This window comes from Bradyrhizobium sp. F1.4.3 (assembly GCF_040548375.1).
Taxonomy (GTDB): Bacteria; Pseudomonadota; Alphaproteobacteria; order Rhizobiales; family Xanthobacteraceae; genus Bradyrhizobium.
This window is the reverse complement of record NZ_JBEPRN010000009.1, coordinates 165265-219322: the sequence shown is the minus strand read 5'-3', so window position 1 is coordinate 219322 and position 54058 is coordinate 165265. Positions and strand designations below refer to the sequence as shown.

The 54058-nt window shown below is 63.5% G+C and carries 57 protein-coding genes and 2 pseudogenes (2 of these 59 running past the window's edge); 32 read left to right on the top strand and 27 right to left on the bottom strand.

The window, feature by feature from the left end; translation table 11 throughout:
• Positions 1–832 carry the end of an adenylate/guanylate cyclase domain-containing protein gene (locus ABIB73_RS23520; RefSeq protein ID WP_354227780.1) on the top strand. 1091 nt of this gene lie to the left of the window's left edge, so 832 of the gene's 1923 nt are visible here — the last part of the coding sequence; its start codon lies off the left edge, out of view; its stop codon occupies positions 830–832.
• Between the two features lie 357 nt (positions 833–1189).
• Here ABIB73_RS23520 and ABIB73_RS23515 read toward each other — a convergent pair whose 3' ends face one another.
• From ABIB73_RS23515 to ABIB73_RS23505, 3 genes are all read right to left on the bottom strand, one after another.
• The gene (locus tag ABIB73_RS23515) at positions 1190–2242 is read right to left on the bottom strand and encodes a SphA family protein (RefSeq protein ID WP_354227778.1); all 1053 of its coding nucleotides are present in this window, start codon (positions 2240–2242) and stop codon (positions 1190–1192) included.
• Positions 2243–2453: 211 nt separating this feature from the next.
• A complete protein-coding gene (locus ABIB73_RS23510) occupies positions 2454–2726 on the bottom strand; it encodes a hypothetical protein (RefSeq protein ID WP_354227776.1) in 273 nt (90 codons plus the stop codon).
• Between the two features lie 199 nt (positions 2727–2925).
• The gene (locus tag ABIB73_RS23505) at positions 2926–3189 is read right to left on the bottom strand and encodes a hypothetical protein (RefSeq protein ID WP_354227774.1); all 264 of its coding nucleotides are present in this window, start codon (positions 3187–3189) and stop codon (positions 2926–2928) included.
• A gap of 291 nt (positions 3190–3480) precedes the next feature.
• On the opposite strand from ABIB73_RS23505, the gene ABIB73_RS23500 reads away from it, so the two are divergent.
• The 3 genes from ABIB73_RS23500 (at position 3481) to ABIB73_RS23490 (ending at position 5806) form a co-directional block, all read left to right on the top strand.
• On the top strand, positions 3481–3927 hold the full coding sequence (locus ABIB73_RS23500; RefSeq protein WP_354227772.1) for a hypothetical protein: 447 nt from the start codon (positions 3481–3483) through the stop codon (positions 3925–3927).
• A 107-nt stretch (positions 3928–4034) separates the two neighbouring features.
• Complete coding sequence (locus ABIB73_RS23495; protein WP_354227770.1) at positions 4035–4907, top strand: DMT family transporter; 873 nt, start codon at positions 4035–4037, stop codon at positions 4905–4907.
• A 155-nt stretch (positions 4908–5062) separates the two neighbouring features.
• Positions 5063–5806, top strand: a complete 744-nt coding sequence (locus ABIB73_RS23490) for a hypothetical protein (protein ID WP_354227768.1) — start codon at positions 5063–5065, stop codon at positions 5804–5806.
• A 77-nt stretch (positions 5807–5883) separates the two neighbouring features.
• Here the strand turns inward: ABIB73_RS23490 and ABIB73_RS23485 are convergent, their stop codons facing one another.
• Together ABIB73_RS23485 and ABIB73_RS23480 are read right to left on the bottom strand one after the other, a co-directional pair.
• Positions 5884–6174 (bottom strand): histone, encoded by a 291-nt coding sequence (locus ABIB73_RS23485; protein WP_354227766.1) that lies wholly within the window; start codon positions 6172–6174, stop codon positions 5884–5886.
• Positions 6175–6253: 79 nt separating this feature from the next.
• A pseudogene (locus ABIB73_RS23480) lies at positions 6254–6376 on the bottom strand (FAD-binding domain-containing protein); the annotation flags it as partial.
• Positions 6377–6463: 87 nt separating this feature from the next.
• On the opposite strand from ABIB73_RS23480, the gene ABIB73_RS23475 reads away from it, so the two are divergent.
• A complete protein-coding gene (locus ABIB73_RS23475; protein ID WP_354227764.1) occupies positions 6464–6859 on the top strand; it encodes a DUF2177 family protein in 396 nt (131 codons plus the stop codon).
• 5 nt (positions 6860–6864) lie between these two features.
• On the opposite strand, the gene ABIB73_RS23470 is transcribed toward ABIB73_RS23475, so the two are convergent.
• Positions 6865–7524 carry a peroxiredoxin gene (locus ABIB73_RS23470; protein ID WP_354227762.1) on the bottom strand — a complete coding sequence of 220 codons (660 nt, stop codon included), beginning with the start codon at positions 7522–7524 and terminating at the stop codon, positions 6865–6867.
• A gap of 371 nt (positions 7525–7895) precedes the next feature.
• Between ABIB73_RS23470 and ABIB73_RS23465 the strand changes: the two genes are divergently transcribed.
• Positions 7896–8474 (top strand): hypothetical protein, encoded by a 579-nt coding sequence (locus ABIB73_RS23465; RefSeq protein ID WP_354227760.1) that lies wholly within the window; start codon positions 7896–7898, stop codon positions 8472–8474.
• 57 nt (positions 8475–8531) lie between these two features.
• On the opposite strand, the gene ABIB73_RS23460 is transcribed toward ABIB73_RS23465, so the two are convergent.
• Positions 8532–10388 carry an alkaline phosphatase family protein gene (locus ABIB73_RS23460; RefSeq protein WP_354227758.1) on the bottom strand — a complete coding sequence of 619 codons (1857 nt, stop codon included), beginning with the start codon at positions 10386–10388 and terminating at the stop codon, positions 8532–8534.
• Between the two features lie 956 nt (positions 10389–11344).
• Here ABIB73_RS23460 and ABIB73_RS23455 point away from each other — a divergent pair.
• Positions 11345–12133, top strand: a complete 789-nt coding sequence (locus ABIB73_RS23455) for a carboxymuconolactone decarboxylase family protein (RefSeq protein ID WP_354227872.1) — start codon at positions 11345–11347, stop codon at positions 12131–12133.
• A 99-nt stretch (positions 12134–12232) separates the two neighbouring features.
• Here the strand turns inward: ABIB73_RS23455 and ABIB73_RS23450 are convergent, their stop codons facing one another.
• Positions 12233–13126 carry a LysR family transcriptional regulator gene (locus ABIB73_RS23450; protein WP_354227756.1) on the bottom strand — a complete coding sequence of 298 codons (894 nt, stop codon included), beginning with the start codon at positions 13124–13126 and terminating at the stop codon, positions 12233–12235.
• Between the two features lie 304 nt (positions 13127–13430).
• On the opposite strand from ABIB73_RS23450, the gene ABIB73_RS23445 reads away from it, so the two are divergent.
• From ABIB73_RS23445 to ABIB73_RS23435, 3 genes are all read left to right on the top strand, one after another.
• Positions 13431–13826 (top strand): (R)-mandelonitrile lyase, encoded by a 396-nt coding sequence (locus tag ABIB73_RS23445; protein WP_354227754.1) that lies wholly within the window; start codon positions 13431–13433, stop codon positions 13824–13826.
• A 163-nt stretch (positions 13827–13989) separates the two neighbouring features.
• Positions 13990–14985 (top strand): aldo/keto reductase, encoded by a 996-nt coding sequence (locus tag ABIB73_RS23440; protein ID WP_354227752.1) that lies wholly within the window; start codon positions 13990–13992, stop codon positions 14983–14985.
• A gap of 42 nt (positions 14986–15027) precedes the next feature.
• Complete coding sequence (locus tag ABIB73_RS23435; protein WP_354227750.1) at positions 15028–15792, top strand: SDR family NAD(P)-dependent oxidoreductase; 765 nt, start codon at positions 15028–15030, stop codon at positions 15790–15792.
• A gap of 143 nt (positions 15793–15935) precedes the next feature.
• On the opposite strand, the gene ABIB73_RS23430 is transcribed toward ABIB73_RS23435, so the two are convergent.
• From ABIB73_RS23430 to ABIB73_RS23415, 4 genes are read right to left on the bottom strand one after another with little or no spacing between them, the layout of a single operon-like run.
• On the bottom strand, positions 15936–16253 hold the full coding sequence (locus ABIB73_RS23430; protein WP_354227748.1) for a response regulator transcription factor: 318 nt from the start codon (positions 16251–16253) through the stop codon (positions 15936–15938).
• A 52-nt stretch (positions 16254–16305) separates the two neighbouring features.
• Positions 16306–17529, bottom strand: a complete 1224-nt coding sequence (locus tag ABIB73_RS23425) for an ABC transporter permease (RefSeq protein WP_354227746.1) — start codon at positions 17527–17529, stop codon at positions 16306–16308.
• Positions 17526–18251, bottom strand: coding sequence for an ABC transporter ATP-binding protein (locus ABIB73_RS23420; protein ID WP_354227744.1), 726 nt, complete (start codon positions 18249–18251; stop codon positions 17526–17528). Before ABIB73_RS23420 ends, ABIB73_RS23425 begins: the two co-directional genes overlap by 4 nt.
• Positions 18248–19675, bottom strand: a complete 1428-nt coding sequence (locus ABIB73_RS23415; protein ID WP_354227743.1) for an efflux RND transporter periplasmic adaptor subunit — start codon at positions 19673–19675, stop codon at positions 18248–18250. Before ABIB73_RS23415 ends, ABIB73_RS23420 begins: the two co-directional genes overlap by 4 nt.
• A gap of 579 nt (positions 19676–20254) precedes the next feature.
• On the opposite strand from ABIB73_RS23415, the gene ABIB73_RS23410 reads away from it, so the two are divergent.
• From ABIB73_RS23410 to ABIB73_RS23385, 6 genes are all read left to right on the top strand, one after another.
• Positions 20255–20947: a response regulator transcription factor gene (locus tag ABIB73_RS23410; protein ID WP_354227870.1), complete on the top strand. Its 693-nt coding sequence runs from the start codon at positions 20255–20257 to the stop codon at positions 20945–20947.
• A gap of 132 nt (positions 20948–21079) precedes the next feature.
• The gene (locus ABIB73_RS23405) at positions 21080–21472 is read left to right on the top strand and encodes a curlin subunit CsgB (RefSeq protein WP_354227741.1); all 393 of its coding nucleotides are present in this window, start codon (positions 21080–21082) and stop codon (positions 21470–21472) included.
• A gap of 147 nt (positions 21473–21619) precedes the next feature.
• Complete coding sequence (locus ABIB73_RS23400) at positions 21620–22006, top strand: curlin (RefSeq protein WP_354227739.1); 387 nt, start codon at positions 21620–21622, stop codon at positions 22004–22006.
• Between the two features lie 43 nt (positions 22007–22049).
• On the top strand, positions 22050–22460 hold the full coding sequence (locus ABIB73_RS23395) for a curlin (protein ID WP_354227737.1): 411 nt from the start codon (positions 22050–22052) through the stop codon (positions 22458–22460).
• Between the two features lie 70 nt (positions 22461–22530).
• The gene (locus ABIB73_RS23390) at positions 22531–22983 is read left to right on the top strand and encodes a curlin repeat-containing protein (RefSeq protein WP_354227735.1); all 453 of its coding nucleotides are present in this window, start codon (positions 22531–22533) and stop codon (positions 22981–22983) included.
• Between the two features lie 20 nt (positions 22984–23003).
• Positions 23004–23294 (top strand): hypothetical protein, encoded by a 291-nt coding sequence (locus tag ABIB73_RS23385; protein ID WP_354227734.1) that lies wholly within the window; start codon positions 23004–23006, stop codon positions 23292–23294.
• Positions 23295–23348: 54 nt separating this feature from the next.
• On the opposite strand, the gene ABIB73_RS23380 is transcribed toward ABIB73_RS23385, so the two are convergent.
• A complete protein-coding gene (locus tag ABIB73_RS23380; RefSeq protein WP_354227732.1) occupies positions 23349–23636 on the bottom strand; it encodes a hypothetical protein in 288 nt (95 codons plus the stop codon).
• Positions 23637–23927: 291 nt separating this feature from the next.
• On the opposite strand from ABIB73_RS23380, the gene ABIB73_RS23375 reads away from it, so the two are divergent.
• On the top strand, positions 23928–24377 hold the full coding sequence (locus tag ABIB73_RS23375; RefSeq protein ID WP_354227730.1) for a hypothetical protein: 450 nt from the start codon (positions 23928–23930) through the stop codon (positions 24375–24377).
• 16 nt (positions 24378–24393) lie between these two features.
• On the opposite strand, the gene ABIB73_RS23370 is transcribed toward ABIB73_RS23375, so the two are convergent.
• Both ABIB73_RS23370 and ABIB73_RS23365 read right to left on the bottom strand, forming a co-directional pair.
• Positions 24394–24816: a hypothetical protein gene (locus tag ABIB73_RS23370; protein WP_354227728.1), complete on the bottom strand. Its 423-nt coding sequence runs from the start codon at positions 24814–24816 to the stop codon at positions 24394–24396.
• Positions 24817–24823: 7 nt separating this feature from the next.
• Positions 24824–25666 carry a GNAT family N-acetyltransferase gene (locus ABIB73_RS23365; protein ID WP_354227726.1) on the bottom strand — a complete coding sequence of 281 codons (843 nt, stop codon included), beginning with the start codon at positions 25664–25666 and terminating at the stop codon, positions 24824–24826.
• A gap of 124 nt (positions 25667–25790) precedes the next feature.
• On the opposite strand from ABIB73_RS23365, the gene ABIB73_RS23360 reads away from it, so the two are divergent.
• Positions 25791–26495 carry an SDR family oxidoreductase gene (locus ABIB73_RS23360; protein WP_354227724.1) on the top strand — a complete coding sequence of 235 codons (705 nt, stop codon included), beginning with the start codon at positions 25791–25793 and terminating at the stop codon, positions 26493–26495.
• A 288-nt stretch (positions 26496–26783) separates the two neighbouring features.
• Positions 26784–27614, top strand: a complete 831-nt coding sequence (locus ABIB73_RS23355; RefSeq protein WP_354227722.1) for an outer membrane protein — start codon at positions 26784–26786, stop codon at positions 27612–27614.
• Between the two features lie 64 nt (positions 27615–27678).
• Here the strand turns inward: ABIB73_RS23355 and ABIB73_RS23350 are convergent, their stop codons facing one another.
• On the bottom strand, positions 27679–28740 hold the full coding sequence (locus tag ABIB73_RS23350; RefSeq protein WP_354227720.1) for a serine hydrolase: 1062 nt from the start codon (positions 28738–28740) through the stop codon (positions 27679–27681).
• 246 nt (positions 28741–28986) lie between these two features.
• Between ABIB73_RS23350 and ABIB73_RS23345 the strand changes: the two genes are divergently transcribed.
• The 3 genes from ABIB73_RS23345 to ABIB73_RS23335 all read left to right on the top strand — a co-directional run bounded on the left by ABIB73_RS23345 (position 28987) and on the right by ABIB73_RS23335 (position 30946).
• Positions 28987–29424 carry an ArsR/SmtB family transcription factor gene (locus ABIB73_RS23345; RefSeq protein ID WP_354227718.1) on the top strand — a complete coding sequence of 146 codons (438 nt, stop codon included), beginning with the start codon at positions 28987–28989 and terminating at the stop codon, positions 29422–29424.
• Positions 29424–29915: an SRPBCC family protein gene (locus ABIB73_RS23340; RefSeq protein ID WP_354227716.1), complete on the top strand. Its 492-nt coding sequence runs from the start codon at positions 29424–29426 to the stop codon at positions 29913–29915. The genes ABIB73_RS23345 and ABIB73_RS23340 overlap by 1 nt, the downstream gene beginning before the upstream one ends.
• A 185-nt stretch (positions 29916–30100) precedes the next feature.
• Positions 30101–30946: a hypothetical protein gene (locus tag ABIB73_RS23335; protein ID WP_354227714.1), complete on the top strand. Its 846-nt coding sequence runs from the start codon at positions 30101–30103 to the stop codon at positions 30944–30946.
• 10 nt (positions 30947–30956) lie between these two features.
• Here the strand turns inward: ABIB73_RS23335 and ABIB73_RS23330 are convergent, their stop codons facing one another.
• Positions 30957–31619, bottom strand: coding sequence for a response regulator (locus ABIB73_RS23330; protein WP_354227712.1), 663 nt, complete (start codon positions 31617–31619; stop codon positions 30957–30959).
• On the bottom strand, positions 31616–33001 hold the full coding sequence (locus ABIB73_RS23325) for a HAMP domain-containing sensor histidine kinase (RefSeq protein WP_354227710.1): 1386 nt from the start codon (positions 32999–33001) through the stop codon (positions 31616–31618). Before ABIB73_RS23325 ends, ABIB73_RS23330 begins: the two co-directional genes overlap by 4 nt.
• A 190-nt stretch (positions 33002–33191) precedes the next feature.
• Between ABIB73_RS23325 and ABIB73_RS23320 the strand changes: the two genes are divergently transcribed.
• On the top strand, positions 33192–34076 hold the full coding sequence (locus ABIB73_RS23320; protein ID WP_354227708.1) for a DUF3280 domain-containing protein: 885 nt from the start codon (positions 33192–33194) through the stop codon (positions 34074–34076).
• A 10-nt stretch (positions 34077–34086) separates the two neighbouring features.
• On the opposite strand, the gene ABIB73_RS23315 is transcribed toward ABIB73_RS23320, so the two are convergent.
• The 3 genes from ABIB73_RS23315 to ABIB73_RS23305 are packed head-to-tail and all read right to left on the bottom strand — an operon-like array spanning position 34087 to position 37122.
• Positions 34087–35118: an L-idonate 5-dehydrogenase gene (locus ABIB73_RS23315; RefSeq protein ID WP_354227706.1), complete on the bottom strand. Its 1032-nt coding sequence runs from the start codon at positions 35116–35118 to the stop codon at positions 34087–34089.
• A 25-nt stretch (positions 35119–35143) separates the two neighbouring features.
• On the bottom strand, positions 35144–35911 hold the full coding sequence (locus ABIB73_RS23310) for an SDR family oxidoreductase (protein WP_354227704.1): 768 nt from the start codon (positions 35909–35911) through the stop codon (positions 35144–35146).
• 11 nt (positions 35912–35922) lie between these two features.
• Positions 35923–37122 carry a mandelate racemase/muconate lactonizing enzyme family protein gene (locus ABIB73_RS23305; RefSeq protein WP_354227703.1) on the bottom strand — a complete coding sequence of 400 codons (1200 nt, stop codon included), beginning with the start codon at positions 37120–37122 and terminating at the stop codon, positions 35923–35925.
• Positions 37123–37302: 180 nt separating this feature from the next.
• Between ABIB73_RS23305 and ABIB73_RS23300 the strand changes: the two genes are divergently transcribed.
• Positions 37303–38070: a GntR family transcriptional regulator gene (locus ABIB73_RS23300; RefSeq protein WP_354227701.1), complete on the top strand. Its 768-nt coding sequence runs from the start codon at positions 37303–37305 to the stop codon at positions 38068–38070.
• Between the two features lie 24 nt (positions 38071–38094).
• The gene (locus ABIB73_RS23295) at positions 38095–39459 is read left to right on the top strand and encodes an MFS transporter (protein WP_354227699.1); all 1365 of its coding nucleotides are present in this window, start codon (positions 38095–38097) and stop codon (positions 39457–39459) included.
• A gap of 10 nt (positions 39460–39469) precedes the next feature.
• Here ABIB73_RS23295 and ABIB73_RS23290 read toward each other — a convergent pair whose 3' ends face one another.
• From ABIB73_RS23290 to ABIB73_RS23280, 3 genes are all read right to left on the bottom strand, one after another.
• On the bottom strand, positions 39470–40720 hold the full coding sequence (locus ABIB73_RS23290; RefSeq protein ID WP_354227868.1) for an arsenic transporter: 1251 nt from the start codon (positions 40718–40720) through the stop codon (positions 39470–39472).
• 50 nt (positions 40721–40770) lie between these two features.
• Complete coding sequence (locus ABIB73_RS23285; protein ID WP_354227698.1) at positions 40771–41211, bottom strand: EamA family transporter; 441 nt, start codon at positions 41209–41211, stop codon at positions 40771–40773.
• A 220-nt stretch (positions 41212–41431) separates the two neighbouring features.
• On the bottom strand, positions 41432–43909 hold the full coding sequence (locus ABIB73_RS23280) for a PAS domain S-box protein (RefSeq protein ID WP_354227697.1): 2478 nt from the start codon (positions 43907–43909) through the stop codon (positions 41432–41434).
• A 226-nt stretch (positions 43910–44135) separates the two neighbouring features.
• Between ABIB73_RS23280 and ABIB73_RS23275 the strand changes: the two genes are divergently transcribed.
• The 4 genes from ABIB73_RS23275 to ABIB73_RS23260 all read left to right on the top strand — a co-directional run bounded on the left by ABIB73_RS23275 (position 44136) and on the right by ABIB73_RS23260 (position 48706).
• Complete coding sequence (locus ABIB73_RS23275) at positions 44136–45242, top strand: zinc-binding metallopeptidase family protein (RefSeq protein ID WP_354227696.1); 1107 nt, start codon at positions 44136–44138, stop codon at positions 45240–45242.
• A 185-nt stretch (positions 45243–45427) separates the two neighbouring features.
• Entirely contained in the window at positions 45428–47443 is a 2016-nt protein-coding gene (locus ABIB73_RS23270) for an acetyl-CoA carboxylase biotin carboxylase subunit (RefSeq protein WP_354227695.1), read from the top strand.
• 100 nt (positions 47444–47543) lie between these two features.
• Positions 47544–48410, top strand: a complete 867-nt coding sequence (locus ABIB73_RS23265) for an isocitrate lyase/PEP mutase family protein (RefSeq protein WP_354227694.1) — start codon at positions 47544–47546, stop codon at positions 48408–48410.
• Positions 48407–48706, top strand: coding sequence for an acylphosphatase (locus ABIB73_RS23260; protein WP_354227692.1), 300 nt, complete (start codon positions 48407–48409; stop codon positions 48704–48706). The genes ABIB73_RS23265 and ABIB73_RS23260 overlap by 4 nt, the downstream gene beginning before the upstream one ends.
• Positions 48707–48893: 187 nt before the next feature.
• Here the strand turns inward: ABIB73_RS23260 and ABIB73_RS23255 are convergent, their stop codons facing one another.
• Positions 48894–50414: a PAS domain-containing hybrid sensor histidine kinase/response regulator family protein gene (locus ABIB73_RS23255; protein WP_354227690.1), complete on the bottom strand. Its 1521-nt coding sequence runs from the start codon at positions 50412–50414 to the stop codon at positions 48894–48896.
• A 152-nt stretch (positions 50415–50566) separates the two neighbouring features.
• On the opposite strand from ABIB73_RS23255, the gene ABIB73_RS23250 reads away from it, so the two are divergent.
• The 3 genes from ABIB73_RS23250 to ABIB73_RS23240 are packed head-to-tail and all read left to right on the top strand — an operon-like array spanning position 50567 to position 53245.
• Complete coding sequence (locus ABIB73_RS23250; RefSeq protein WP_354227688.1) at positions 50567–51124, top strand: GbsR/MarR family transcriptional regulator; 558 nt, start codon at positions 50567–50569, stop codon at positions 51122–51124.
• Between the two features lie 16 nt (positions 51125–51140).
• Complete coding sequence (locus tag ABIB73_RS23245; RefSeq protein WP_354227686.1) at positions 51141–51812, top strand: DUF4166 domain-containing protein; 672 nt, start codon at positions 51141–51143, stop codon at positions 51810–51812.
• Complete coding sequence (locus tag ABIB73_RS23240) at positions 51809–53245, top strand: TIGR01777 family oxidoreductase (protein WP_354227684.1); 1437 nt, start codon at positions 51809–51811, stop codon at positions 53243–53245. Before ABIB73_RS23245 ends, ABIB73_RS23240 begins: the two co-directional genes overlap by 4 nt.
• A 440-nt stretch (positions 53246–53685) precedes the next feature.
• Here the strand turns inward: ABIB73_RS23240 and ABIB73_RS23235 are convergent.
• A pseudogene (locus tag ABIB73_RS23235) lies at positions 53686–53874 on the bottom strand (LysR family transcriptional regulator); the annotation flags it as partial.
• An 87-nt stretch (positions 53875–53961) separates the two neighbouring features.
• A protein-coding gene (locus tag ABIB73_RS23230; RefSeq protein ID WP_354227682.1) for a DNA helicase crosses the window boundary here: on the bottom strand, positions 53962–54058 show its end. 644 nt of this gene lie beyond the right edge of the window; only the last 97 of its 741 coding nucleotides appear in the window; its start codon lies beyond the right edge, outside the window — the gene reads right to left on this strand; the stop codon is at positions 53962–53964.

The window sequence follows — 54058 nt, the reverse complement described above, 5'->3', positions numbered from 1 at the left end:
GATCTTCGGCACGCACATGTCCAAGACCGTCAAGGCGATCACGGTTGAAGCGGACCGGCTCCAAACCATGGCGCCGCCGCCGGACAGGCCGATCGGATCTTTCGTTACGGAGCTCGAGACCTTGGGCAGGACGATCCACAAATCCCAACGCGCCATCCGGTCGTTTTCCCGGTTGGCACCACGCGAGATCGTCCGGGGCGTGCTCGACAATTCGATCTCCACGGAGCTCGGCGGCACGAGACAGGAGATAACAACACTGTTTACCGATGTGAGAGGCTTCACCACCATTGCCGAAGCTGCCGATCCCGACACGCTCATGCAGCAGACATCCCGATACTTCTCGGCATTGACAGACGTGATCCTGTCGCAGGGCGGCACGGTCGATAAATTCATCGGTGATGCCGTGATGGCATTCTGGAATGCGCCGAACCCGCAAGCCGATCATTGCGAGCGCGCCTGTCGTGCCGCGTTGCAAGCGAAAGCCGCCAACGAAGCCATCAATCTTCAGTTTGACGCAGAGGGATTGCCGTCGTTCCACACTCGCTTCGGAATCCATGCTGGCGAGGCTGTTGTTGGCAATCTCGGCTCGTCCGAGCGCATGAACTACACCGCACTCGGCAACGTGGTGAATCTCGCCGCGCGGCTGGAGGGCCTGAACAAGGACTACGGAACGCAAATTCTCGTCAGCGACGCCGTGTACGCACGGATCAAGCATCGTTTCTGCTGCCGGTTCGTGGATACGGTGGTCGCCAAGGGAATGGCTGCCGAGACCCGGATTTACGAGCTTCTTGAGGAGAAAGCTGACGGCGCTATCAACGGTTCCATTCATTGAGTCGTTTGTAATGGAGTGCTGGATATTTGTCTTTGCGCCGTTCCGATGACCCGGTGACTTTTCAGTTCCAGAAGAGTTGGCTATGGCCGCTGATCGAGATTCATGATGTTGGAATCAACGCCCATTTGCACCGCCATCAATATTTTTGGAGTCACGACGCCGGACGTCAGGCGGCAGGCGTTTGATCCTGGGCTGCGCCTGCCGCGGCCTGGGCATCGTCTACAGTGTCGTACCGACAGGCTCGGTGGCCGTCTCAATCTCAAGAGCGAGCCGGGCAGGGGAACGAGGGTCGAGCTAAGGATTCCAAGAGTGGCTCCGCGCAGGCCCGATCGTTCGTAGCGAGTAGGGTATCAGTCCCTACTTCGTAATGAGATGTTTCATTGGCGTCACTGTCGATTCCGGTGCGGCATTCGAAATCGCGAAGGTCAACCAGACGTTCCAACCTTCCGGGCGATTTTCCGCGGCAAATTCCTTGTAACCCTTGAGGTTCAGATATCCCTGCTTGTCTCCGATCGGGAACAGATAACCGACTTGGGGACCGGCTCCCAGAACGCGCGACCTGAAGCCGCCAAGAAACGGTGCGGCGCCGGAGTCGTCGGTGATCTGCTGATAGGCGTATCCGACCAGGCCGACAAACAGCTGCTTTGACAGAAAGTGAGATGCACCCCAGTCGAAATGGAAATCGATTCCGTTCTGATAGTCGGTGGCTGTGTTCTTGAAATTGTAGGTAAAGCCGGCGACACCGGAAAACTCGTTGCCTGTCGCCGGATTGAAATAGGTGTAACCGCCGCCGATGTCGATGCCGCCATGCCCGATCCCGATATTGGACAGACGTGTGGAGTCGTAAGCGCCGACGGGGATGTCGCCGAATCCGTAGACCATGTAGTTGTGGACGCCCTGGTTCCACTTCAACGAGACCAGAGGATAGAGGTCGCCGACGCCAGTCAGCGAATCCGACAAGAGCCCATTGCGTGTTGCGACAATTGGTCCGACCTGCGCGGTCAATGTGCCGGCGATGCTGGTGTCGAGGTGACCGACAAGCCCGGTGACGCCGACGGCAAGCTGGCCGCCGAGCACCGGCGTCGCGAAGGTATATGTTGGTGCAATGAATAACAGATCGCCATTGGCCTTCAGATTGGCGTTGAGACTGACGTTTGCTGTCGGCGGCACCTGGCCTATCTGGATTTGACGCGCTGCCGCAACGTTGCCTGAAGCCTCCACGCTGGTGTGGTAGGCCACCATGCCGAGCGACCATCCCGGAACGGCGGGGGTGGCAGCCATGCTTCCGAACTGGCCAGGGAGCCAAAGCGAGACGCCGCTCTCATCCGCGCGAGATGCTTGAGATAGGAGCACCAACGCCGCTGAAGCGGCGAGCGCGGTCCGGCAGAGATTTGAGAAAACAATTTTCATTGCACCTCTGGAGCGCATCTACATGGCGAGCAAATCAGAATCGACGCATCGAGTCTGTAGCTGTTCGGCCACAAGTCACTCTATAATCTAGGAAAACACAGCCTGCATAATCTAGATCAGTTTTGGAATCGCTCCGGCCGAACCGCAGATGCGCGTGCAGGCAACTCGCTATGCCGCAAAAGCGAAGGGGCCCCGAGGGCCCCTTCAAATGTCACCAGCGGCGATAGCCGTAGGAGCCATAGTAGCGCGGACGCGGGGCATAATAGCGCGGCGGCCCATAATATCCCGGGCCATAGCCGTAACCGTAGGCATAGTTCGGCCGCCACCAGCAGCGCCCCCAGGCATTGCAGACCATGCGGACCTGCTCGACGTCGGAGACCTGCGGTGTCGCAGGTGCAGGCGCAATAGGCATGGCGGACGCCGCCGACGATGCCGCGAGGGCACCGAACAGGGACGCGGCGACGAGGCCAATCTTGAACGTCATGATGTCTTCCTCTGCTTACGCAATACAGGATATCGAAGTTGTTCTGATCAAATTGTGGCAGAACCGAAATGTCATGCCGATGAACAAATCCGGCTCGTTCCGTGCGATGGACGCGACGCGCATCAGGGCGAGGTCGCCAAAGATCTCGTCAAGCTGCCGGTCCGCGAGATCGAGAAACAGTTGTTGCCGTCGGAGGCGATCAGAAGCAGGGGTGCCGGCGACCGTCCTGGCCGACATAGGCGGCCGCGCTTTGGTAGCAGTGGTTGGTCGACGGGCCATCGTAGTAGGCGAAGGTACCCGGCGTGATGCCGGGGCCATAATTGCGCAAATAGCTGATCGGATAGGGTAGCGGGTTAGCGTAGTAGCGGTGGTGCCGGTGATGCACCCGCGCCTCCGCGAGGCTGGGGGCTAGGATTGCGGCCGACAGGGCAGCAATCGCGGCAACAAGCTTCAATTTGCTCATCTCGATTCTCCGGAACCCGCGCTTAGAGGTCAGTTCCTTATAGCCATTTCGGACGGCGTGGGCACCCGTCCGGGGACCGGAAATCGGGCCTAGCTTCGCAGATTCCCGGCCGGGTGTGACCGAAATGCCGGGGCGATGGCCCGTCGGCTGCCCATTTTTGGCCTTTTCGAGATGCTTAACGAATTCCCCACACAAGTATGGCCAAAGAGACTTCGGTCAATTCTTGTCGCCGGCCCCTTGGGGGTCCTTCGAGGCCGGTCCATTCCTGAAGGCTTTCACCGTCACGCTGTCATGCGCATCACGCTCCTGAGCCTGCTGTTGCTCTCCGCCGTCGCGGCTACGCCTGCGCGGGCCGAGCTGCACATCACCCGAGACCATGGCGGCTATGTTGAGGAGTACAAGACCAAGTACAAGCGCGTCCGCGACAAGGGCGAGCGCGTCATCATCGACGGCATCTGCAACTCGGCCTGCACGCTGGTGCTCGGCATCGTGCCGATGAACAAGATCTGCGTGACGCCGCGCGCGAGCCTCGGCTTCCATCAGGCCTATTACGACAAGGCGTTCACCTTCGGCATGAAGATCACCAGCGCGGAGGGGACGTCCGATCTGATGTCCTACTATCCCGACACGGTGAAGGACTGGATCCGCCGCAATGGCGGGCTCACCACCGACATGAAGAAGATCAAGAACGGTGTCGAACTCTGGAAGATCATCGATCCCTGTCCGGAAGAATGGTGAGCGGCCGATCTGAGCCACCGCGCACTCTGTCCGTCGTGCGCCGCAACATCTGACAATCAGAGATTTCGCGTTGCCGTACCGCCCCTAGTCGGGCAATGAAGGCGGCAATGATTCATAATCAAGAATCCCTGACCGCGCGGGCGGCGCCGGTCCTGTTCGTGGTGCTCTGGAGCACCGGATTCATCGGCACCAAATACGTCATCAACAATGCCGATCCCTTGACCTATCTCGCCATCCGCATGGCGGTGGTGGTCGGTCTGATGGCGATCATCGCGGCCATTGCCCGCCCGAAATGGCCTGACAGGGCCGGCATCGCGCACAGCGCAGTCGCCGGCATTCTCGTTCACGGCTTCTATCTCGGCGGCACCGCGATTGCGATCGCGCATTCGATTCCGGCCGGCCTCTCTGCGCTCATTCCAGGCCTTCAGCCCATCCTGACCTCGACCATCGCCAACCGCTGGCTCGGCGAGAAGGTGACGCCGGTGCAATGGGGCGGCCTGCTGCTCGGCCTTGGCGGCGTGGTCCTGATCCTGCACAACCGCCCCATGACCGGCGAAGCCGGGATCGGCTGGCTCGCCTCGGTCGTCGCGCTGATCAGCATCACGCTGGGCACGCTCTATCAGCGCCGCTACTGCAACCACATCGATTGGCGCGCCGGCAATCTCGTGCAATATGTCGCCGTCACCATCTTCTTCGCGGCCGGCGCGTTCCTGTTCGAAGACCGCGTGGTGCACTGGACCCGGGAGTTCGTGCTCGCGCTCTCCTGGCTCGCTGTGGCGCTCTCGATCGGATCGATCGGGCTGTTGTACTGGCTGATCCGCCATGCCGCGGCGACGTCGGTCGCGAGCCTGTTCTATCTGGTGCCCGCCGTAACGGCGCTGATGGCCTATCTGCTGTTCGGCGAGAAGCTCGACGCGCTGGCGATCGCCGGCATGGCGATGTGCGCGGCCGCGGTGTTCGTGGTCAACCGGCGCTTCTAGAGCATGATCCGGAAAAGTGTGCAGCGGTTTTCCGAAAGATCATGCTCAAACAATTCGGCCGATAAGCCGAACCGCTGGAATACATCCCTGACGTGCGCGCCACGTTCATGCTAGGCTTGCCGTATTTCAGTTTCCCTTTCGGCACGGTGATCTCCATGAAAAAGGCGAGGCGCGCACTACTCGGCAGGTCCATGAAGCCGGTTCGGATTGCCTGCATCAACTACGCCGAGGAGGAGATCGACGACCGGACGATGGGCAAGCTCACCGCGGCGCTTCAGAAATGCTACGATGAGCATTTCCTGCCGGTCTGGGGTTATCCGGTCGATCTCTACATTGCGCGCAAGCCGAAGCCGACCGACTGGCAACTCGTCTACTTCGACGACGCCTCCCACAAGAACATGCTCGGGCGTCATGAACTGACGCATCGCGGCCAGCCGATCTCGAAGATCTTCGTCAAGGCGCTGGGCGACGAGCCGGTCAGCGTGGCGGCCTCGCATGAGCTGTTCGAGATGGTGCTCGATCCCATGGCCAACCTATGGGCCGACAAGAACAGGAACACGCAATACGCCTATGAGGTCTGCGACGCCGTCGAGGAGGACTCCTTCGTCGTCAGCGGCTTTCCGATGTCGAACTTCGTCTATCCGTCCTGGTTCGAGCCGTTCAGGCATCCCCGCCGCACCAAATTCGACCACAAGGGCACGCTGAAGGAGCCGTTCTCGATGACGGAGGGCGGCTATGTCATCAAGAAGGTCAACGGCCGGAAGGTGATCAGGGCGTTCGGTTCGCCAGAAAAGCGGCGGCGCTTCGCCAAGGAGGATCGGCGTGGACATCGCAGTGAATTTCGCGATCCAAACGGGGAGCATCACCCTGGCCGACGCACATCGAAGCGGCGAGGGTAGCGGGAGAAGCCTCCGGGCGCGCCCGCACCCGGAGACTCGGTCTTAGGCTGTGCTTGCAGGTCTTCTTGAGCTTGCGATCAGCGCTTGGCCTTCTTGGCCTTCTTTTTCGTCTTGGCGGCTTTCTTCGCCGTTTTCTTCGCCGCCTTCTTCACGGACTTCTTGGCCGCCTTCTTCGACAGCTTCTTGGCGGCCTTCTTGGCTTTCTTCTTGGAAGCCTTCTTTGCCTTCTTCGGCGCTACTTTCTTCGCGGCCTTCTTGGCGGCCTTCCTGACTTTCTTGACGGCGGTGACTGCGGCCTCCTTGGTCGCTTCCACGGCGGTGGTGATCGTCTCCATCGCCTGCTCGGTGGTCGGCTTGTCGTCGTCCATATCGTCCCCCACGGTTTGAATGGAGCGATGACGATAGCGGGTTTCGAAATTGTGTCAAAGCGACGCTCAACCTTTGCGGATGCTTGACCAGAAAGGAGGCGACCACCATCCGCACCCGGTTATGCGTCACGCCGGTGTGCCGGAGCTCGCGCAGGCCGGCATCGACGATCGGATAGCCGGTGCGGCCGCTCTGCCAGGCGGCTTGGCGGGCTGAAACCATCAGCCCGCCGTGACGTAACTGACGGCATGATGTGACTGCCCGCGCGACCTGCTGGCAGGGCGGCCGCCAGTGAACCGTATTGCCGTGCTGTATGCCGCAACCCTGATCGTGCTAACCGGGTTGGACTTCCTGTTCCTCGGGCTGGTTGCCAAGGGCTTTTTCACCGCACCAGTCGGCGACATGCTGGGCGAGCTGAAGCCGGTGCCGGCCGTGCTGTTCTATCTTCTGTACGTCGTTGGGGTGCTGGTCTTCGTCAGCGGCGTGTCCGGCGCGACCTGGCAGTCGACGCTCGCTTACGGCGCGCTGTTCGGACTGTTCTGCTATGCGACGTTCGATCTCACCGCGTTGGCGCTCTTGAAGCACTGGAGCTGGCCGGTCGCGCTCGTCGACGTCGGCTGGGGCGCGGTGGTGACCGCGGTCTCATCGACCGCGGGTCTGTTGGTGACGGACCGGGTGACCGGTTAGAGCCCTTACTTGGGCTGCGGCACGATCCGGATGTAGGGCTTCGGCTCTTTCCAGCCCTGCGGATAGATCGTCTTGGCCTCGTCATTGGAGACCGAGCCCGCGATAATGACATCGTCGCCCTGCTGCCAGTCGGCCGGGGTCGCGACCCGGTGCTTCGCCGTCATCTGGAGCGAGTCGATGACGCGCAGGATCTCCTGAAAATTCCGGCCGGTGGTCATCGGGTAGACCAGCACCAGCTTGATCTTCTTGTCCGGCCCGATGATGAAAACGTTGCGGACGGTCTGGTTGTCGGCCGGCGTGCGGGTGAGGGGATCGCCGGAGGTCGAGGCTGGCAGCATCTCGTAAAGCTTCGAGACGTTGAAGTCGGTGTCGCCGATCATCGGATAGTTCGGGGCGGCGCCTTGGGTCTCCTTGATGTCCTCCGACCATTTGGAGTGACGGTCGACCGGATCGACCGAGAGGCCCATCAGCTTGACGCCGCGCTTGTCGAACTCCGGCTTCAGCTTGGCCAGTGCGCCGAGCTCGGTCGTACAAACTGGCGTGAAGTCCTTCGGATGCGAGAACAGCAGCGCCCAGCTGTTGCCGATCCAATCGTGGAACTTGATCTTCCCTTCAGTGGTCTCGGCTTCGAAGTCAGGGGCGGTGGTGCCGATCGGGAGTGTCATGGTTCTACCTCATCATATTGAATTTACTGTAGAATTTGTCTTTGCCGTCGCGGACAGTATAGGATCCCGAGGACCCCAAGTGAACAGCTTCAAGTAAAATGTGAATTCCTTCTCTGAAGAGCCGATTTCCTAGCATCTTTCTGTTACAGGGACGCCTGCGGCGAGATGGCTCCCCCGGAGGGCAACGGGCTCGATTGCCCCGATAAAGCCTTTTATGACCCGCATCACGCTCGCCCGATGTTTGATGGAACCCTGATAGCGACCAATTGGCAACCATCGAGAAAAGTCGCGATCCCCGTATCGAATCGTTAACCACCCCTTTACGCCCGCATGAAAATGCTGGTCGATCAGAAGAAATCTGGAAGTGAACTATGTCTGCCGCTGCGCCCAAGTCCGTTGAGAAGTCTGTTGAGTCGCCGTCCCTCGAACCGTCCTGCCGCGATACCGCGGCCCATGCACTCTCCATCGTTCGCGACGGCGTGATCACGGGCGAAGGCCCGACCACCAAGGGCCGGGTGCACTTTTCCCGCTCGCTCGATGCCGATGACACCGCCTGGTGCACGCGCATCCTGACGGCCACAGCCGTCAACGACCAGCCGGTCAGCCGCGCCGAAGCCGAGGCGCTGTTCGAGATCAACGAGGCCGCGACCGAGCGGACCGATGGCGGCCGGTTCGACGACCTGCTGGCCAAGGCGGTGGCCCATTACGCCGCAAGCGCCTCCGGCCTCAAGGTGCCGCCGCGCAGCGTCGCGCTCGCGCAGGACATCGAGAGCTGGGCGCCATCCTATGCCTCGAAGGTCAACAGCGAGATGCTGGAGTGGATCGCCGGCCAGATGCACGGCAAGCGCCAGAACAATCGTCGCCTGATGGCGATGGTGGCGACCTTCCTGGGCGCCACCGCGCTGCCTCTGGCGGGCCAATTGCCGAACGTGTTCGACATCGGCATGTAAGGTTTTCTGACCTGTAAGAACTCGGCGCCTCTTTGAGGGCGAGAAGAAGCGGCGGGGTTATTTCCCCGCCGTTTTTTGTTTGCCGGCGTCTGGCTCAAGGCCAAGCGTGCGGCCCGGGAAGCCGGCGGCATCGAAATAGCGCTGGCTGCCGACACGCTGGACGTTGAGCACCGTCTGGAGACCGTTCTCCTGCATCTTCTTCGACTTCTCGACGGTCTTGAACGCCTTCGGCACGATGCCGTTGGGCAGCGCCTCCGACATCACCCGGCCGACCAGGCCGCCATTCTGCGAGCCGCGCAGGCCGAGGAGCTGGGCGGCGGTCATGCCGACGTCGGCATTGCTGACCGGCAGCTCGTCGACAAAGCCGGCTTTGAAGTCCGGACCGATCGCAGCCATGAAGTTGTAGGTATCGCCGCGGCTGAAGCTGCCGTGCATGCCCTGGCCCTGGCGCAGCACGGTGTCGGCCACCTGCACGGAGCAGTTGGTCGGCGCCTCGCCGCACTCGCTGGCATAGGAGCGGAAGTTGACGACGATCGCCGGCGTCGGCGTCGCCGCCTTGCCGTGCAAATTGATGCTCGACAGCGACAGGGTGCCGGGGATGCGGCCGAGCTGGTCGTCGACGAACAGGCCGGAGACGTAATCCTGCTCGAGCAGCGCCTTGACCGTCCTGGCCGCCAGCTTCCTGTCCTTGGTCGGCAGATAGATCAGGTCGGAGCCGCCATTGGTGGCCACGACGAGGTCGGGCTTGGTCGGGTCCTTGCCGAGCACGCCGTTGCCGGCCTTCGGATGGGCGTTGCCGGCAACGGCGGCGTTCTTGTCGTTGGGGTCGAACAACGGCAGGTCGAGCGCCTTGGCAAGATCGAGCGCCAGGAAGCCCATCGGCAAAAAGTCCTTCGGCGTGTCGTCATAGCTGACCTTGGCCGAGGGGCTGGTCTTGCTCTCCTTGGAGATGGTCGAGAAGCCGTGGTCGGCCTGGATCATGATGTTGGTGTTGGCGGCAAGGCCGAGCTCGTCCAGCGCCTTGCGGATCTGGGCGAGGTTGTTGTCGACGTTCTTGATGCTCGCCATCGTGCTCGGGCCGTTGATGCCCGGCATGATCTGGTTGAGGCTGTCGCCCTGGTTGTGCTGGGTACCGTCCGGGTCGCGGGACCAGAACACCAGCACGAACGGCTTGTTGCGCGCCTTGAACATCGGCAGCACGACCTTGGTGGCGACGTCGGCGAAATAGGCCTGCTGCGCGACGTTGGCGACCGTGGTGCCGGGCGTCTTGGCATCGCCCGCCTTGCCGTTATCGCCGCGGCTGGGGGTGGCGAGGGCGAGGCCGGCCTTGGTCAGGGCGTCCTTCATCTCGTCGGACAACGCTACGCCGGCCTTGCCGCCGGTCGAGTCGTCAATCACGATCGAGTGCTTGCCCGGCTTCTCCGGATGATCGGTGTGGTCCCACTGGTAGGTCGGGCCGACCTTGCCAATCGCCGCCGTGCTGAGGCCCTTGTCGCGGGCCAGCTTCAGAACCGTCTCCTCGTTGAGATAGTCGCCCTTGAAATGCTCGTCGATGTCGCCGAGCACGGCGTCGTTCTCGATGAACGGAACCACGGTGTCGCCTGCGGGTGCGGAGGTGTAGTTGGTCCAGATCGTGTTGGAGAACACGCCGGTATCGCCGAGATAATGGCCGGTCGACATTGCCGAGCCGTTTGCCATGGTGAAGGTCGGGAACAGCGAATGCGAGTTCTTGAAATTGACGCCCTTGTCGCGGACCTCGGCCATTGCCGGTGCCGTTTCGGGCGTGATCTTCAGTGCGCGCAGCCCGTCGGGGATGAACAGGATGAGGTTGCGGGGGGTGTTGTTCTGGGCGGAGGCAAGTCCGGTGGACAAAACTGTCAGTCCGGCGGACAGCAACACCAGTGAACGGCGCATCAAATCTCTCCCTGCCTGCGGTGAGGCGGCTTGGCGGCCGACCGCGGCCCCCCGCCTTCGTTTAGTTTTGCTGTATGACGGTTTTGTTACAAGATCGAACTCAGATGCAGAAGTGACGGGAGAGGGCGGTCATGTGTCCACAGATTGAGGGCACAACGGCGTTGTTCACAACAGACATGTTTTCGCGTTCTCGCGGCGCATTTCGCCCGAGCTTTGCGTCGTTGCCTCACCCTCACATGAAAGAGGGCGCAGGGAGGACCGGGAGCCGGCTGGCTCCCATGGACCGCTATGCCAGAAGCAGATTGCGCTACAATGCACAGCGGGAAACAGGGCAACCGAAGCATCCCGGCCTTCCCTGCGCGGATGGTTGGAACGGCTTATGTCGCGCTCTCCCCGGGGAGCGATGCACTATTGCCCCCGTCGCCTTGCCGATCACTGATGCGCGCGCCCGGTTGGGCCGCCACATCACCGCAAGACTTGGCGCACAGACTCCGGGCGCCAGGACCACACGATTTTGCCGTACGCCGATCACACCGGTCGTGTGCGCGAGGTCTCCGCTCACAGTCGCCTGCCCTGCGAAACCCTTCGCGCCGATGTGGCTTGCGTCCACCGCCGCCCGGCCCGCGTTCGTGACGATCGCGATACGCCCCTCTTCCTTGGGCCGGAGTGAGGCGAAATATACGCAATTCCGAATTTCGGTAAAGTGGAATATTTTTGACGATGCGGATTGACCAGCAGTTTGGGTGTTTTGCCCGACGGGTAGCGCAAGAGATAGTGGCCGGGACCAGCGATCTATCGGGCGGCCCGCGCGCGGGCCAATGGAATTCACAAGTCTGCTTGATAAGTCCATGCACATTTCACGGTCTAATCGCATGCCGCACGATCCGTTATCTATGAAGCGACCACCCGGATGCCGCCGGGCACCAAGAACAACCGTAATGTACGGGGTATCTCTCATGACACAGCGAGCTGCGGCAGTCGCGCTGCTTTTGCTGATAGCCATGCCATCGGCTCGCACAGAGGAGGCTGCCGCCATGATTGGATCAAAGCCGATGCTGGGGGGCGAGGATGTGCGGAAGGTTGCTCCGGCGCTGGACGCCTACACGCAAGGCCGTCTCCTGGGAGAGGTCTGGAAGCGCCCGGGCCTTGCGCCGCGCGACCGTAGTGTCGTCACGCTGGCAGCCTTGATCGCGCGCAATCAGACGATCGAATTGCCCTATCATTTCAACCTTGCTCTCGACAACGGCGTCAAACCGCGAGAGATTTCGGAGATCATCACCCATCTCGCCTTCTACGCAGGTTGGGCCAATGCGATGTCGGCGGTCGCTGTTGCCAAGGATGTGTTCGCCGCTCGCAATATTGGAGCCAATGAGCTTCCCGCCGTCTCGGTGGCCTTGTTGCCGATCGACGAGCCCGCCGAAGCGCAGCGGGCAAAGTTCGTCCAGGAACAATTCGGCGCGGCCTTTCCTGGTGTCGTGCAATACACGACCGACGTGCTGTTTCGTGACCTGTGGCTGCGCCCGGACCTGGCCCCCAGGGACCGCAGCCTCGTCACCGTCAGCGCGCTGATTGCCAACGGGCAGACCGCGCAGCTCACGCCGCACCTCAACAGGGCGATGGATAATGGCCTGACCCAGACGGAAGCTTCCGAGGCGATTACGCAGCTGGCCTTCTATGTCGGCTGGCCCAACGTCTTTTCGGCAATGCCCGTCGCGAAGGATGTATTCGCAAAGCGGGCACATTAGCCGCATTCCCCCTCGAAGGAGGTCAGCGTTCGCGTCTTCCTTCACGAGGGCTGATCCGGACCACACCTATCGCATTGGCCACCAGGCCGAGATGATAGCTCAGTCGCGATGGCGGAGCGCCTCGACAAGCAGCGCAAAGGCCGCGGAGGGCTGGCGCCGGCTCGGATAATAGAGGTGGTAGCCCGGATAGGGCGGGCACCAGTCTTCAAGCACCCGCCTGAGCCGGCCCTTGTTGATATGGGGGTGCACCAAGCCCTCCGGCAGATAAGCCAGGCCGAAGCCTGCGAGCGCCGCATGGAGCATCTGGGTCGTGGTGTTGAAGAACAATTGGCCTTCCACGCGAACCTTGAGTTCGCGCGAGCCCTTTTGGAACTCCCAAGAGTACAATCCGCCATGGGTTGGCAGGCGCAGATTGATGCAATTGTGCTCGACCAATTGTGATGGTTTCGTCGGCTCTGACCGGCTTCGGAAATAGGACGGAGCCCCGACGACAGCCATGCGTGCGTCGGGTCCGATCCGCACCGCAATCATGTCCCTCGCGACCTGCTCGCCATCCCGCACGCCGGCATCGAAACGCTGCGCGACGATGTCCGTCAGGCCATAGTCGCTGATGATCTCGATGTTGATGTCCGGATTTTCTCGCAAGAGCCTTGCGAGCTTCGGCAGAAGGACAGCGTGGGTGGCATATTCGGTCGCCGTGATGCGGATGGTGCCGGAGGGCTTGTCCCGAAGCTCGGTCAAGGCGGCAAGTTCCGTTTCGATCTCCGCGATCCGTGGACCCACGTTGCGCAGCAGGCGCTCGCCGGCGGCCGTCGGCGACACGCTGCGCGTGGTGCGCGTCAAGAGGCGCAGCTTCAGCCGTGCCTCGAGCTCCTTGATGGTATAGCTGAGCGCGGACTGGGAAATCCCGAGCTTGGCAGCCGCTTTCGTAAAGCTGCCCTCGCGGGCGACGATCAGAAAGGCCGAGAGATCGTTGAGATTGCCGCGCTGCATTTATCGATCCTGCTTATAAGTCCATGCCAATTCTAGTGGCTAGTTCGTATAGCTGCACGCCCTAAATCTAGAGCCAGCGATCATTGCCGATTGGGAACGTCCCGCGACTTGAACGGAGGCTCACATGGATCGGTCGGACGATCCTTCCCGGCGGCCTGCGAAGACCGAGACCGAGCTGCGGCGAGTGCTTCCGCGACGCAGCGTGCTTTCGGGCGCTGCCGGACTGGCCATGCTGGTATCGGCGCGTTCGTGCGTGGCACAGGCCACGGCTGAGAACGAGACAAGACAAGGAAGGATTGGAATAATGGACATCAAGCGCAACGGCTCACGCCCCTCTGGCAAAGGCCCGGAAGCGTGGTTCACCGGCACCGTCCGCGTCGATCCGATGTTTCAGGTCGGCGACCCGGCGCGCCTGAGCGGCGGTCACGTGACTTTCGAACCCGGTGCCCGAACCATGTGGCACACCCATCCGCTCGGCCAGACCTTGATTGTCACGTCCGGTCTCGGCTGGGTGCAAAGCGAAGGCGGCCCGATCGAGGAGATCCGTCCCGGCGACGTCGTGTGGTTTCCACGGGGCGAGAAGCATTGGCACGGCGCGACGGCGACGACCGCTATGGCGCATATCGCGATTACCGAATCCCTCGACGGCAAGAATGTCGACTGGATGGAAAAGGTTAGCGACGCACAGTACCGCAAGTGATTTTCGCGACTCGGCAAAGGGCGATGATGCGGCCGCGAGTCTATTATCTGACACATGGCCCATGCGCGCCTATCGATGACGGTCAAGCGTGGATCGTCAGCTTTTGCGCCCGTGGAACCGTATCTGAGCGGCGGGCACCACCTAGGGGGCCAGGAGATTGAAAATGCAGATGCGCAAGCTTGGCGACAGCGGACTTTCGGTCTCAGCCATTGGCCTGGGCTGCATGGGCCTGAATTATCATCGTGGCCTGGCGCCGGAACGCAAGGAGATGATCGCGCTTGCCCGCGCGGCGGTGGAGCGCGGTGTCACTTTTTTCGACACCGCCGAGGTCTATGGCCCCTTCACCAACGAGGAACTCGTGGGCGAGGCGCTGGAGCCGTTCCGGAAAGACGTCGTCATCGCCACCAAATTTGGCCACGACCTCAGTCCGGCCGACGCTCGGCGTTCTGGCGGGCTCGACAGCCGTCCTGAACGAATCCGGCAGGCGGCCGAAGGTTCGTTGCGGCGGTTGCGGGTCGAGGCGATCGACCTGTTCTACCAGCACCGCGTCGATCCCGCTGTCCCGATCGAGGACGTCGCCGGCGCGGTGAAGGATCTGATCGCCGAGGGCAAGGTCAAGCACTTCGGTCTCAGCGAGGCCGGCGCCTCGACCATCCGCCGCGCCCACGCGGTCCAGTCGCTCGCGGCGATCCAGAGCGAATACTCTCTCTGGTGGCGTCAGCCCGAGACGGAGGTGTTGCCTGCTTGCAAGGAACTGGGAATCGGCTTCGTCCCCTTCAGTCCCTTGGGCAGGGGATTCCTCACCGGCAAGATCGACGAGACCACCAGCTTCGGTGGCAACGACAACCGCGCCGGCCTGCCGCGCTTTACGCCCGACGCTCGCAAGGCGAACAGGCCTGTCGTGGACCTGCTGGTTCAGATCGGCGCGCAGAAGCATGTCACGCCGGCGCAGATCGCCTTGGCCTGGTTGCTGGCTCGGATGCCGTGGATCGTCCCGATTCCCGGCACGACCAAGTTCGGTCGCCTCGACGAGAACATCGCAGCGGCCGCGATCGAGCTCACGCCCGATGAAATCAGGCACATCGATGCTTCGGCCGCGCGGATCACCATCGCAGGTGACCGCTACCCGCAAGCGGAGGCTGAGCGGACGCAGCGTTGATGGCGCATACGCCAATCCGACAAATCGACAGGAGAGATATCCATGAACATTTCATTTGAAGGAAAGGTCGCGTTGGTGACCGGCGCGGCGTCCGGGCTGGGCCTCGCCACGGCGAGGGCTTTTGCGGAATCCGGGGCGTCCGTTGCGCTGGCAGACTGGAACGAGGACGCGGTGCGTGCCGCCGCCGGAGAGCTCGCCGCCCGAGGCCATAAGGCCATCGCCATCCGCTGCGACGTCGCCGACGATGCACAGGTCGAGGCCATGGTCGCGCAGACGGTCGCCGCCTTCGGCGGGCTCGATGCCGCCTACAACAACGCGGGCGTCCAGAATCTCCTCGCAGAGACCGCCGACACCACCCGTGAGGATTATGACCGCGTCATGGGCATCAATCTGCGTGGCGAATGGAGCTGCATGAAGTTCGAACTGCAGCAGATGCGCAAGCAAGGAAGCGGCGCGATCGTCAATTGCTCATCTCTCGGCGGACTCGTAGGAGGTGCCGAGAGGGGAATCTATCACGCCGCCAAGCACGGGGTGCTTGGGTTTACCAAGAGCGCGGCTCTCGAATATGCAGCACGCGGCATTCGTATCAATGCCATATGCCCCGGGCTGATCTGGACACCGATGGCCGACCAGATGGTTGCGGCCGGGCAGGGCGATGCTCTCAAGGCCATGGAAAAGAGCGTGCCTATGGGACGGGTTGGCCGGCCGGAGGAGATTGCAAGCGCGGTTCTTTGGCTTTGCAGCGAGGCTGCGAGCTACGTAACCGGTCAATCCATTTCGGTCGATGGTGGTTTTATCATGCGCTGAACGGTGCTTCGGCGACCGCCGATCCAAAGATACCGATTCCGATGGATGCCAGGCGGCGGCAGCCGGGATGCTTCGCTGCGTTCGCAATGATAGAATCGTCTGGCCGGGCGTGACCAACGCGAAATGTCCGTTCGCCGGCGTCGTCATTTCGGCGCGGTCGGGACCCTCGAGGTCTGTGCGAACGTCGGCGCGGGCTTTACTGTCGTCGGATAGGCGCCACCATCGGCGAGATTGCGACGCAGCGATAGCGGCGCTGCCTGAAGCGCGAAGATGATCGCGATCTGGGTTCGGTTATGGAGGCGGTATTTGCGCATGATGTTGCCGATATGCGCCCGCACCGTGTTCTCCGAGATCTTGAGCTCGTAGGCGATGTTCTTGTTCTGCATTCCGCGCGCGATGAGCATCATCAGCTCGCGCTCACGCGGCGTCGGTGTAATCAAATCTTTCGGATCCGGGCTCATGACTAGCTCCTCCCTGGCCTTGGTTTGATGTTGTGGCCACCCCAGCATATTCTCACTCCGTCTTGAGCGCCTCGATTGGACTAAGCTTGGACGCCTTGTGCGCAGGATAGAAACCAAAGATGAGGCCGGTCGCGATCGAGAAGGCGAGGGCGAGACCGATCGCCTCGCCATCGATCGAGGTGATCCACCCGGCCATGCGCGCGACCGTCATCGACAGCGTGACGCCGCCGAGGACGCCGATGGCGCCGCCGAGCAGGCAGAGCACGAGCGCTTCGCAGAGAAACTGGAGACGGATGTCCCGCATCCGCCCGCCGAGCGCACGGCGGATGCCGATTTCCCGGGTGCGCTCGGTCACCGACACGATCATGACGTTCATGATGCTGATGCCGCCGACAAGCAGCGAGACCGAGGCGATGGCGACGAGCAGAAGCGCCACGGTGCGGATCGCCCCCTGCTGCGCCTCCATGGCGGCAGCCGGATCCTGGACCTTGAAGTCGTCCTCCTGACCGGCAACGATCCGATGCCGCTGCCGCAGCAGGTTCTCGATCTCGGCTCTCGCCCCGGCCATCTGACCGTCGGCGGCCACCTTGGCAATGATGTAAGCGACCGAATCCCGGTTGATGTTGCTGGCGCTGCCGAGGAAGCGGAGCTTGGCCGTGGTGAGGGGGACGAAGGCGACATCATCCTGCGCGGGTCCCTTGGGGTCGAGCACGCCGACCACTTCGAGCGGGACCTTCATGATCCTGATCTGCGCGCCAATGGGATCATCGCCCGGCGCGAACAGCTCGCGCGCGACCGTGCTTCCGAGGATCACGACTTTTCCGGCGGCGGCTTCTTCGACGCTCGAAAAGTAGCGTCCGGACGCGAGCTGCCAGTCGCGCACCATGAAGTGCCCGGTTGTCGTGCCGTTGATCGTCGTGTTCCAGTTCTTGCTCTCGTGGATGACCTGCGCCGTTCCGGCGATCGAGCCGGCCGCGGCCTGGATTTCCGGAATCTGCTCAAGGATGGCCTGCACGTCGCTTTCGGTCATCGTCAGCTTGGTACCTTCCTTGAGACGCACGCCGCCCTGGTAGACCGCGCCGGGCATGATCATCAGCACGTTGGCGCCGATCGAGCGGATCTGTTCCTGGAGGCGCAACTGCGCCCCGGACCCGATCGCAAAGACCGTCACGATCGAGGCGACGCCGATCACGATGCCAAGCATCGTGAGGAAGCTGCGCAGCGGGTTGAGGCGCAAGGCGTGCAGTGCAATCTGAAACCCCTGGAGCATCGTCATGACACAGCGCTCCACTTCGGCAGCAACGGAGCCTGCGCCTCGTCGCTGACGAGCTCGCCGTCGTGCAGGCGGATCGTGCGCCGGCAGTGGGTCGCGATGCCGGGATCGTGCGTAATCATCACGATGGTCTGGCCGGTCCGGTTGAGTGCGGCAAACAGCGCCAGGATCTCGGCGCCGGTGCGGCTGTCGAGTGCGCCGGTCGGTTCGTCCGCGAGCACGATCAGCGGAGAGGCGATCAGCGCACGCGCGATCGCGACGCGCTGCTGCTCGCCGCCCGACAGCTGTCGCGGAAAGTGATGCGCCCGATGCAGCATGCCGACGGCTTCCAGGCTCCGCTCGGCGCGCGCCAGGCGCTCCTTGCGGCCCACCCCGCAATAGACCAGCGGCAGGGCGACGTTCTCGATCGCATTGTGGCGCGCGAGCAAATTGTAGGATTGGAACACGAAGCCAATGCTACGGGCGCGCAAGGTCGACCTGTGGTCTTCCGAGAGGTCGGCGACATTGGATCCCTCGAGATAGATCGCGCCCTCGCTCGGCAGATCGAGCAGTCCGATCATGTGCATCAGCGTGGACTTGCCGGAACCGGACGGTCCCATGACAGCAAGGATCTCGCCCTGATCGATGTCGAAGCTGACATTACGCACCGCGGACACCGCGATCCCGTCCGTGCGGTAGGTTCTGCCTACGGATCGGAGGCTGATGAGGGGCAGGGGCGCTGTCATGATCCGAACCTGATGCCGAGAAATTCCATGCCGGCCGGCCGGATCGCCTGTCCGACGGCGACCTGGCTGCCCTCGACGAGTTCTCCGCTCTTGAGCGCGACCTGTTCGGTGCCCGCCGCGCCGACGGTCACGGGGATACGCTGAAGCGCGCCACTGACGGTGCGCACCCAGACGCCGCTGCGGCCGGGGGCCGTGTCTGTCCGCGCGCCCGAGGGCTGGAAGCGCAGGGCGGCCAGCGGCACTTTCAGCACGTTGTCCTGCTGCTCGATCACGATCTTGACCAAGGCGGTCATTCCAGGCAGCAGCGCGCCGTCGAGATTGGAGGTCGACAGGACGACGGTATAGGTGACCACATGCTGCTGGTTTTGCGGCGCCTTGCGCACCTGGCGCACTGCCGCCTCGAAGCGGCGGTCGGGATAGGCGTCCACCGTGAAGTGAGCGCGCTGGCCGGATGCGATGCGCCCGATATCGGCTTCGTCGACCTGCGCGTGAATCTCCATGTCTTCCAGGCGGTGGGCGACCACGAAGGTGGTGCGCGACTCCAACCCGACCGCGAGTGTCTGGCCTTCGTTGACGAACCTGCCGACCACGACGCCGTCGATCGGCGAGCGGATCACTGTGCGGTCGAGATCGGCCTGGGCGGCCGCAAGGACCGCGGCCTTCTCGGGCACCGCCATTCTGGCCTGCTCCAGCTCGGCCTCGATCCGGCGTACGTCGGCCTGGGCGCCGTCGACGGCGTAGGCATTCAGGGACATGAGGACCTCGGCCTCGCGTTCCTGGGCCACGCGCGCGGTGAATTCCGTCTGCGCGTCGTCGACCGTCGAGGTTGCCACGACGTTTTGCGACTGGAGCGCCAGCTTTCGTTGCAAGGTCTTCTGCGCCGACATCTTGACCGCCTGGGCGCTGTCGAGCTTGGCGGCGAGCACGTCCCTGCTGCCCCTGGCGTTTTGCAGATCGATCTTGGCGCGATCGAGCTTGGCCCGCTCGATGTCGACCAGGGAGTCGGAGACCAACAGCGCCGCCTTGGCCTCGTCGACCTTGGCTGCGAAGCTGCGGGGATCGATCAGGGCAAGCGGCTGGTCCTTGCTGACGGTATCGTTGAAGTCGACATAGACCCGGGCGAGCTGCCCGGACAGTTGCGAGCCGACCTCGATCGTCTTGACCGGTTGCAGGGCGCCCGTGACGGTGATGGTTTGCTCGATGCTGCCGCGCTGAATCGACGCATAGCGGAACATTGGCGCATCCGACCCGAAGGTCGGCGTTTCGCCGCCTGGCTTAAGGAACTGCTTCGTGGACTCATAGGCGCGGCTTGCGCCGTCCGCGGCGCTCCCGGCAGCAGCCGCGACGACGTCCGGTGCCGCGCCGTAGATTGCGGCGACGCCGCATGCAGTTCCAAACAGGACAATGACTGGCACAAATCGCATATCAAAAGCCGCCTTCTTGAAATGACTATGTTGGCGGAAATGCAGAATATCGCGCTATGGTTGTATTTCGCCCAGCGTAATGCCGCTGTCTCGACAGTATGTCGTTGTTGATAGTGCGACGGACGGGTGCTCTCCATGATCCAGAAGTAAAGCCGACGGTTGCGACTTTTCGTGATTTGCGCGGAACGCATACCGGGCGTATCGAAAAGATGCGCGCGGTATCGAACTCGATAGCTAACTGAACGCCCCGTCTTGTCTGACGGCCCTTCGGTGTTCAAGTCGGCCTTATGGACGACGAGGCCATGACGCAGTCCGTGATTTCGCAGGCGCAACGCCGGATTTTCGCATTCTCGACATGCCGTCCCGCCGCGACGGCGCCAAGTCCTTTCAATCACGAAGCCCGATATGTGAAGGCCTTCACTCGTGTCCACCGAGTGTTGGCCCTAATACGTCAAACCGGAAGGCCGACGCGAGTCGTCTGGTCCTCGCCCAATACATTCAAGCACCTTGTTGTCTCTTGGACGAAAAATGGACGGCTCATTGCCATATCAACGAGCCGCAAGCCGGGAGTTCGTCGCCATGAATTTAAATCAAGCCATAGTTTATATCGTAGATGATGAAATTCAGATTCGAAATGCGGTCGGAAGTCTTTGCGAGGAGACGGGGCATCAGGTGCGGTTGTTTGCCTCGACGAATGAATTCCTGAACGGGAGCCTTGCCGAAGGGCCCTCCTGCCTTGTGCTCGACGTCCGCTTTCCCGGTACGTCGCCGACCGGGCTCGAGCTTCAACGCAGGCTCGCTGAATCCGGTGTGCCCATTCCGATCGTCTTCATCAGCGGCCATTCCGACATCCGTGTCTCCGTCGAGGCCATGAAGCGCGGCGCGGTCGAGTTTCTAACAAAACCCTTCCGCGAACACGAGATTCTTGATGCGATCAGGCACGGCATCGAGCGCGATCGCAGGCGCCTGGAGCGCGAAGACGCAGTGCGCGGGGCACGCCAGCGTGTCGAAACGCTGACCGCGCGCGAACGAGAGATCATGCTGCTGATGGCGGACGGGCTCGTCGCCAAGCAGATCGCAGCAAGACTTGGGGTCAGCGAAGTGACAGCGAAGGTCCATCGCGCCAGGATGATGCGGAAGCTGGAGCTGCGTTCGCCGATCGAAGTGGTGAGATTGATCGACAGTATCAGCCGCGGAGCCGAGACAATGCGGACCGGTGCGGGCATCCGCTGGTCTAGCACTCTAGGCGGCAAGATGCCGCACAACGTCTAGTCCGTACCGATTAGCATGAACTGCAGTCTGTCGCGCGGAGTACGATCGGTTCAGAGTAATCCCACGATGTCGACCTCCTCCAAGACCGGCATCTGAAATTAGTCAGACAACTCGGCTAGAAAGGGATTTCCCATGCGCAAATTGTTTCTTGCTTCCGTTGCCGTGCTCGCTCTGTCCTCCGCGGCTCAGGCTGCCAACACCGCGACCACCTTTCAAATCGGCCTCGCAAACGGCTCCACCGTGAACCAGCAGGGCCACGTGAATGACTCCTCGACCACGTTCCAGCTCGGCCTCGTGAACAGCGCGAGCACCATGCAGGGCACGACCTCTCCGTCACTCAACAATGCCAGCTCGGTGACCCAGATTGGCGTCCTTGGCAACTCGGCCACCACTGGGCAGGTTGCCACCGGCAACAACGGCAGCTCGATCAGCCAGACCACGCTCTTCGGCTTCCCGCCGAACAACGCCGCCGCCGTTGGGCAGATTGGCGGCGGACTCAACCTCAGCTCCATCACGCAGCACTAAGCCAGCCCCTGTGTCGGCCCGGGCGCGTCCATCGAGCGGCGCGTCCGGACGATACTCGACAGGCCATGCTCGAAATGACCGCGATCAGGTTGCCTGAACGGGGCGGCGGGTCGACGGCTGACATTTTGCGGAGGATATGACATGCGCATGAAATTTCTCATCCCGACGGTTGTCATGCTGGGCGCGCTGACCGCTGTCGATGCCCAAGCCGCCAACTCGGTTAGCGTGTTGCAGTTCGGTGCGACAAATCTCTCGTCCACAGCGCAGACCGGCGCGGTGAACAACACCGCGACGACGCTGCAATTCGGAGCCTTCAACCAGGCATCGAGCATGCAATTCGGTTCAATCTCTTCGATCAATTCAGTGACGATTGGACAGGGCGGTACGACGGCCACCGCGACCAATACCGCTACGGCTGGCCAGGTCGGAGGCGCCAACACGAGCTTGATCGGTCAGATTGGTTTGAACAACGCCGCCGGGGTATCCCAGCTTGGCATTCTGAACGGCTCCACGATTTTGCAGCAGGCTCCGTGACCTGAGATCGTGTGGTGACTCGGCAATATTGTGGAGGCATATGATGAACAAGCATCTTCCAGCCGTTGCGACGGCGGTTCTCGTCTCCTGTTTCGCCGCGAACGGCTCGGTGCGGGCGCAGGGCGCTGACATCAAGACGATCGTCTCGGTCAACGGGCCGCCCGTCGTCGTGAACCAGAGCAGTCCGCTCAACATGGTCGGCATATTCCAGATCGGCGGCAACACCAGCGCGACCGTAACCCAGAACGGAAGCAACAATGCCACGGGAGTCCTGCAATTCGGTGGCACAACGTCGTCATCGATCGGGCAGACGGGCATGAACAATTTTGCCTTTGTCGGGCAGACCGGCCAATCGGCGACGAGCCTCGTGTCCCAGCTCGGCACTATGAATACGGGGGCGATCGCGCAGTTTGGCGCGATCAACTCATCGACGGTGATCCAGAAAAACCCGTGAGACGCCCGCGAGTGCGTTGACCTCAAGGTGCGAGGGGAGAACGGCGATGCGTTGCGGCAGGCAGGTCTTCTTGAGTCAGGTCTTCTTGAGTCAGATATTGGCGACGACGGTGGTGTTCGCCGCCATGAGCGCGGCTACGGAGGCATCCGCGGGATCCGCGCAGCGCGGCGTGACGAACCGGAACGTGAGCATCCAAACGGTGGTGGAGTTCGGCAACAATGTGCAACCGGTCACGATCGAGGAGAACAGCCGCATCAATATCGCCCGGGTCATCGAGATCGGGACGGGAACTGTCGATGCGACGATTGTCCAGAACGGGACCCGTAACTATGTTGAGATCATCCAGGTCGGCAACACCACCAATGCACTAATCGGCCAGTCAGGCGTGAGCAACATTGCCGATATCACTCAGGTCGGAAATTCGACTAATGCGCTCTTGCTTCAGGTCGGCGACATGAACACGGGAGCAGTCAGACAGTTCGGACGTTTCAACTGGCTGGCCATATTCCAGTTCGGACGATGATCGAGACGAAGAGGTGTGACATGAAGTTCCTCCTGCTCGCATCCGGAATGAGCCTCATGACCGCAATTGCGATGGCCCCGGCCGGGGCCGGCGAGACCGGCGACGGCCATACCACCGTGGTCCAGGACGAAAACGGGACAGCAGTTATCACGCAAAGCGGCGATCCGGCGCAGGCCGAAGTCCGGGTCGACAAGGAGCCGGGCCGTACCACCGTGTACCGCCGCAGCGGCGGCAATACTGCGATCGTGTCGCAGGGAACGGGAAACGCGCAGGACATGCTGGATTGGCTGCGCAAGCAGCAGGGCCACTGACGCGAAAAGGCCCATCGCCCCGAGTGGACGATGAGCCTTGCGGTAGACTCGTTCCTACCAATTGCGGTAGCCGCCGGTCAGCGTGCCGTTGTTGTTGCCGTTGGGACCGACATCGCCTTGCGTCGAGCTCGGCGTCGGATGGTTGGTGCCGTTAAGCGCGCCGTATGGCCCCGCTGTGTCAGGATAGTACATCGCGCGTGGCTGAACCGGTTCATACGCCGGCGCCGTCCGTTGCCACCCCACGGGATTGCCGAACCGATCATAGGTCTGCGCCGATGCTGCGGCCGTGCCCGCGATGAGCGATGCGGTGGCCAGGCAGAGGAGTTTTGACTTGTTCCGCATGCGAGATGCTCCTTGCTTGTGTCGGGAGCCAACAGCTGCATTGGGGGAGCGTTCCGGACATATTCGGCTCTCGCGATCAACTCCGATCAACTGGTTATGAGGTGATGTTCCGCGGATCGAGCGGCTGGAACGGGCCCGAAAAGTGGTCGAGGCGCGCGCCTTCTGTCGCGGTGTTCCCTGTTAATCCCGCGTCTTAACCAATAATTAATTATACGTTTGCGGGCGGGCGACGGGCCGGCCTAGCGTGCAGCGGGGAGCTAGTTCGCGAAGCCAAACGAGTTGGTGCGTATCATGATGTCCAGACCATATGGGGCGTTGCTTGCCTCACTCAGCGCAGCTGCGCTGCTCCTTGCCGCCAGCAACAGTTTTGCAAGACCGGGCGGCGCCGCTCCGCATGGCGTGGTGGCCGCTGCCGCGCCGCAGGCCGCAGCCCGTCCGCCGATCGCGCCCGGAGCGCGGTTCCGCGGTCGGAATAGTTCATTTGTCTATTGGCCAGGCGGAGGTGGATTCTTCAACGACGGCGCAGGCTACAGCCAACCCTTCGTCGACGCAGGGCAGCCGCTCTCCAACGACGTGCGCTACACCTACACCTATGACGTTCCCTGGGACTGGGCGCATCGCTTCCCGCCGAACGTCGTGCCGTCCGACCGGCCCTATGTGCCGAGCTGTCCGACTGAGTCCGTGACGGTGCCCGGCCGCGGTGGCGGCGAGCATACCGTCAACATCATGCGGTGCTACTGAGCGGCGCCCGCTTCGTTCATAGAATACCTGCCGCGGCGGCGTGGTCGCGGTCGGACTGCTTCTGCCTGACAATCGCGAGTTCGCTGCTACAGGCCACGAACTGCGCCGTGTCCGGTCGCATCCCGAACTGTCCGCAGACATCCCGATCCTCATCCGCAATGACTCGTGCGAGCTCTGCCTCGGCGGCTTCGCGCATCGCGGGACCCGCAACGAACAGCGTGTGCAGCCCAAAGGCCGCCACGACGGCAAGCAACAGCGCAGCCGCGAGTGCGGGGCGTGGCAGGTCGTCGGCCGTGCGCTGAGGAGGGCGGGCCTTGCTTCTGGCTTCGGTCATGAAATCCTCTTTGATCAAAATATTGATTGTCGAAGCAAAAAATGATTGTCGAGAAAATACACGCTGCGCAGCAGCGGCGACGTGAAACAGATTACTAAAACCCAAGACGGCGCTAACCCAGCTCAAAACTGGTCACGCCGAAAACGCGGTCGAGCCGCAGTAACGGGATCGGTCCGGTATACATCCGCGCCGTTTCGAATGTCGGCTTCAGGCCCAAGGAATCCGCAAACGCAATACCATCGCGGTTCATGGCGGGGATGTCGAGGACAATCTCGCCATTGCCGGCGCTGGCCAGCAGGGCCTGCATGATGGCGTCCGCCGCGGAGCGGTCGTCGGCGACCAGCGGGCCGATCTTGCGGCCCGTCCGGCACGGGCGGATCACGCCCCATCCAGCGAGCCTGCCGTCGCGCAGCAGCGCGCGGCCGACATGGCCGGGCGCGCCAATCCAGGTGCGCAGGAAGGCGCTGCGCGGGGCGGGGAAGACAGTCGCGTCATCGGTCTCCACCATCGCGAACGGAATTTTGTCGAGGGCGACGACATCGGCGGGCGGGGAAGGCGGCGCGGTGACGGTGCCGCCGTACCGGATATTGGCGTAGGCGAGCACGAAACCAGACTTCTTGTAATTGTCCTGCTGCGCCACGACGCCGTCGAGGCCGATCACGCGGGCGCCGGCATGGGCGATCGCGGCGCTCCAGATGCGCAGGCCGAAACCCGCGCCGCGATAGCCTGCGCGCACGATATAGAAACCGAGAAAAGCGAAACGGTCGCCATAATTGACGCAGGACACGGTCGCGACCGGTTCGCCGTCGACCTCGCCGATGAAAAAACCGTGCGCGTCGGGGATCGCGAAGCAGGCGGCGTCAGCAAGACCGGGATTCCAGCCTTCGGCCGCCGCCCAGTCGACCGCGATGGAAATCTCGTCGGGGCGCAGGTTGCGGATCTGCAAATCGCTCATCTTACAATTCGCTCATGACGGATGCCTTCGACGGTGGACCTGCCGGCAAGTCTGGCTGTAGAAACGCCCAATGATAGGGCGAGCCTCCGGTTGGCCTCAACGGTATCACAAGGGATGATCGGTCATGGCAGCAGAGAAGGTCGCACTCGTCACCGCGGGCGGCAGCGGCATGGGGGCAGGGGCCGCGCGTCGGCTTGCTGCGGACGGTTTTCGTGTGGCGATCCTGTCGTCCTCCGGCAAGGGTGAGGCGCTGGCAGCGGAGCTCGGCGGGCTCGGCGTCACCGGTTCGAACAAGTCCAATGACGATCTGAAGCGCCTCGTCGATGGTGCGATGGCCAAATGGGGGCGCATCGATGTGCTCGTCAACAGCGCCGGCCACGGTCCGCGCGCGGCGATCACTGAGATCACCGACGAGCAGTGGCATACTGGCCTCGACACCTACCTCCTCAACGTGATCCGCCCGACGCGACTGGTGACGCCGGTGATGCAGGCGCAAAAGGCCGGCGCCATCATCAACATCTCGACCGCCTGGGCGTTCGAGCCGAGCGCGATGTTTCCGACCTCGGCGGTGTTCCGCGCGGGGCTGGCCGCGTTTACCAAAATCTTCACCGACGCCTATGCGGCCGACAACATTCGCATGAACAACGTGCTGCCCGGCTGGATCGACAGCCTGCCACAGACGGAAGCGCGTCGCGACAGCGTGCCGATGAAGCGTTACGGCAAGGTCGAGGAGATCGCGGCGACGGTCTCGTTCCTCGCCTCGGACGGCGCGGCCTACATCACCGGCCAGAACATCCGCGTCGACGGCGGGCTGACGCGCTCGGTCTGAGGCTCGGGCGCCAAGCGAGAGCAGATTCGAATCACTGCTCTCGCGCGCTTGTCGTGGCGCGACGCAAGCCTGCCTTACGCGCCGCCGTCACGAGCAGACGCGTGGCGCTTGGGTCACACTCGTCATACTTCGCACGCGGCGGGCCGCACTTTACGTCACAGTCCCTGCGAACTTCGCCCCAGCCCAAGACGCTGAGCGGTGTGCCGCCTATGCGTAGCCTGTGCCGGATCGTCTTGTCCGGCACTTTCGAAAACGCGAGCTTCGATCGCGTGGGGCAAGGAGATTGGAATGAAGAAGTTTTTGCTGGCTGTCGCATCGCTTGTCTTTGGCGCCGCGTCCGCGCATGCGGCCGACCTCGCAGCGCATTACACCAAGGCGCCCGTGATGGCGGCCTACAACTGGACCGGCTTCTACGTCGGTGGCAATGTCGGCGGACAATGGGGCAGTGCGGATCCGACCACATCGACCGTGTTTTCTCCGACCGGCTATTTTGCGGCCAGCAGCGTTCCCGCAATTGCGGCGGTCGGCGCGCAGAACGTCAACAGTTCCAGCGTCACCGGCGGCTTCACGGCCGGTTACAATTGGCAGGTCAACACCGCCGTGTTCGGCCTTGAAGGCGATATCAATTATTTCGGATTCAAGGGCAGCGCGACCGGCTCAGCGGTCTATCCCTGCTGCGCGCCGACCAACTTCACCGTGTCCTCATCGGCCTCGGCTGACTGGCTGGCCACTATCCGCGGACGCGTCGGCTTCCTCGCCACGCCGAGTTGGCTGCTTTACGCCACGGGTGGTGCGGCGATCGCCGAGGTGAAGGGCAATTTCAACTTCACCGACACGTTCGCGGCAGCGACGGAATCCGCTGCGATCCGCGACACCCGCGTCGGCTGGACCGCCGGCGCCGGCACCGAATATGCGGTCGGCAACGGCTGGTCGCTCAAGGCCGAATATCTCTATGTCGATCTCGGCCGCGCCAGCACGACCAGCACCAACCTGGCCGCCCTTGTCGGCCCGGGGACCTTTCCGAGCAACGTCTACACGCACTCGGTCGATATCAAGTCGAACATTGTGCGCGTTGGTGTGAACTACAAGTTCGGCGGACCGGTCGTCGCCAGATACTGATCACCATCCCGTTCCGTTCTGGCGCGGAAAGCCCCGGCTCAGCCGGGGCTTTCTGTTTTGAAGCTCAGCCGCCGTGCGCGGCTACCTGCTGCGCCAGCGCCGGCAGGATCTTGTAACGCGCAATCTCGTGCGGATATTCACCGCGATTGGCCAGCAGCACGATGCCGATCCGCCGCGCCGGCACGAGGCCGATATAGCCCGAGGCGTTGTTGAGGCCGCCCGGCTTGTCGACGACGGTGACGCCGGGAAGGTGCACGGCCTCCCAGGCCATGGCCTGTCCGAATTTCTCGTCGACGCGGAAGCTCTCATGCTGCGTCATCCGCAGCGCCTCGCGCAGATGCGGGTCGACCGACCGGCCGTCGACGCATGCGGCTGCGAATGTCGCGAGATCCCGCGCGGACGAGAACATCTGTCCGGTCCCGGGAAAATCAAAATAGCTCTGCTGATCGCCGGGCGGACCGATCGCGATGCCCTGGTCGGAATAGCCTTGCACGACACGCTGCATCCAGGCGTCGTCCATGACGGCGCGGTTGTCCGCTCCACGTTCGGGAACGACCGTGGCGTGCATCCCGAGCGGCTTGAGGATGCGGCTCTCGATCAACGCGCCGATCGGCGCGCGATAGCAACGCTCGAGCACGAGCTGGAGTAGCACGTAACCGGCATGGCTATAGATGCGTTGCTTGCCGGGCACGACGCCTGCGGGCGGTGGCCAGGCGTTGAGCATGTCGATGAATTGCGCGCGCGTGAAGGAGTCGTTCGGCCAGGGTGGATGGTCGGTCGGCAGCAACAGCCCCGATGTGTGCGTGACCAGCTCGCCGACGGTGACACGGCGGATGGTGTCGCCGTCGAGCTCCGGCAGGTATTTCGGCAGGGGATCGTCAAGCCGCAGCTCGCCGCGGAGCGTGCCGACTGCCACCAGCGTCGCCTCGAAAGGTTTTCGCAAGGAGGCGAGATTGAACAGCGTGTCCGCTGTCACCGGCCGTTTGGTGGTGTCGTCTGCGAAGCCGTAGTTGAAGAATTCGACATGGCGGCCGGCATAGAGTGCTGCGGCCAGGCCGCCCGGATGATCTGGCGTCGCGGTCGGCGCAAGCTCTGCCGCAACGATGTCGCGTAGCTGCGCGATCATGTCGGAGTCAGCCGATGCGCGGCGCGGCCGAAGCGCGATCGCGAAGGGGATAAGCGCGGCCCGGGCGAGGGTTCGCCGGGTGAGATGTGCTGAGGCGACAACAGGCGGCACGTGATCCGATGAATGATGCGTGTGCCCCTGGAGTTCTTTTAAGGGGAATAGCACGGTGACCCAATTCACAATCGCGCGTTTGGGTTCCACATCTGCGGCTCGGAAAAAATTACTTAGCTTGTGAGCTAACAATTATTGACGCCGGATCGCCGTGAGGCTATAGTTAGCTACATGGCTAACCAATTACCCCGGCTTGACCAGATTTTCGCGGCGCTCGCCGACCCCACAAGGCGGGCGATCGTGATGCGGCTATGCGCCGGCGAGGCTTCCGTCGGCGAACTGGCCGACCCGTTCGACATGGCGCTGCCGAGCTTCATGAAACACGTCCATGTGCTGGAGCTGAGTGGGCTTGTGCAGTCGGAAAAATCCGGCCGCGTGCGCACCTGCCGGCTCAGTCCGGACGCGCTTGTCGGCGCGGAAGACTGGTTCCAGCAGCAGCGCGCGATCTGGGAGGCGCGGCTCGACCGGTTCGAGGCCTACGTGATGAAGCTGAAGAAAGAGAAGGAGAGGGCGGCCGCCATGCGGTCGTCCAAGAAAACAAACAAGACAACCAAACGGAAAGGTACTGAGTGATGACGAGTTCTGCCAATCCCGCTTTGTCGCAATGGTCGCTCGACCGCGAGATCGTGATGTCGCGCGTGATCGACGCGCCGCGCGATCTGGTGTTCGAGGCGTGGTCCGACCCGAAACATCTGCCGCAATGGTTCGGGCCGAAGGGCTTCAAGATCGAGACTTTTGAGATCGACGTGCGGGTCGGTGGCGTCTGGCGCTTCAACATGATCGGCCCCGACGGCACGGTCTATCCGAACCGCATGCGCTTCCGCCGCATCGAGCGGCCGAAGCTGATGGAGATGGACCACGGCGTCGACCAGGACGATGATCCCGGGATGTTTCGCTTCACCCTCACCTTTGCAGAGCAGAGCAACGGCAAGACCGTGCTCATGATGCGGCAGCTGGCCTCGAGCACCGAGCAGCGCGACCACATGATCGGTTTTGGCGCCGTCGAATACGGCTACCAGACGCTGGACAAGCTCGCGGCCTATGTGGCGAGCCTGAAGAGGTGAGGCGAGCGTGTCATTCCGGGTCGCCTGGAAGCGGCAACCCGGAATGACCTTGGGGCCGGGGCGCGAGCGCCCGCCGCTTTGGCAAATATGACAGTGCCGTCACGCAAATTTTTGTCGCGGCGGACCGCCTTATTGTGACACAATTGCTACCGTTGGATGTCAATCCCGTTACAACGGAGCGATTCATGAGGTTGGTGTTGCAGGCGCGGTCAAATCCCCTGGCATGGTGGTGGGGATCGCTGACGCTCGTTAGCAACGTCAACATCCTGGTCTGGTTCATGCTGTACCGGGAGTTCTATCAGCCCGTCACCGGCAGCCTCGGAGGGCCGTCCGGTATCGGCGTGATGCTGCTGCTCTGCGCCGGCTACGTGTTCGGCTGCGCGTTCCGCTCGTTCCTGCCGCGCGCCGATGTGCAGCGCATCTGCCTGTTCGACACCTGGCTCTCAAGCGTCTTCGTCGGTCGCTCGGTCGCGACCGTGGCCGAGCTCTGTTTCGCCGCGCAATGGGCCGTCATCCTGCATCAGCTCGGCAGCATGGCCGGTGCGGAGACCACGGTGAACATCGCTCTCGTCATCGTGCCCGTGATCATCGTCGCGGAATGCTTCTCCTGGTATGCGGTCGTGACCACCAACTATCTCTACAACGCGATCGAAAACTCGCTGTGGGCGGTGACCTTCTTCCTCGTCGGCATCGCGCTGTGCCGCTTGATGCCGGAATTCCAGGGACCGGTGCGCTGGGCGCTGATCGCCGGCATCGTCGGCATCGCCTGCTTCCTCGCCTTCCTCATCACCGTCGACGTGCCGATGTATCTCAGCCGCTGGCGGGCCGGGCATGCCGAGGGCAGCAGGCTGCTCGGCTTTCTCGAAGGCCTGCATGACGTCTCTACGCGCTGGGTGGTGACCCACGACATCGCGCACTGGAAGGGCGAGCTGACCTGGATGTTCCTGTATTTCAGCGCCGCGGTATGGTCGAGCCTTGCGCTCTGCGCGCTCTCAGCGATGGACGGCTATCTGACGCGCTATCTGATCTGAGCGGCACGCTTCACGCCTCGCCGAGATCGACCCGCGTCAAAATCCCCTGGCGGAGCGCCAGCCGGACCAGCTCGATGTCGGAGCCTACGCCGAGCTTGTCCTTGATCAGCGAATGAAGGTTCGCCACCGTCTTCGGACTGACGTGCAGCGTTTCGGCGATCTCCTCCGTCGTTCTCTCGGCGAGCAGCAGCCGTAGCACCTCGAACTCGCGCGCAGTGAGCACATCGGCGGCGGAGCTTTCGCCGGCGAGCCGGCTCAACGCGAGGTCATGGTCGATGTCGGGACTGACCGCAATCTTGCCGGCGAGCACGTCCATCACGGCGCGCACCAGCGTTTCCGGCGGGCTCGTCTTGGTGACGTAACCTCGCGCGCCGGCGCGGATCGCCTGCACGGCAAAACCCGCATTCTGATGCATGGTGAAGACGAGGATCCTTGCGGCCTTGTCCCATCGCCGGATCCGGCGGATCGCCTCGATGCCGCCGATGCCGGGCATGCTCAGGTCCATAATCACGAGATCCGGCTTCTCCGATTTGAACAGGCGGTAGGCCTCGGCTCCATCGGCCGCTTCAGCCACGACGCGTAACCCGGGTTGCTTCTGCAATACCGAGCGATAGCCCTCGCGGACGACGGCGTGATCGTCGACCAGCATGATGGCGCAACTGGTCACGTTCATGCGGCGTGCTCCATGACCACGGGATGGACAGGAACGGGAATGACGACGTGCAGCGTCGCACCGCGATCCGCTCCGGTCTCGAAACTGAGCTGGCCGCCGAGGGCGGCAACGCGCTCGCGCATTCCGAGCAGGCCCATGCCGGATGTTATGGCTGTTTCGGCCGACCGGCCGTCATCGGCGATGCAAAGCGTGATGGTACGACCGTCGTGCTCTGTCAGCGCCAACGTGACCCGCCTGGCATCCGCATGCTTCGCGGCATTGGTGAGGGCCTCCTGCACGATGCGGTAGAGCCCGGCGCCGACGGCGGCGGGCAGGCTCTCGAACGCGCCGTCGAACCGGCAATCGAACCGGGGCTGACAGCGGCTGCGCCCGTTCCACCCCGCGACCAGGCCTTCAAGGCTTGCGACGAGGCCGAGTTCGTCGACGTCGGGCGGCCGCAGCCGGAACAGCGCGCCGCGCAGCGTCTCCATCATGTCGGTCGCGGTGCGCGCGATGCCGTCGCATTCCGGCAGCAGGGCCGGGCATTCTTCCGCGGCGGTCTGGCGTGCGGAAGCGGCGAGCGCGCGGACGGCCGCGAGCGATTGCCCGAACTCGTCGTGCAGCTCGCGCGCCAGATGCCGCCGCTCCTCGTCCTGCACCACGATCAGCCGGCGCGTGAGCTCGCTGCGTTCGGCGAGCGCGGAGGAAAGACGCGCGGCAAGATGGTTGAACACGTCGCCGATGGCCGTGAGCTCGGCAAGTTCGAATGACGGCAGCCGTGTCGTGAGATCGTCGTCGGCGATCCGCGCGAGGCCCTCGCGAATGATCGTGGTTGGTCGCAGCGCGCGGGCCAGCGCGGCATAGACGAGCATGCACAACAGCGGCAGCGCGATCGCAAGGGCCGCAATCAGGCGGCCGGCGTCATGCCAGGCCTCGGCCGTCTGCACCGCCGGATCGATCCAGACGGCAGCCTCGCCGATCGTCGTGCCGCGGGCGGTCACTGGGTGGGTGGCCTCACGCCCGAGATCGAACAGCGTCCGATAAAGCGCGACAAAGGCCTGCGGCGGATGGCCCGTCACGCCGGATGCCCCACCGCAGAAGCGCTGGACGCTCTCGCCGCTGCTTGCGCGAAACGCGAGACAAAGGCCCGGCGTCATGACCGAGGCCGCGACGCCGTCGAGATCCGGAAATTCCGAGCGGGGATGGTTGACCCACTGGATCTTGTTTTGTTGCAGCTCCAGCGTTCGCGCGGCGAGACCGGCGATCGCGTCGATCCTCGTGTGCACGGATCGATCGGCCTCGATCAGGAAGTAGGCCGAGATCGCAGCGAAGCACAGGGTCGAAATGGCCCCGACGCGCAGCGTCAGGCGCAGCTTCAGGTCGGGCTTCAGGCGCTTCCACATCGGCGGGCATCCCTGGCGGATGGTCTTGGTCTCCAGGCATTTAAGGGCAGAACGGAACCGCCGGAAAGCGCCGCGGTGATCCCGGCGCAAGATCGTGAAATTTTCCCGACCATTGCCGGGACGCGAGAAGCTGCGGACTGCCGAGCTGCGGCCTAGCGTCAGCGCCATTTCCCACCCGAAAGGCCTGCACATGCGTCGATCCCTTCCCGTTTTCCTTGCATTTCTCCTCTTGATCCTCCCGGCGTCTCATGCGCCAGCCGGTGCCGAGCCCGCCATCGGCGTTGCCATGGACGATTTCAGCTATACCGATACGTCGGCCGAGCCGGCCAACCAGACCGCCGCCCACGAGCGGCGGTTGTCCGCGTTCATGGCGGCGTTGCGGCGGGATATCGATGCGGACCGGCGCTATCGGCTCGTGCGATCGATCCAGGACGGCGCGGCGTTCAAGGTCATCGGCGGCATCCAGAAGACGAGCACGCTGGTGCAATGGGCCAAGGTCGCTGTGATCGACGTCGGCGCCAAGAAGGTCGTCATGGACAAGCTCTATACATTCCGCGGCGACAATGATGAATCATGGGAGCGCGCCGAGATATTCGTGTCCCGCGAGGTCATGGCCGCGCTCGGCACACCCGCGCCGATCGCGCTGGCGGTGTTTGAGTTCGAGCTCGACGACAACACCGCGGCGCCTGCCGCCGGCCCCACAGCCGCAGATGCATCCTATCTGGCCGAGGTGACCACGGCCGTGCGTGATACACTGGGCCAAGCTGGCCGCTACCGCATCGTCGATGTCAGGGGTGCACGAGAGGATGCCGTGAAGAATCGAGCGTTGCGTGACTGTGGCGGGTGCGACGCCGCCATCGCCGGGCAGCTCGGCGCGGAGCAATCGTTGATCGGCGTGGTGCGGCGGGTCAGCCGCACCGAATATACGGTGGGATTTCAGGTGCGTGACGCACGGACCGGCACCGTCGTGTCGCGCGGGGACAGCGGCCTGCGCATGGGCGCCGACTACTCCTGGACGCGGGGCGCGGTCCGGCTGGTCAGCGATCGCCTGCTCGACGGCGTGGCGCAGCCCTGAGGCGTCAGCCTCAGAACGTCAACTGCACCTTCATCGACTGCGAGCGATCGCTGGCGAGCTCGAAGGCTGCGACCGCGTTCTCGAACGGCATGGTGGCCGTGATCAGCGGCTTGACGTCGATCAGGCCTTCGCCCATCAGCCGCACCGCGAGTTCGAACTCGGGATCGAAGCGGAAGGTACCGCGGAGCTGCAATTCCTTGGCGACGATGGAGTTGATCGGCAGTGTCATCTCGCCGCCAAGGCCGAGCTGCACCAGCGTGGCGCCGGGCCGCAGCACGTCGAGCGCGGTGCGGAGTGCAGCCTGGTTGCCGGAGGCTTCGAACAGGGTGTCGAACACGCCTTTGCCGACGCGCCAGGGATCCAGCGCTGTGGCATCGGTCGCGACGTTGATGGCGTGAGTGGCGCCGAGTTTCCTGGCGACCAACAACGGCGCATCGGCGACATCAGTCACCACGATCTCGGCGGCACCGCCGAAGCGCGAGACCAAAATCATTAGTGCGCCGATCGGGCCGCAGCCGGTGATCAGCACGCGCTTGCCGAGGAGGGGGCCGGCCTGCTTGCCGGCATGCAGGCACACCGCGAGCGGTTCGGCGACCGCAGCCTCCGCCAGCGACAGTCTGTCGGCGATCGGCACAGCCTGCGTCGCATCGACCGCCAAGAATTCCCGGAAGCCGCCTTGCACATGGGGAAAGCGCATTGCGCTGCCGAGGAAGCGCATGTCGAGACACTGGTTGCGCATGCCCTCCTGGCAGTGCTGGCACTGGCCGCACGGCTTGCTCGGATTGACTGCGACGCGGGTGCCGGGCTTCACGCTGGTGACGCCGTCACCGACCGCCGCAACCACGCCGGCGATCTCATGTCCTAGCGCCATCGGCTGCTGGATGCGCACGACACCGAAGCCACCGTGATGGTAGTAATGCAGGTCGGAGCCGCAGATGCCGCCATTGGCGATCTTGACGCGGACCTCGCCTGGGCCGGGCGCCGCATCCGGATAGCTGTCGATCCGCAAGTCTTTCGGGGCGTGAATGACGACGGCGCGCATAGGCTCGTTCCCTGGGTTTTCGCAATCACATCGCGGCGATCATGCCGCCATCGACATAGATGATCTGGCCGTTGACATAGGTCGAGGCGTCGGATGCCAGGAAGATCGCAGCGCCCACCAGCTCATCCGGCTTGCCCCAGCGTTTTGACGGGATGCGGCCCATAAGCCAGTTGTTGAAGTCGGTGTTGTTGACCAGCGCCTCGTTCATGTCGGTCAGCATGTAGCCGGGGCCGATCGCATTGGCCTGGATGCCGTGCTGGGCCCATTCCACCGCCATCGAGCGGGTCAGGTTCTTGATGCCGCCCTTGGCCGCCGTGTAGGGCGCGATGGTCGGGCGCGCGAGCTCGCTGCCGAGCGAGCCGATGTTGATGATCTTGCCATGCTTGCGCGGGATCATGCGTTTGGCGGCCTCGCGGCCGATCACGAAGGCGCTGGTGAGGTTGGTCTCGATCACCTTGCGCCACTCGTCGGTGGTGAACTCCACCAACGGCTTGCGGTGCTGGATGCCGGCATTGTTGACGACGATGTCGACCGCTAGGCCTGTCTTGTCGAAATTCTCGAAGGCGGCGACGATGGCAGGCTCGTCGGTAACGTTGAAGGCCGCGCCCTCGGCCTGATGTCCGGCCGCACGAAACTCGGCCACCGCCTGTTCGACGCGCTTGGGATCGACGCCGTTGATGATCAGCTTGGCGCCAGCTTTGGCCATACCCTCGGCAATGGCGCGGCCGAGCCCACGGGAGGAACCGGTCACGAGCGCGGTGCGGCCGGAAAGGTCGAAGAGGGCTGTGCTCATCTCAAATATCCTCAGACGTGGGAACGGCGCACGGTGAGATCGCTGCGGTCGAACACCGCGGGCAGGAGGTCGACGCCAAGGCCGGGGCCTTCCATCGGGAAGACATGGCCGTCCTTGATCGTCGGCATGGTGGTGACGAGCTCATTGTACCAGCCCTTGTAGAAGGCGCGCACGGACTCTTGGATCAGCGTGTTGGGCTGGCTGAACGACATGTGGATCGCCGCGATGAAGCCGATCGGACCGATGCAGTCATGGGGCGCGAAAGGCCGGTGATAGGTCTCGGCCATCGCCGCAATCTTGCGGCCCTCGGTGAGGCCGCCGGTCCAGCACAGGTCCGCCATCACCACATGCATGGCGTCGCGGTCGAGCATGTCCTTGTAGGGGAAGCGTGAGCCCAGCGTCTCGCTGGCGCAGACCCAGACGTCGGTCGAGCGCGCATATTCGGCGAGCGCCTGCGGCGAGTTCATGCGGATCGGGTCTTCGTACCAGGTCGGCTTGTAGGGCTCGAGCGCACGCGCGATCTGCTTGGCTGTCGGCAGGTTCCAGAGCGAGTGGAGCTCGACCATGATCTCCATCTTGTCGCCGACCGCCTTGCGGATCTTCTCGAACGGTTCGATCGCCCGCTTCATCTGCGCGGCGGTGATGTAGAGGCCCTTGTTCTCCTGTGCCGCCGGATCGAACGGCCAGATCTTCATCGCGGAGATGCCGCTCTCCAGCAGGCTTTCGGCGAGGGCGTCGGCGTGGTGCATGAAGCCGTCGAGGTCCTCATAGGGCCCCTTGGACGCCCCGAGATTCCAGTTGGCGACCGGACTGATATTGGTAGAGCGGACATATTGGGTGCCGGCGCAGGTGTTGTAGATGCGCTGCTTGTCGCGGCAGAGGCCGCCGAGCATCTGGTGCACCGGTTGATTGCAGACCTTGCCGAACAAATCCCACAGCGCGATGTCGATTGCGGAAGCTGCGCGGTATTCGACGCCGGTCGAGGACTGCGCCATCGGCAGGTTCAGCATGTCGCGATGGATCGCCTCGATGTGTAGGGGATTGCGGCCGAGCAGGCGGCCGGCAAAGGTGTCGTGGATCTGCGCTTCGACCGCGCCCGCGCCGTAGAAGGTTTCGCCGAGACCGATCATGCCCGTATCGGTGTGGACGCGCACCCAGATGACGTTGGAAAATTCCTCGGTGCGCAGCGTCTCGATCGACGTGATCTTCACGGCAATAATCCTCCCGTACAGGCGCGTTGCGCCCGTCTTGTTCTCATTCCGCGCCACTAGATGTGGCGAGCCGGCGGACGTCATACGCCCGCTTGTAATATATCACAACATGTTTTAAGGGTGCCACAAATAAGGCGCCGCCCTGCAATGCGAGAGCGCAGGCCGACCGGAGGAAATGGAATGGCACGGCGCAAGCGCGCGCTCGAGGTGGTGAGACCGGAGGACGACGGCGAGGGCAAGCCCAGCCGGAGCAACCGGCTCAACTTCTTCGAGCTGGCCTATCAGAGGATCGAAGAGCTCCTTGTCCATTGCGAGCTCAAGCCCGGCCAGTTCATGACTATGCTGGAATTGCAGCAGATCACCGGCTTCGGCCGCACGCCGGTGCATCACGCCGTCAATCGGCTCTCGGCTGACACGCTCATCATCATCCGTCCGCGCCATGGCCTGCACATCGCGCCGATCGACCTGGCGCGCGAGCGCATGCTGCTGGCGCTCCGCCGTGACATGGAGCGCTTCGTCGTCCGGCTCGCCGCCGACCGCGCCAGCCTCTCGCACCGCAATCAGGCGCTGCACATCGAGCGCCTCCTGCGCGAGCGCCGCGCGCGCCTGACCCTCGACGAATTCAACAGCATTGATCGGCGCATCGACGCGCTGGTGCTGGAGGCCGCGGGCGAGCCATTTCTGGTGCATACGTTGCGGCCGCTGCACACGCTGTATCGCCGCATCGGCTACATCCACCACCGCTTCATGCCGGGGCAGACCGACCTGTCAGGCACGATCGATCACCATCTCGCGATTCTGGCTGCGGTCGCAGGCCGCCGCGTCGAGGACGCGGTGAAGGCGAGCGATGCACTGATCGACTACATGGACCAGATGTTCACGGGCATGGAGGCGGGGATCGACCCACGCCTGCTCGATTGCAGCATCGAGCCGTTACTCGGCACGTAAAGAGTTTTGAAGAGAGGACCAAACATGTCAACGATGGCCATGCCACAACCGACCGCGAGCGAAGCCGCGGTCCGCTACCTCATTACGAACTACAGTCCCAAGGGTAACAAGGTCGGCTGGCTGATGATGGCCTCGATCCTGGTCGAAGCCTGGGATCTCTATTCGATCGCTTTCGTGCTGATCTTCATCCGCGAGCAGTACAATCCGGATCCGTTGATGCTTGGTCTTGCCGCTGCGGGCACGCAGGGCGGCGCCCTCATTGGTGCGTTGCTCGGCGGCTGGCTCTCCGACAAGATCGGCCGGCGCGTGATGTTCCTGATCACCATGGTGATGTTCATTGTGCTGGCAGTTGCGCAGGCCTTCGTGCCGAGCGTGGGTTGGCTCGTGGTGATCCGCTTCCTGCTCGGCGTTCCGCTCGGCTCCGACATCTCGACCGGCTACACCTACATCATGGAATCCATGGCCAAGGGTGAGCGCGAGGTCATGGGCAATCGCTGGCAGTTCATGTTCGCCGTCGGAGAGGTCCTCACCATCGGCGTCATCGTGATCTTCCTGCTGCTCGACATTCAGCACGAGACGCTGTGGCGCGTGACGCTCGGTCTCGGCGCGGTGCCGGCGCTGATCATCCTGATCATGCGCCACGACGTGCCGGAGACGGCGGTGTGGCTGGTGCAGAAGGGACGTTTCCGCGAGGCTAAGAAGGTCGCGCGCGAGATGTTCAACGACGATCTCGCCATGCTGCCGGACCAGGACGTTGTGATGCCGAAGGTCAGCACCCGCGCCTTCATCGCCGACCTCAAGAAGGATCCGATCCGCTGGCGCGCCACGATCTATGGCTGGATCGCCTGCTTCGCGCAAGGAAGCGAGTTCTCGACCTTCGCCTTCTACCTGCCGGTGCTGTTCGTGATGGTCGGCGTGTCGAGCGTGCTTGGCAACAACCTCGTGACGATGGGGCTGTTCTGTCTCGCCGCGGTGTCGGGCTGGGTCGGTCCGCTGCTGACGCCGAAGATCGGCCATCGCGGCATCGCGATTGCGGGCTTCTCGATCGTGCTGGCGTCGCTGCTGGTCGCAGCCTTCGCGCTCTACACCGACAACACGATCCTGCTGCCGTTCGCGGCCGCTGCCATGCTGTGGGGCCATTACTGGGATGCGTCGAACTGCATGACGATCCCGACGATGGTCGCGAAGCCGAAGTACCGCGGCACCGCCAGCGGCTTCGCCTACATGTTCGTGAAGTTGCCGTCGTTCCTGGCGATCTTCCTGTTCCCGTCGCTGTTCGCGGCGATCGGGCAGGCCAACGCCACGCTGTTCGTCGCGATCTTCCCGCTGATCGGATTGCTCGCCGCAATCTTTATCCTGCCGGAAGTCTACGGCTACGAGAACGACTAAAGTCTGCGCGTTACCTGATCGCGGCCGCCAAGGCCGCGATCAGGGCGGGCGGCGTTACCAGCATGCCGAGCTTGAGGAACGGCCAGGCGCCGACCTCGATCTTTTCCCGGCGCAGTGCGACCAGCCACAGGATGGTCGCGAGCGAGCCGGTCACCGACAAATTGGGGCCGAGATCCACGCCGACCAGGATGGCGCTGACGACGGGCGCGGGAAGATGATCGCTGGCGGCAACTGAGCCGGCGACGAGGCCGACCGGCAGATTGTTGGCGATGTTGGTGGCGATCGCAGTAGCAATGCCGACGCTCCAGGCGGCCTTCGGCACGGATTGTGCGACTGCTTCATGCAGCAGCGCGCTGAGCTGCCCGATCACGCCGGTCTTGATCAGCGCTTCCACCATCACGAACAGCCCGCCGACCAGTGGCACCACGCTCCAGGAGACGCCTTTCAGGACGGGCAACGGTGATTGCCGACTGAGGAGCAGCACGATCGCGGCCGTCACCACGCCGCAGACGAAGGTCGGCAGGCCCAGCGGTTTGTCCAGCGCGGAGGCCGTGACCAAGACGATACCGACGGCCACAATGCCTGCGGCTGCCAGCTTGCCGCCGCGTCGGAGCTTCGGATGTGGCACGCTGCGCGCAATGATCTCTTCCTTCAGCGCGCTGTGCTGAGTCAGGCGCAGCACGATATATGTGAGCAGGACAGCTGCCGCCGAGGGCAGGGCGAACAGGCGCAGCCATTCGGTAAGCTGCGGCATGCGCGCGCCGAACACGACAAGATTTGCGGGGTTCGAGATCGGCAGCACGAAGCTCGCAGCATTCGCAATGAAAGCGCAGATGAAGAGATACGGCAGTGGCTTGGCGCCGGCCGCGCGCGTCCCGGCATAAACCGCAGGCGTCAGCACGATCGCGGTGGCGTCGTTGGAGAGCAGCACCGTCACCAGAGTGCCGACGAGATAGATCAGCAGGAACAGTCGCTGCGGCGATCCGCCTGCATATTCCACCGCCAGCGCGGCAAGATAGTCGAACAGGCCTTCGAGCCGCGCGAGCTCGGCGATCAGCATCATGCCGATCAGGAAGAGATAGACGTCGACGCCTTTCTCGATGCCGGAAAGCGCATCCTGCCACGCCAGGAAGCCGAACAGCACGAGCGCGGCGGCGCCGATCACCGCCCAGATCGCCTCGGGCAGGCGAAACGGGCGGATGATGACACAAGCGGTCGCGGCGATGATGATGCTCCAGGCCCAGATGGCGTCGTGCGGCACGCTCGGCAATTGCAGTCTCCCGGTCACGACCGACTATCGCATCCGCAAGCTCAAAACTTCACCGCCAGCAGCACCGCACCAGCGCCGATCATGGCAATTCCGATCCAGCCCTGCGCCGTCGGCCGCTCACCGAGAAAGGCAAAGGCGAACAGAGCAACCAGGACGACGCTGAGCTTGTCGATCGGCGCCACCAGCGTCGCGGGGCCGAGTTTCAGCGCGCGGAAATAACACAGCCAGGACGCGCCGGTCGCAAGCCCCGACAATACCAGGAACAGCCAGGTCTTTGAGGAGACCGCCGAGCGCACGGCGAATTGGCCGGTGAAAAACAACAGCACCGAGAAGGCGAGCAGCACCACGATGGTGCGGATGAAGGTGGCCAGATCCGGATTGATGTTCTCGACGCCGACCTTGGCGAAGATCGCGGTCAGCGCGGCGAAGCAGGCAGACAGCAGCGCCCAGGACTGCCAGGCGGAGAGGAGGGTGGGTTTCATGGGGCGGATATCCGACGTGTTACCATTGAACGATCATTGTGTGGGTGGCTGCGTCCAAACACTCTGCCGTCGTCCCGGCGAAGGCCGGGACCCATAACCACAGGATCGCATTTGGCGAAGACCGGCGGTTGCCACCTCGCGCTACAACCTCTCCCTGGGGTTATGGGTCCCGGATCTGCGCTTCGCTTCGCTGCGCTTGTCCGGGACGACATGGGTGCATTCACCGCGCCACCGATAGCTTTTCCGCAATCGCCTTGCGCAAAATGCGCGACAGCGATTCGACTGAATACGGCTTCTGGATCAGCTCGAAGCCGCGATGGGCGTTTTCTGCGAGCACGTTGCTGTAGCCGCTTGTCAGCACGACCGGGAGACCCGGATAGCGTTCGCGGATGATGCCGGCGAGCTCGACGCCGTTCATGCCGGGCATGATGACATCGGAGAAGACGAGGTCGACGGCGAATTCGTTCTCGCGGAGGATTGCGAGCGCCGCATTGGCGTTGGCGACGCGGCGGACGACGTAGCCGAGGTCTTCCAGAAGCTCGGTCGAGAATTGACCGACATCGTCATTGTCCTCGACCACCAGCACGCGATAGCCGCGTCCGGTGGTGGCGGCCTCGTGGGTCAGCGCGGCGGCTTCCTTCTCTGCCGCAGGGCTCTGTGCCTGCGGCAGATACATGGTGAAGGTCGCGCCTTTTCCAGGTGTGCTCGTTACCGCGATATCGCCCTCGGACTGCTTGGCGAAACCAAACGCCTGGCTCAGGCCGAGGCCGGTGCCCTTGCCGACCTCCTTGGTGGTGAAGAATGGCTCGAAGATCGAGTCGAGGTGTTCCGGCGCGATGCCGCTGCCGGTGTCGGCTACAGAGATCGCGACGTAGTCGCCGCCGCGTGCCGACTGCGCGCGCAGGCTCGGAATGCCTTCCACCTTGCGCACCGCGATGCTGAGGTGGCCTTCGCTGTCCATGGCGTCGCGGGCGTTGATGGCGAGGTTGATCAGTGCGGTCTCGAACTGGGCGATGTCGGCGACCGTGAAGCAATCGGCGTCGTGCACCTCGACCGCGATCTCGATGCGGCCGCCGACCAGCGGCCGGACCAGCTGCGCCACGCCCTCGACCTGGCTGCCGACGTTGAAGATCTGCGGTTTCAGCGGTTGGCGGCGCGCAAAGGCCAACAGCTGCGCGGTCAGCTTGGAGGCGCGTTCGACGGTGTCGGAGATGGCGTCGACATAGCGGCGGCGGCGCTCTTCCGGCAGTTCGCGCCGGCGCAGGAAGTCCGTGGCCGAACGGATGATGGTGAGGAGGTTGTTGAAATCGTGGGCGACGCCGCCGGTCAGCTGGCCGATCGCCTCCATCTTCTGCGACTGCCGCAGCGCTTCTTCGCCGCGGCGGCGCTCGGTGATGTCGACGGCTTCGGGTACCGCGCCGGTGATGTTGCCGTGGCGGTCGAGCACGGGGCGCATGCCGAAGTCGAAATCGCGCTCGCCGATGGGCAGGCGCAGCCGCATCTCCATCCGCACCGCTTCGCCCTTCAACACAGTGTCGAACGCCTCGCGCACGGTCGCGCTCATGCCGTGCGAGCCGGTGAACCAGGGCGTGTCCCAGAATGGCTTGCCGATGACGTCCTGCGCCTCGGCGCGAATGCCGGCGAGCGCGGTCTTGTTGGCGTAGAGCAGCTCGCCCTCGAGATTGACCAGCCCCTGATACTGGTTGCTGGTCTCCAGGATCGCGCGCAGCCGCGCCTCGTTGGACTCGAGCTCGGCGGTACGCTCGGTGATACGTTCTTCCAGCGTCTCGTTGAGCTGTCGGAGCTCGATCTCGGCCTGCTTGGCGGCGGTGATGTCGTGGGCGACGCCGATGAAGCCGATATGCTTGCCGGTCGGATCCCAGCGCGGCTGCGATTCCGAGCGCAGCCAGCGCCATTCGCCATCGGCGTTTTTGTAGCGCGCCTCCAGCACGAAGGGTTTCAGCGAGGCTTCACCCTGGACGGATTGTTGCAGCACATGCGGCAGGTCGTCCGGATGCAGCACCTTGCGCCAGTCGAAATCGATGGCCTGCTCGTAGGGCAGGCCGACGAAGTCGACATAGGCCTGGTTGGCGAAGGAGCGCTTGCGGTCGAGTTTTGTGACCCAGATCGGCACCGGCGCGCTGTCGGCGATCAGCCGAAACCGTTCTTCGCTCTCGCGCAACGTCGCTTGTGCCAGCATCTGGTCGGTGACGTCAAGGTCCGCCCCCACCAACCGCACCGCCCGGCCGTCCGCATTGCGCTCGATCTTGCCGACCACACGTATCCATCGTACCTCGCCATCGCTCGGGCGGGTGATGCGGTACGTGTCCGAATAGTCCTCGCGATCGCCCTTGAGGGTGCCGAACAATCGCTTGATTGTTCGTTCGCGATCCTCGGGGTGGACTCGCAGCACCCAGTCGCCATAGGTCTCATTGGCTGCTTCGGGCGGCAGGCCGTGGACGACAAGATATTCGGGTGTCCGCCGGTTCTTCACGCCTTCCCGGAGATCGATTTCGAGCCCGCCGACGCCGGCGATGCGCTGGATCCGCGCAAGCTCCGCCTCGCGCTCCTGAAGCGCGCGATAGGCATTGTCGCGCTCACGCGCGATCTCTTCGAGGTGCTGGCGCAGCCTTTCGGCGGCGATGGTTTCGGGCAAAGGATCGTTCAAGGCGTCGGCCGTTGTCATGCGGATGCGCACATGCCGGACCGATATTCACACAGACGGGGCGTGATGGCCATTGCTCAAAGGTGAGAGAATCTCAAGGAGAGGTGGCGGCGGCCCGCCTTGGGCGGGAAAAGTCCGCCCAGCCAACGTATGGGCTGGCATTTTGTTCCGGATATTGGAACGATCGGCCATGGGGCGCGTCTTTGCGAGGCGCCAAAATTCTCTTTGATAAAGCACTCCTTACCGAAGAGGCTAAGTCTTGAAGCTCTTTGTCTGCCAGGCCTGCCGCAACGTCCTCTATTTTGAGAACCGCGCCTGCGAGCGCTGCGGCCACCGGGTTGCCTTCCTGCCGGAGAGGGAGACGATGTCGGCGATCGAGCTCGATGGCGAGGCTGACGGCGAGGGTGACGGCAAGGGTGACGGCAAGGCTTGGGCGGCGCTCGCCGATAAGGGCAAGGGACGGATGCTGTGCCGCAATGCCGAGTATGACGCCTGCAACTGGCTGACGGACGTTGGCGATAGCACCGGCTATTGCCGCGCCTGCCGCCATAACGGCATCGTGCCGGACCTGTCCGATCACGTCCAGCTTGCCGGCTGGCGCGAACTGGAGGTGGCGAAACACCGGCTGTTCTATTCCCTGATCCGCTGGAAGCTGCCGCTCCAGACCCGGCAGGACAATCCCGAACACGGCCTGATCTTCAATTTCCTCGCCGACGATCCAAACAGCGGCGAGAGGATCATGACCGGCCATGACAACGGTCTGATCACGATCGCGCTCACCGAGACCGACGAGATCGAACGCGAGCGGCGAAGGCTGGAGATGGGCGAGCCGTACCGGACCCTGCTCGGGCATTTCCGCCATGAGGTCGGACACTACTTTTGGGATGTGCTGGTGCACGACGGCGACAAGCTCGATGAATGCCGCGCGGTGTTCGGCGACGATTCGGTGGATTACGGCCAGGCCTTGCAGCGCCACTATGCCGAAGGCGCACCGGCGGACTGGCAGCAGAACTATGTCTCCGCCTACGCGACGATGCATCCCTGGGAAGACTTCGCCGAAACCTGGGCGCACTACCTCCACATCGTCGACACCCTGGAGATGGCCTCGGAGTTCGGCATGGAGGTACGGCCGCGGGTCGACCGCGACGGAGAGTTGTCGACCCGGATCCGGTTCAACCCCTACGAGGCACGGGACGTTCAGACGATCGTCGACGCATGGCTGCCCTTCACCTTCGCTATGAACAGCGTCAACCGCGCGATGGGGATGCGCGACCTCTATCCCTTCATCCTGTCGCCCGCGGTGGTCGCCAAGCTGGACTTTATTCACGGCTTGGTCCGGGGCTCGGCCAAGGCCAAAGCACCGTAGAGGGGCAGTGGCGGGCTGGCGGGCTCCGCAGACACGGTTTGGCCCCTGTCTGGTACGCCAGGGGCGCGGATTTTGACCGTTGCCTCCGGCCTATTTTGATGTACCACGGGAGCCACACGGCCCGTCCCCCATAGGCCCCAACGGCCAGGGAAGGGTCCCGCCCAAGGTCGAGATTCAAGAAAAGCATGTTCAAACGCATTCTGATCGCCAATCGCGGCGAAATCGCCTGCCGGGTCATCAAGACCGCTCGCCGCATGGGAATTCAGACGGTCGCGGTCTATTCCGAGGCCGACCGCGACGCCCTCCATGTCGAGATGGCCGACGAGGCCGTTCTGATCGGCCCGCCGGCGGCGGCCGAGAGCTATCTGGTGATCGAGAAGATCGTGGACGCTTGCCGCAAGACCGGCGCAGAAGCCGTGCATCCCGGCTACGGATTCCTGTCCGAGCGCGAGGCGTTTCCGCGCGCGCTGGAGGCGGCCGGCATCGTCTTCATCGGCCCCAACCCCGGCGCGATTGCCGCGATGGGCGACAAGATCGAATCCAAGAAGGCCGCCGCGAAAGCCAAAGTCTCGACCGTGCCCGGCTATCTCGGCGTCATCGAGGACGACAAGCACGCGGTCCGCATCTCCAACGAGATCGGCTATCCCGTGATGATCAAGGCCTCAGCGGGTGGCGGCGGCAAGGGCATGCGCATCGCGCATTCGAAGTCCGAGGTCGCCGAGGGTTTTAATCTCGCCAAGGCCGAGGCCAAGGCCTCGTTCGGCGACGACCGCGTCTTCGTCGAAAAATTCATCGTCGATCCCCGCCATATCGAGATCCAGGTGCTGGGCGACAAGCACGGCAACGTCATCTATCTCGGCGAGCGCGAATGCTCGATCCAGCGCCGCAACCAGAAGGTCATCGAGGAGGCGCCGTCGCCGCTGCTCGATGAGGCCACCCGCCGCAAGATGGGCGAGCAGGCGGTCGCGCTGGCGAAAGCCGTGAATTACGACTCCGCCGGCACCGTCGAGTTCGTCGCTGGGCAAGACAAAAGCTTCTTCTTCCTGGAGATGAACACGCGCCTCCAGGTCGAGCATCCCGTCACCGAGCTCGTCACCGGCGTCGACCTCGTCGAGCAGATGATCCGCGTGGCCGCCGGCGAGAAGCTCGCGATTACGCAGAAGGACGTCTCGCTCAAGGGCTGGGCCGTGGAATCGCGGCTCTACGCCGAAGATCCCTTCCGCAACTTCCTGCCCTCGATCGGGCGTCTGGTGAAATACCGACCGCCGGCGGAAGCAAGCAAGGACGGCATCACCGTTCGCAACGACACCGGTGTGCAAGAGGGCGGTGAGATCTCGATCCATTACGATCCGATGATCGCCAAGCTCGTCACGCATGCGCCCTCGCGTGCCGCGGCAATCGAGGCGCAGGCGACCGCGCTCGATTCCTTCTATGTCGACGGCATCAGGCACAACATCCCGTTCCTGTCGGCCTTGATGCACCATCCGCGCTGGCGTGAGGGCAACCTTTCGACCGGCTTCATCGCGGAAGAATTCCCCAAGGGCTTTGTGGTGCGCGCGCCTGAAGGCGAGGTCGCGCGGCGGATCGCCGCGGTCGGCGCCGCCATCGATCACGTGCTGGGCGAGCGCAAGCGGCAGATCTCGGGCCAGATGGGCGGCCGTGTCGTGCAGCGCGAGCGGCGCCGCGCGGTCTGGCTCGATCGCCAGGAGATACTGCTCGAGGTCGCACGCGAGGGCGAGGCGATCGCAGTGCGGTTCGTTGACGCCGAAGGCAAGACTGGCAATGCGCATCTGTTGGAGTCGCCGTGGAAGCCGGGCGATCCGGTCTGGCAGGGCACGATCGACGGCCATTTCGTCGCGGTGCAGACGCGCCCGATCGCCAACGGCATCCGTCTCGCGCATCAGGGCGTCGAGGTGCCGGTTTATGTCTGGACCGAGGCGGAAGCAGCTTCGGCGCGGCTGATGCCGGTGACCACGGCTGCCGATACCGGCAAGAAGCTGCTCTGCCCGATGCCCGGCCTCGTGGTCTCGATCGCGGTGACCGAAGGGCAGGAGGTCAAGGCCGGCGAGACGCTCGCGGTGGTCGAAGCCATGAAGATGCAGAACGTGCTGCGCGCCGAGCAGGACGGCACCGTGAAGAAGATCCACGCCAGCGCCGGCGCGACGCTTGCGGTGGACGCGTTGATTTTGGAGTTTGCGTAGGGGCCGAGGGCTCAGGACCAGACCCTCACCCTTCGAGACGCGCGTTCCGCGCTCCTCAGGATGACGGGTGAGAGCTTCCACGAGGCGCTGAGAGAGAATCATGGCCTTCCGTTCCCGCCGCGAAAAACTGCGATCCATCCTGTCGGGCTCGGACTGCGTCCACCCGGGTTCAGTCTACGACGCCATCTCGACCCGCATCGCCGAAGATCTCGGCTTTCCGCTCGGCATGTTCGGCGGCTCGGTCGCTTCGCTCGCTGTGCTCGGTGATCCCGATATCGCGCTGATCACGCTCACCGAACTGGCCGAGCAGATGCGGCGGATGTCGCGCGCGGCGGCACTTCCCGTGCTGGTTGATGCCGATCACGGCTATGGCAACGCGCTCAACGTGCGCCGCACGGTGCAGGAGTTGGAGACGGCGGGGGCGGCCGGCCTCACCATCGAGGATACGCTGTTGCCGGCGGGCTTTGGCGAGTCGAAGACGCACCTGATCTCGCTGGAGGAAGGTGTCGGCAAGATGAAGGCGGCGCTTGGCGGCCGCAGCGATCCGTCGCTGGTCATCATGGGCCGCACGGGTGCTGCCTCGATCACCTCGCTCGATGACACCATCCGCCGTGCGCTGGCCTATGAGGCCACCGGCGTCGATGCACTGTTCTTCACCGGCATCAAGTCGCGCACCGAGCTTGAGGCAATTTCAGCTGCGACGCGCCTGCCGATCGTGCTGGGCGGCGCGCCGGAGGAGTTGAACGCGCTCGACCATCTCGCCTCCCAGCGCGTGCGCATCGCGCTCCAGGGCCACGCGCCGATCGCGGCCGCAACGCAGGCCGTTTACGACACGCTGAAGACGTTGCGCGAAGGCACGGCGCCGAAAAACCTCAAGGGCCTTGCATCGTCAGAATTGACCAGCCGGATCATGCGCGAGGCTGATGTGAAGTCGCGCAGCGCCGACGTCCTCGGATTGAAAAAGTGAGCCGGGCGATCCTCCAGGTCGTGATCCGCGGCCGCGTACAGGGCGTCGGCTATCGGGCCTGGGTCGAATACCAGGCCACCGCGAGCGGCCTCGAAGGCTGGGTCCGCAACCGCCGCGACGGCAGTGTCGAGGCACTGTTGGCGGGATCGCCCAAGCATGTCGCCGACATGGTCGCATTGTGCCGCCACGGTCCACCGTCCTCGCGTGTCGACAGCGTTACCAGCGAGACGGCCGGTGCAGATGAATTGAACCTGCGCAGAGCAGGGGAAGCGTTTTCGGTGTTGCCGACGATGTAGGTGCGTTCCGTCCTTCCGTTCGCGGGAGATTGGGGAGGGCGCTAACGCTACCACGGCGTCATGGCCGGGCTAAACACTTGTCCCGGCCATCCACGCATTGCCGCGCGGCGCAAAGAACGTGGATGCCCGGGACAAGCCCGGGCATGACGACCTCTTGTAAATGTTCAGATACGAACTGAAGCAGCCTCTAACGCGGCAGCTTTGCGATCGCCTCACTCAGCTCGTGGATCTCGAAAGGCTTGCGCAGGATCGGGAAATCGCCGCGGACGTCGGCGGCGGCGTCGCTGTAACCGGTGGCAAGCAGGATCGGCAGGCCGGGGTGGACCTGACGCAAGTGAAGGGCGAGGCTGAGGCCGTCCATCTTGCCGGGCATCACGATGTCCGAGAAGACGAAGTCGACGCCGTTGTGCTCGAGCTCGCGCAGGGCCGATTCGGCGTCGGGAACACGGCGGACGCGGTAGCCGAGTTGCTCCAGCAGCCCGATGCTGACGACGGCGACATCGGGATTGTCCTCGACCAGCAGCACCGTGCCGTTGCCGCGGAACGGCGCTGCCTCTGCCGTTTCCTGCACCGGCGCATCCGTTCCGCGCGGCAACAGGATGGTGAAAGTCGTGCCCTTGCCGAGCTCGCTTGCGACCTTCACCGTGCCGCCGGCCTGATGTGCGAAGCCGTGAACCTGCGACAGGCCGAGCCCCGTGCCTTTGCCGATCGGCTTGGTCGTGAAGAACGGTTCGAAAATCCTGTCGACGACGTCGGAGGGAATGCCGAGCCCGGTATCGGCGATGTCGACCGCCACGAATTCCCCGGTCAGCAGTGGCTCGTCCAGCACGACGTTGCGGGCGCTGATCGTCACCGTGCCACCGTCGGGCATCGCATCGCGGGCGTTGATGACGAGGTTGAGCAACGCCGTCTCGAGCTCGGAGGCGTCGGTCCTGATCGGCCAGACGTCACGGTCGATGTCGAAGGAAAGGCGCACGGAGCTGCCGACGCCGGCATCGAGCACCTCGCGGATCGCTGCGATGCGATCGGCGAAATCGATCGCCTGCGGGTTGACGCTCTGCCGCCGCGCGAAGGTCAGGAGCTGGCTGGTCAACGCGGCGCCGCGTTTGGTCGCGGTCTCGATCGCCGAGATCGCGCGCTTGAGCTTGGCATCGTCGACGGCGCCTTTCTTGAGCATGTGAAGGCTGCCGCTGATGATCATCAGGAGGTTGTTGAAGTCGTGGGCGACGCCGCCGGTGAGCTGACCGAGCGCGTCGAATTTCTGGGACTCGGCGAGCTGCTTCTGCATCGCCTCGAGCTTGACCTGCGCGTTGCGCCGCTCGGTGATGTCGCGGGTGATCTTGGCAAAGCCGACCAGCGTGCCGTCTTCGTAAATCGGATCAATAATGACACTTGCCCAGAAGAAGGTGCCATCCTTGCGAACGCGCCAGCCTTCCTCCTCGTAGCGGCCGTGTTCGCGCGCAATGCCGAGCGCCCGGGCCGGCTTGCCGTTCGCCCGGTCCACTTCGGTGTAGAAGCGCGAAAAATGCTGGCCGACGATCTCTTCGGAGGAATAGCCCTTGATGCGCTCGCCGCCGACATTCCAGCTCGTGACGATCCCGGAGGGGTCGAGCATGTAGAGGGCGTAGTCGCCGACCCCCTCAACCAACAGTCGGAAACTCCGTTCGCTTGCGAACAGGTCTCTCTGTTGACTAGACTTTTTTACCATTCGGGACCCCGCCTCGACCGGTGCAAACGTTCGAAGGTGCGCTTCGTTCCCGCGCCTGAAGGATTTTTAGGCAAAACAGCCCGATGGTATGCAGGAGGGTAAGCCGCAACGGCTGGCTTGACAGTGGGGCATCTCTGTCAGATATTTCTGTTATGACAGAAATAACAGGAAAGAAGAAACTACCCGCCGCCATTGAGCGCTTCATCCTGCATTGGGGCGACATGGGGGACGGGTGGGGCGTCAACCGCTCGGTCAGCCAGATCCACGGGCTGCTATATCTGGCCGAGGCGCCGATGACGGCCGAGGACATCGCCGACACGCTCGGCATGGCGCGGTCCAACGTTTCCAATTCGATCAAGGAGCTGCTCGCCTGGAACCTGATCCGGCGGGTGCCGATCCTCGGCGACCGCCGCGATCATTACGAGGCCGAGACCGACATCTGGGAGGTCGCCGCCAGAATCGCGGCGCGGCGCAAGGAGCGGGAGCTCGATCCGGCGATCACAGCGCTCAGGACCTGCGTGTCCGACGCCGCCGACGACCCGGCCATCAGTCCGGTCGCAGCTAAGCGGCTGAAGGAGATGCTCGCCTTCACCGAGCTCGCCGATCACTGGTTCATGCAGATGTTGAGGGTGCCGCGGCCGCGGCTGGTCGCCTTGATGCGGCTTGGCGAGAAGATCGCCAACCTGCTGCCGCTGGGCAAGGCCAAATAGCGTTGAGGAGGGTGCGATGACGTCGGCAAGATCATCAGGCTCCAACGCATCGGCTCCCGCTCACACTCACACAAAACTGCTCGACGACCGTCGCTTCCGCACACTGCTGTCCGATGAGGATTGGGGCCGTCTGCCGCTCGCGACCTGGCGGCGCTTTTCGAAACGCGTCGCTGACGGCGACAGTGTCGTCTATGTCGGTGTGGTCGACGAAGTCAGCTTCAGCGACATCGGCTGGTGGTTCGCGCAAGTCGCGCGCCTGATCGGTGGCCCATTGCCGACCGGCCGCGATACCGGCGTTCCCATGATCGTCACCGTCACCGAGGACGGTGCGAGCGGCGGCCAGACCTGGATGCGCATCTGCGCGCGGAAGACAGGCTTTCCGCAGGTCATCCATTCCGCAAAGCGCTTCGCAGGCCCGACCGGGCTTGAGGAATATGTCGGTTTCGGCGTCTCGATGGCGCTCCGCATCGCGGTCGAGGACCAGACGCTGACTTTTCGCAGCGCCGGCTATGGCCTCCAGCTCGGCCGTCTTTGGATCACGCTGCCGCAATCGCTCACGCCGGGCGATCTCACGGTGACGCACAGCGATCTCGGCGAGGGCGCCTTCCGCTTTACCCTCGATGTCGTTCATCCGCGTCACGGCGTGCTGATCCACCAGTCCGCCGTGTTCAGGGAGGCCGTATCATGACGCCGCTGTTGTGGACCCTCATCGCAATCCAGATCGTGATGGGCGTGTTCGACACCTTCTATCACCATGAATTCACCGAGCGCCTGGCCTGGCGCCCGTCGCAGCGTTTCGAGCTGAAGTTGCACGGCATCCGCAACATGCTTTATGCGCTCTTGTTCCTCGTGCTCGGCTGGCTCGAAGTTTATGGCGTGCTGGCGCTGCTGATCGTCGCGGTGCTGGTTGCCGAGATCGTCATCACCCTGATGGATTTCGTCGAGGAGGATCTGAGCCGGAAGCTACTGCCGAGCGAGCGTATCAATCACACGCTGCTCGCGATCAATTACGGCGCCATCCTGGTGCTGCTGCTGCCGGTCCTGATCGATTGGGCGAGGCAGCCGTTCGGCGTGACCATCCTCTACCAGGGTCTGCTCAGCATTGCCGCGACCGCCTGCGCGGTCGGCGCGGCGCTCTGCGGCGTCAGGGATTTCGCGGCGATGCGCCGGCTCGGCCGCATGAAGAGTGTTCCCGCACCCGGACTTGTTGAAAAAATGCCCGGCCGCAAGACCGTGCTGATCACCGGCGCCACCGGCTTCATCGGCAGCCGCCTCGCAGCAAGCCTCAGTGGAGCAGGGCATCACGTCATCGCGCTGATCCGCAATCCGGCGAAGGCCGAGATGCTGCCACCGCCGGTCACGCTGATCAGCAGCATCGATCAGCTCGCCTCGGACACGCCCATCGACGCCATCGTCAATCTCGCCGGCGAGCCGATCGGCAACGGCCTGTGGACCGAGGCGAAGCGCGCGAGAATTCTCAGGTCGCGCATCGACATGACCGGCGAGGTCGTGAAGCTAATCGCGCGGCTCGAGCGCAAGCCCGACGTGCTCGTCAGCGGCTCCGCGATCGGCTGGTACGGCCTGTGGGCCGACCAGGTGCTGACGGAATCTGCAAAGTCGCATGCCTGTTTCAGCCACGAGCTCTGCGCGGCCTGGGAGAAGGCGGCGCGGCCGGCGGAAGAGCTCGGCGTGCGCGTGGTCTATCTGCGCATCGGTCTCGTGCTCGGCACCGAGGGTGGCTTCATCACGCGCATGCTGACGCCGTTCGAGTTCGGTCTCGGCGGCCCGCTCGGCACCGGGCGGCAATGGATGTCCTGGATTGAGCGTGACGATCTGATCCGGCTGATCGCCTATGTGGTGGCAACGCCCGATCTCGCGGGCCCCGTTAACGCCACCGCGCCGATCCCCGTCACCAACGCAAAATTCACCGAAGAGCTCGGCCGACGGCTGCATCGGCCCGCAATGTTCCGCGTTCCCGGCGGCCTGCTGCGCCGGATCGGCGGCGGCTTCGCTGACGAGCTTCTGCTCGGCGGCCAGCGCGTGCTGCCTAACAAGGCGCTCAGCCGCGGCTTTGTGTTCCGGCACGAGACGCTGCGCAGCGCGTTCGAGGCGATTTTGTGAGGTGAAGTCATGTCCTGCGATGCATGCCCTCGCGTTATGAATGCTTGGTTTCGTGGATGCTTGACGGCGACCGCGACATTGGGAGCGTTGCCCGTCATTGCCGTCCTTCTGTCGCTGCCATATCGAGGTGTTGGGGGAAGCTTGGGCCCCCTCATCGTCCTCGTCCTGTGGATCTTGCCGCTGACATTGGTCCTCACTTGCCCGCTAAGCGGGATGCCGGCGGCGCTCGTGATCTGGTTCGGCGAGACATTCCGAATTCGCTCCGTGGTTTTCTACGCACCTACCGGCGCCGCGATTGGGGCCATAATCGCGCGCGCCATTTTCGGAACGGATCTTCTTCCGTGGCACGCGCTATTTGTCCTGGCTGGTTGTCTGGCTGGGATCGCGTATTGGCTTGCCGCCGGGAAGGACGCTGGCGAAAAGGGTGGGCGGTCTAAGCGTTAGGTCGCCACGCTCCGAAATGTCGCCGCTACCGCGCGCAGCGCCGCGAGCTTCGCAGGATCGCTGACCTTCGAATGCAGCATCACTTTCGAGCTGCCGAGTTTTGGCAGTTTGTGCGCAGGTCCGATGTCGATCAGCCCGGGAGGCGCGATCCGCCGTGCCAACGGCGCGACCGCGGGCCCGGCAAGCTTGCGGTCTCTCTCGAGAAGGCGTGACAGAGGAGGTCGCGGGTGGAAGACGCCACCCGCGACCTGAATCGGTTAGGGCGGGGATCGTCAGCTCGCCGCCCGGAACTGAACTTCGGAATTGTTCAGGAAGCACGTCTTGTCGAACAGCTTCAAATCGAGCGGGTTCGGCAGCCTGACATCGCTA

What these genes read in the sequence shown, in the direction of transcription:
- ABIB73_RS23515 (WP_354227778.1), bottom strand. Translation starts at nt 2,242, where the DNA reads ATGAAAATTGTTTTCTCAAATCTCTGCCGGACCGCGCTCGCCGCTTCA.
- ABIB73_RS23510 (WP_354227776.1), bottom strand. Translation starts at nt 2,726, where the DNA reads ATGACGTTCAAGATTGGCCTCGTCGCCGCGTCCCTGTTCGGTGCCCTC.
- ABIB73_RS23505 (WP_354227774.1), bottom strand. Translation starts at nt 3,189, where the DNA reads ATGAGCAAATTGAAGCTTGTTGCCGCGATTGCTGCCCTGTCGGCCGCA.
- ABIB73_RS23500 (WP_354227772.1), top strand. Translation starts at nt 3,481, where the DNA reads ATGCGCATCACGCTCCTGAGCCTGCTGTTGCTCTCCGCCGTCGCGGCT.
- ABIB73_RS23495 (WP_354227770.1), top strand. Translation starts at nt 4,035, where the DNA reads ATGATTCATAATCAAGAATCCCTGACCGCGCGGGCGGCGCCGGTCCTG.
- ABIB73_RS23490 (WP_354227768.1), top strand. Translation starts at nt 5,063, where the DNA reads ATGAAAAAGGCGAGGCGCGCACTACTCGGCAGGTCCATGAAGCCGGTT.
- ABIB73_RS23485 (WP_354227766.1), bottom strand. Translation starts at nt 6,174, where the DNA reads ATGGACGACGACAAGCCGACCACCGAGCAGGCGATGGAGACGATCACC.
- ABIB73_RS23470 (WP_354227762.1), bottom strand. Translation starts at nt 7,524, where the DNA reads ATGACACTCCCGATCGGCACCACCGCCCCTGACTTCGAAGCCGAGACC.
- ABIB73_RS23465 (WP_354227760.1), top strand. Translation starts at nt 7,896, where the DNA reads ATGTCTGCCGCTGCGCCCAAGTCCGTTGAGAAGTCTGTTGAGTCGCCG.
- ABIB73_RS23460 (WP_354227758.1), bottom strand. Translation starts at nt 10,388, where the DNA reads ATGCGCCGTTCACTGGTGTTGCTGTCCGCCGGACTGACAGTTTTGTCC.
- ABIB73_RS23455 (WP_354227872.1), top strand. Translation starts at nt 11,345, where the DNA reads ATGACACAGCGAGCTGCGGCAGTCGCGCTGCTTTTGCTGATAGCCATG.
- ABIB73_RS23450 (WP_354227756.1), bottom strand. Translation starts at nt 13,126, where the DNA reads ATGCAGCGCGGCAATCTCAACGATCTCTCGGCCTTTCTGATCGTCGCC.
- ABIB73_RS23445 (WP_354227754.1), top strand. Translation starts at nt 13,431, where the DNA reads ATGGACATCAAGCGCAACGGCTCACGCCCCTCTGGCAAAGGCCCGGAA.
- ABIB73_RS23440 (WP_354227752.1), top strand. Translation starts at nt 13,990, where the DNA reads ATGCAGATGCGCAAGCTTGGCGACAGCGGACTTTCGGTCTCAGCCATT.
- ABIB73_RS23435 (WP_354227750.1), top strand. Translation starts at nt 15,028, where the DNA reads ATGAACATTTCATTTGAAGGAAAGGTCGCGTTGGTGACCGGCGCGGCG.
- ABIB73_RS23430 (WP_354227748.1), bottom strand. Translation starts at nt 16,253, where the DNA reads ATGAGCCCGGATCCGAAAGATTTGATTACACCGACGCCGCGTGAGCGC.
- ABIB73_RS23425 (WP_354227746.1), bottom strand. Translation starts at nt 17,529, where the DNA reads ATGACGATGCTCCAGGGGTTTCAGATTGCACTGCACGCCTTGCGCCTC.
- ABIB73_RS23420 (WP_354227744.1), bottom strand. Translation starts at nt 18,251, where the DNA reads ATGACAGCGCCCCTGCCCCTCATCAGCCTCCGATCCGTAGGCAGAACC.
- ABIB73_RS23415 (WP_354227743.1), bottom strand. Translation starts at nt 19,675, where the DNA reads ATGCGATTTGTGCCAGTCATTGTCCTGTTTGGAACTGCATGCGGCGTC.
- ABIB73_RS23410 (WP_354227870.1), top strand. Translation starts at nt 20,255, where the DNA reads ATGAATTTAAATCAAGCCATAGTTTATATCGTAGATGATGAAATTCAG.
- ABIB73_RS23405 (WP_354227741.1), top strand. Translation starts at nt 21,080, where the DNA reads ATGCGCAAATTGTTTCTTGCTTCCGTTGCCGTGCTCGCTCTGTCCTCC.
- ABIB73_RS23400 (WP_354227739.1), top strand. Translation starts at nt 21,620, where the DNA reads ATGAAATTTCTCATCCCGACGGTTGTCATGCTGGGCGCGCTGACCGCT.
- ABIB73_RS23395 (WP_354227737.1), top strand. Translation starts at nt 22,050, where the DNA reads ATGAACAAGCATCTTCCAGCCGTTGCGACGGCGGTTCTCGTCTCCTGT.
- ABIB73_RS23385 (WP_354227734.1), top strand. Translation starts at nt 23,004, where the DNA reads ATGAAGTTCCTCCTGCTCGCATCCGGAATGAGCCTCATGACCGCAATT.
- ABIB73_RS23380 (WP_354227732.1), bottom strand. Translation starts at nt 23,636, where the DNA reads ATGCGGAACAAGTCAAAACTCCTCTGCCTGGCCACCGCATCGCTCATC.
- ABIB73_RS23375 (WP_354227730.1), top strand. Translation starts at nt 23,928, where the DNA reads ATGATGTCCAGACCATATGGGGCGTTGCTTGCCTCACTCAGCGCAGCT.
- ABIB73_RS23365 (WP_354227726.1), bottom strand. Translation starts at nt 25,666, where the DNA reads ATGAGCGATTTGCAGATCCGCAACCTGCGCCCCGACGAGATTTCCATC.
- ABIB73_RS23360 (WP_354227724.1), top strand. Translation starts at nt 25,791, where the DNA reads ATGGCAGCAGAGAAGGTCGCACTCGTCACCGCGGGCGGCAGCGGCATG.
- ABIB73_RS23355 (WP_354227722.1), top strand. Translation starts at nt 26,784, where the DNA reads ATGAAGAAGTTTTTGCTGGCTGTCGCATCGCTTGTCTTTGGCGCCGCG.
- ABIB73_RS23350 (WP_354227720.1), bottom strand. Translation starts at nt 28,740, where the DNA reads ATGATCGCGCAGCTACGCGACATCGTTGCGGCAGAGCTTGCGCCGACC.
- ABIB73_RS23340 (WP_354227716.1), top strand. Translation starts at nt 29,424, where the DNA reads ATGACGAGTTCTGCCAATCCCGCTTTGTCGCAATGGTCGCTCGACCGC.
- ABIB73_RS23335 (WP_354227714.1), top strand. Translation starts at nt 30,101, where the DNA reads ATGAGGTTGGTGTTGCAGGCGCGGTCAAATCCCCTGGCATGGTGGTGG.
- ABIB73_RS23330 (WP_354227712.1), bottom strand. Translation starts at nt 31,619, where the DNA reads ATGAACGTGACCAGTTGCGCCATCATGCTGGTCGACGATCACGCCGTC.
- ABIB73_RS23325 (WP_354227710.1), bottom strand. Translation starts at nt 33,001, where the DNA reads ATGTGGAAGCGCCTGAAGCCCGACCTGAAGCTGCGCCTGACGCTGCGC.
- ABIB73_RS23320 (WP_354227708.1), top strand. Translation starts at nt 33,192, where the DNA reads ATGCGTCGATCCCTTCCCGTTTTCCTTGCATTTCTCCTCTTGATCCTC.
- ABIB73_RS23315 (WP_354227706.1), bottom strand. Translation starts at nt 35,118, where the DNA reads ATGCGCGCCGTCGTCATTCACGCCCCGAAAGACTTGCGGATCGACAGC.
- ABIB73_RS23310 (WP_354227704.1), bottom strand. Translation starts at nt 35,911, where the DNA reads ATGAGCACAGCCCTCTTCGACCTTTCCGGCCGCACCGCGCTCGTGACC.
- ABIB73_RS23300 (WP_354227701.1), top strand. Translation starts at nt 37,303, where the DNA reads ATGGCACGGCGCAAGCGCGCGCTCGAGGTGGTGAGACCGGAGGACGAC.
- ABIB73_RS23295 (WP_354227699.1), top strand. Translation starts at nt 38,095, where the DNA reads ATGTCAACGATGGCCATGCCACAACCGACCGCGAGCGAAGCCGCGGTC.
- ABIB73_RS23285 (WP_354227698.1), bottom strand. Translation starts at nt 41,211, where the DNA reads ATGAAACCCACCCTCCTCTCCGCCTGGCAGTCCTGGGCGCTGCTGTCT.
- ABIB73_RS23270 (WP_354227695.1), top strand. Translation starts at nt 45,428, where the DNA reads ATGTTCAAACGCATTCTGATCGCCAATCGCGGCGAAATCGCCTGCCGG.
- ABIB73_RS23265 (WP_354227694.1), top strand. Translation starts at nt 47,544, where the DNA reads ATGGCCTTCCGTTCCCGCCGCGAAAAACTGCGATCCATCCTGTCGGGC.
- ABIB73_RS23255 (WP_354227690.1), bottom strand. Translation starts at nt 50,414, where the DNA reads ATGGTAAAAAAGTCTAGTCAACAGAGAGACCTGTTCGCAAGCGAACGG.
- ABIB73_RS23250 (WP_354227688.1), top strand. Translation starts at nt 50,567, where the DNA reads ATGACAGAAATAACAGGAAAGAAGAAACTACCCGCCGCCATTGAGCGC.
- ABIB73_RS23245 (WP_354227686.1), top strand. Translation starts at nt 51,141, where the DNA reads ATGACGTCGGCAAGATCATCAGGCTCCAACGCATCGGCTCCCGCTCAC.
- ABIB73_RS23240 (WP_354227684.1), top strand. Translation starts at nt 51,809, where the DNA reads ATGACGCCGCTGTTGTGGACCCTCATCGCAATCCAGATCGTGATGGGC.